This window comes from Nocardioides sp. PD653-B2, from assembly GCF_002117935.1.
GTDB lineage: Bacteria > Actinomycetota > Actinomycetes > Propionibacteriales > Nocardioidaceae > Nocardioides.
This window is the reverse complement of the sequence record NZ_BDJE01000044.1, coordinates 1-40,545: the sequence shown is the minus strand read 5'-3', so window position 1 is coordinate 40,545 and position 40,545 is coordinate 1. Positions and strand designations below refer to the sequence as shown.

46 protein-coding genes and 1 pseudogene are annotated in these 40,545 nt (G+C 72.6%); 14 read left to right on the top strand and 33 right to left on the bottom strand.

Annotated features, from left to right (window positions below; genetic code table 11):
• From PD653B2_RS25410 to PD653B2_RS18860, 4 genes are all read left to right on the top strand, one after another.
• On the top strand, positions 1-208 hold a 208-nt coding region (locus PD653B2_RS25410; RefSeq protein ID WP_165764025.1), incomplete at its 5' end, for a hypothetical protein.
• Between the two features lie 121 nt (positions 209-329).
• Positions 330-635, top strand: coding sequence for a hypothetical protein (locus PD653B2_RS18870; protein WP_133059037.1), 306 nt, complete (start codon positions 330-332; stop codon positions 633-635).
• Position 636: 1 nt separating this feature from the next.
• Positions 637-1,425 carry a sensor histidine kinase gene (locus PD653B2_RS18865; protein ID WP_085873944.1) on the top strand — a complete coding sequence of 263 codons (789 nt, stop codon included), beginning with the start codon at positions 637-639 and terminating at the stop codon, positions 1,423-1,425.
• 77 nt (positions 1,426-1,502) lie between these two features.
• A complete protein-coding gene (locus PD653B2_RS18860) occupies positions 1,503-2,021 on the top strand; it encodes a cupin domain-containing protein (protein WP_085873943.1) in 519 nt (172 codons plus the stop codon).
• Between the two features lie 21 nt (positions 2,022-2,042).
• Here PD653B2_RS18860 and PD653B2_RS18855 read toward each other — a convergent pair whose 3' ends face one another.
• The 6 genes from PD653B2_RS18855 to PD653B2_RS18835 form a co-directional block, all read right to left on the bottom strand.
• Positions 2,043-2,726, bottom strand: coding sequence for a glycosyltransferase (locus PD653B2_RS18855; protein ID WP_242665348.1), 684 nt, complete (start codon positions 2,724-2,726; stop codon positions 2,043-2,045).
• A gap of 5 nt (positions 2,727-2,731) precedes the next feature.
• Positions 2,732-4,066, bottom strand: coding sequence for a bifunctional PIG-L family deacetylase/class I SAM-dependent methyltransferase (locus PD653B2_RS18850; protein ID WP_165763543.1), 1,335 nt, complete (start codon positions 4,064-4,066; stop codon positions 2,732-2,734).
• The gene (locus PD653B2_RS18845; protein WP_133059038.1) at positions 4,063-5,085 is read right to left on the bottom strand and encodes an acyl-CoA dehydrogenase; all 1,023 of its coding nucleotides are present in this window, start codon (positions 5,083-5,085) and stop codon (positions 4,063-4,065) included. The genes PD653B2_RS18850 and PD653B2_RS18845 overlap by 4 nt, the downstream gene beginning before the upstream one ends.
• A gap of 47 nt (positions 5,086-5,132) precedes the next feature.
• Positions 5,133-5,294, bottom strand: a complete 162-nt coding sequence (locus tag PD653B2_RS25150) for a hypothetical protein (protein ID WP_165763542.1) — start codon at positions 5,292-5,294, stop codon at positions 5,133-5,135.
• 191 nt (positions 5,295-5,485) lie between these two features.
• Positions 5,486-6,136 carry a response regulator transcription factor gene (locus PD653B2_RS18840; RefSeq protein ID WP_085873939.1) on the bottom strand — a complete coding sequence of 217 codons (651 nt, stop codon included), beginning with the start codon at positions 6,134-6,136 and terminating at the stop codon, positions 5,486-5,488.
• Positions 6,137-6,175: 39 nt separating this feature from the next.
• Positions 6,176-6,490: a MerR family transcriptional regulator gene (locus PD653B2_RS18835; protein WP_085873938.1), complete on the bottom strand. Its 315-nt coding sequence runs from the start codon at positions 6,488-6,490 to the stop codon at positions 6,176-6,178.
• 82 nt (positions 6,491-6,572) lie between these two features.
• On the opposite strand from PD653B2_RS18835, the gene PD653B2_RS18830 reads away from it, so the two are divergent.
• Positions 6,573-7,013 (top strand): Hsp20/alpha crystallin family protein, encoded by a 441-nt coding sequence (locus PD653B2_RS18830; protein ID WP_085873951.1) that lies wholly within the window; start codon positions 6,573-6,575, stop codon positions 7,011-7,013.
• A gap of 64 nt (positions 7,014-7,077) precedes the next feature.
• Here PD653B2_RS18830 and PD653B2_RS18825 read toward each other — a convergent pair whose 3' ends face one another.
• Genes PD653B2_RS18825 through PD653B2_RS18815 form a run of 3 tightly spaced genes read right to left on the bottom strand, consistent with a single transcriptional unit; the run spans position 7,078 to position 10,359 of the window.
• The gene (locus tag PD653B2_RS18825) at positions 7,078-7,422 is read right to left on the bottom strand and encodes a hemerythrin domain-containing protein (RefSeq protein ID WP_085873937.1); all 345 of its coding nucleotides are present in this window, start codon (positions 7,420-7,422) and stop codon (positions 7,078-7,080) included.
• 25 nt (positions 7,423-7,447) lie between these two features.
• Positions 7,448-8,056: a hypothetical protein gene (locus PD653B2_RS18820; RefSeq protein ID WP_207559440.1), complete on the bottom strand. Its 609-nt coding sequence runs from the start codon at positions 8,054-8,056 to the stop codon at positions 7,448-7,450.
• An 11-nt stretch (positions 8,057-8,067) separates the two neighbouring features.
• Positions 8,068-10,359: a catalase gene (locus tag PD653B2_RS18815; RefSeq protein WP_085873935.1), complete on the bottom strand. Its 2,292-nt coding sequence runs from the start codon at positions 10,357-10,359 to the stop codon at positions 8,068-8,070.
• A gap of 130 nt (positions 10,360-10,489) precedes the next feature.
• On the opposite strand from PD653B2_RS18815, the gene PD653B2_RS18810 reads away from it, so the two are divergent.
• Positions 10,490-11,143: a response regulator transcription factor gene (locus PD653B2_RS18810; protein WP_242665346.1), complete on the top strand. Its 654-nt coding sequence runs from the start codon at positions 10,490-10,492 to the stop codon at positions 11,141-11,143.
• On the opposite strand, the gene PD653B2_RS18805 is transcribed toward PD653B2_RS18810, so the two are convergent.
• Genes PD653B2_RS18805 through PD653B2_RS18795 form a run of 3 tightly spaced genes read right to left on the bottom strand, consistent with a single transcriptional unit; the run spans position 11,140 to position 13,621 of the window.
• Positions 11,140-11,784: a 3-oxoacid CoA-transferase subunit B gene (locus tag PD653B2_RS18805; RefSeq protein WP_085873934.1), complete on the bottom strand. Its 645-nt coding sequence runs from the start codon at positions 11,782-11,784 to the stop codon at positions 11,140-11,142. The two genes, PD653B2_RS18810 and PD653B2_RS18805, sit on opposite strands and share 4 nt — an antisense overlap.
• The gene (locus PD653B2_RS18800; protein WP_085873933.1) at positions 11,781-12,440 is read right to left on the bottom strand and encodes a 3-oxoacid CoA-transferase subunit A; all 660 of its coding nucleotides are present in this window, start codon (positions 12,438-12,440) and stop codon (positions 11,781-11,783) included. Before PD653B2_RS18800 ends, PD653B2_RS18805 begins: the two co-directional genes overlap by 4 nt.
• Complete coding sequence (locus PD653B2_RS18795) at positions 12,437-13,621, bottom strand: thiolase family protein (protein ID WP_085873932.1); 1,185 nt, start codon at positions 13,619-13,621, stop codon at positions 12,437-12,439. The genes PD653B2_RS18800 and PD653B2_RS18795 overlap by 4 nt, the downstream gene beginning before the upstream one ends.
• 70 nt (positions 13,622-13,691) lie before the next feature.
• On the opposite strand from PD653B2_RS18795, the gene PD653B2_RS18790 reads away from it, so the two are divergent.
• Entirely contained in the window at positions 13,692-14,597 is a 906-nt protein-coding gene (locus PD653B2_RS18790; RefSeq protein WP_085873931.1) for a LysR family transcriptional regulator, read from the top strand.
• Positions 14,598-14,606: 9 nt separating this feature from the next.
• Here the strand turns inward: PD653B2_RS18790 and PD653B2_RS18785 are convergent, their stop codons facing one another.
• From PD653B2_RS18785 to pcaH, 9 genes and pseudogenes are all read right to left on the bottom strand, one after another.
• A complete protein-coding gene (locus PD653B2_RS18785; protein WP_085873930.1) occupies positions 14,607-15,512 on the bottom strand; it encodes a dioxygenase in 906 nt (301 codons plus the stop codon).
• A complete protein-coding gene (locus PD653B2_RS18780; RefSeq protein WP_085873929.1) occupies positions 15,509-16,564 on the bottom strand; it encodes a maleylacetate reductase in 1,056 nt (351 codons plus the stop codon). The genes PD653B2_RS18785 and PD653B2_RS18780 overlap by 4 nt, the downstream gene beginning before the upstream one ends.
• A gap of 2 nt (positions 16,565-16,566) precedes the next feature.
• On the bottom strand, positions 16,567-18,369 hold the full coding sequence (locus PD653B2_RS18775) for an FAD-dependent oxidoreductase (RefSeq protein ID WP_085873928.1): 1,803 nt from the start codon (positions 18,367-18,369) through the stop codon (positions 16,567-16,569).
• Between the two features lie 137 nt (positions 18,370-18,506).
• The gene (locus tag PD653B2_RS18770) at positions 18,507-19,496 is read right to left on the bottom strand and encodes a helix-turn-helix domain-containing protein (RefSeq protein ID WP_085873927.1); all 990 of its coding nucleotides are present in this window, start codon (positions 19,494-19,496) and stop codon (positions 18,507-18,509) included.
• Positions 19,497-19,559: 63 nt separating this feature from the next.
• Positions 19,560-19,943 carry a 4-carboxymuconolactone decarboxylase gene (gene pcaC / locus PD653B2_RS26080; RefSeq protein WP_414689171.1) on the bottom strand — a complete coding sequence of 128 codons (384 nt, stop codon included), beginning with the start codon at positions 19,941-19,943 and terminating at the stop codon, positions 19,560-19,562.
• Positions 19,944-20,021: 78 nt separating this feature from the next.
• Positions 20,022-20,756 (bottom strand): annotated as a pseudogene (locus PD653B2_RS26075) (alpha/beta fold hydrolase); the annotation flags it as partial.
• Between the two features lie 23 nt (positions 20,757-20,779).
• The gene (locus PD653B2_RS18760) at positions 20,780-21,871 is read right to left on the bottom strand and encodes a lyase family protein (protein WP_085873925.1); all 1,092 of its coding nucleotides are present in this window, start codon (positions 21,869-21,871) and stop codon (positions 20,780-20,782) included.
• A 4-nt stretch (positions 21,872-21,875) separates the two neighbouring features.
• On the bottom strand, positions 21,876-22,382 hold the full coding sequence (gene pcaG / locus PD653B2_RS18755; protein ID WP_085873924.1) for a protocatechuate 3,4-dioxygenase subunit alpha: 507 nt from the start codon (positions 22,380-22,382) through the stop codon (positions 21,876-21,878).
• A complete protein-coding gene (gene pcaH, locus PD653B2_RS18750) occupies positions 22,379-23,146 on the bottom strand; it encodes a protocatechuate 3,4-dioxygenase subunit beta (RefSeq protein ID WP_207559441.1) in 768 nt (255 codons plus the stop codon). Before pcaH ends, pcaG begins: the two co-directional genes overlap by 4 nt.
• Before the next feature lie 70 nt (positions 23,147-23,216).
• On the opposite strand from pcaH, the gene PD653B2_RS18745 reads away from it, so the two are divergent.
• Positions 23,217-23,969 (top strand): IclR family transcriptional regulator, encoded by a 753-nt coding sequence (locus tag PD653B2_RS18745; protein ID WP_085873922.1) that lies wholly within the window; start codon positions 23,217-23,219, stop codon positions 23,967-23,969.
• A gap of 11 nt (positions 23,970-23,980) precedes the next feature.
• Here PD653B2_RS18745 and PD653B2_RS18740 read toward each other — a convergent pair whose 3' ends face one another.
• The 4 genes from PD653B2_RS18740 to PD653B2_RS18725 form a co-directional block, all read right to left on the bottom strand.
• Entirely contained in the window at positions 23,981-24,922 is a 942-nt protein-coding gene (locus tag PD653B2_RS18740) for a diacylglycerol/lipid kinase family protein (protein ID WP_207559442.1), read from the bottom strand.
• Between the two features lie 14 nt (positions 24,923-24,936).
• A complete protein-coding gene (locus PD653B2_RS18735; protein WP_207568281.1) occupies positions 24,937-25,749 on the bottom strand; it encodes a DUF1206 domain-containing protein in 813 nt (270 codons plus the stop codon).
• A 61-nt stretch (positions 25,750-25,810) separates the two neighbouring features.
• A complete protein-coding gene (locus tag PD653B2_RS18730) occupies positions 25,811-26,554 on the bottom strand; it encodes a phosphatase PAP2 family protein (protein WP_085873921.1) in 744 nt (247 codons plus the stop codon).
• On the bottom strand, positions 26,529-27,242 hold the full coding sequence (locus PD653B2_RS18725) for a phosphatase PAP2 family protein (RefSeq protein WP_207559443.1): 714 nt from the start codon (positions 27,240-27,242) through the stop codon (positions 26,529-26,531). Before PD653B2_RS18725 ends, PD653B2_RS18730 begins: the two co-directional genes overlap by 26 nt.
• Positions 27,243-27,329: 87 nt before the next feature.
• Between PD653B2_RS18725 and PD653B2_RS18720 the strand changes: the two genes are divergently transcribed.
• From PD653B2_RS18720 to PD653B2_RS18700, 5 genes are all read left to right on the top strand, one after another.
• On the top strand, positions 27,330-29,063 hold the full coding sequence (locus PD653B2_RS18720) for a phospholipase D family protein (RefSeq protein ID WP_085873920.1): 1,734 nt from the start codon (positions 27,330-27,332) through the stop codon (positions 29,061-29,063).
• A complete protein-coding gene (locus PD653B2_RS18715; RefSeq protein WP_085873919.1) occupies positions 29,060-30,172 on the top strand; it encodes a PPK2 family polyphosphate kinase in 1,113 nt (370 codons plus the stop codon). The genes PD653B2_RS18720 and PD653B2_RS18715 overlap by 4 nt, the downstream gene beginning before the upstream one ends.
• 79 nt (positions 30,173-30,251) lie before the next feature.
• The gene (locus PD653B2_RS18710; RefSeq protein WP_085873918.1) at positions 30,252-31,427 is read left to right on the top strand and encodes a 4-hydroxybenzoate 3-monooxygenase; all 1,176 of its coding nucleotides are present in this window, start codon (positions 30,252-30,254) and stop codon (positions 31,425-31,427) included.
• Between the two features lie 63 nt (positions 31,428-31,490).
• Entirely contained in the window at positions 31,491-32,753 is a 1,263-nt protein-coding gene (locus PD653B2_RS18705) for a S1C family serine protease (protein ID WP_085873917.1), read from the top strand.
• Positions 32,754-32,882: 129 nt separating this feature from the next.
• Positions 32,883-33,626, top strand: a complete 744-nt coding sequence (locus tag PD653B2_RS18700; RefSeq protein ID WP_085894314.1) for a hypothetical protein — start codon at positions 32,883-32,885, stop codon at positions 33,624-33,626.
• Positions 33,627-33,711: 85 nt separating this feature from the next.
• Here the strand turns inward: PD653B2_RS18700 and PD653B2_RS18695 are convergent, their stop codons facing one another.
• The 8 genes from PD653B2_RS18695 to PD653B2_RS18660 all read right to left on the bottom strand — a co-directional run bounded on the left by PD653B2_RS18695 (position 33,712) and on the right by PD653B2_RS18660 (position 39,022).
• A complete protein-coding gene (locus PD653B2_RS18695) occupies positions 33,712-34,128 on the bottom strand; it encodes a hypothetical protein (RefSeq protein WP_085873915.1) in 417 nt (138 codons plus the stop codon).
• Positions 34,083-35,279, bottom strand: coding sequence for a cation:proton antiporter (locus PD653B2_RS18690; RefSeq protein ID WP_085873914.1), 1,197 nt, complete (start codon positions 35,277-35,279; stop codon positions 34,083-34,085). Before PD653B2_RS18690 ends, PD653B2_RS18695 begins: the two co-directional genes overlap by 46 nt.
• Positions 35,280-35,307: 28 nt before the next feature.
• Entirely contained in the window at positions 35,308-35,799 is a 492-nt protein-coding gene (locus tag PD653B2_RS18685; protein ID WP_207559444.1) for a nuclear transport factor 2 family protein, read from the bottom strand.
• A 62-nt stretch (positions 35,800-35,861) separates the two neighbouring features.
• Positions 35,862-36,341 carry a PGPGW domain-containing protein gene (locus tag PD653B2_RS18680; RefSeq protein WP_085873912.1) on the bottom strand — a complete coding sequence of 160 codons (480 nt, stop codon included), beginning with the start codon at positions 36,339-36,341 and terminating at the stop codon, positions 35,862-35,864.
• A 36-nt stretch (positions 36,342-36,377) separates the two neighbouring features.
• On the bottom strand, positions 36,378-36,803 hold the full coding sequence (locus tag PD653B2_RS18675) for a dihydrofolate reductase family protein (protein ID WP_085873911.1): 426 nt from the start codon (positions 36,801-36,803) through the stop codon (positions 36,378-36,380).
• 18 nt (positions 36,804-36,821) lie between these two features.
• Entirely contained in the window at positions 36,822-37,493 is a 672-nt protein-coding gene (locus PD653B2_RS18670; RefSeq protein WP_165763541.1) for a PQ-loop repeat-containing protein, read from the bottom strand.
• 241 nt (positions 37,494-37,734) lie between these two features.
• Positions 37,735-38,412, bottom strand: coding sequence for an NADPH-dependent F420 reductase (gene npdG, locus PD653B2_RS18665; protein WP_085873946.1), 678 nt, complete (start codon positions 38,410-38,412; stop codon positions 37,735-37,737).
• A 43-nt stretch (positions 38,413-38,455) separates the two neighbouring features.
• Entirely contained in the window at positions 38,456-39,022 is a 567-nt protein-coding gene (locus PD653B2_RS18660) for a TetR/AcrR family transcriptional regulator (RefSeq protein ID WP_085873909.1), read from the bottom strand.
• A gap of 41 nt (positions 39,023-39,063) precedes the next feature.
• Here PD653B2_RS18660 and PD653B2_RS18655 point away from each other — a divergent pair, with 41 nt between their 5' ends.
• Entirely contained in the window at positions 39,064-40,230 is a 1,167-nt protein-coding gene (locus PD653B2_RS18655; RefSeq protein WP_085873908.1) for an acyl-CoA dehydrogenase family protein, read from the top strand.
• Positions 40,231-40,545: the final 315 nt, after the last annotated feature.

Genomic DNA, 40,545 nt, shown 5'->3' with positions numbered 1-40,545 from the left:
CGACGCCACCACCGCCCGCTCCCCGCACGGGCACCACGGGCTCGACGGGATGCACGACCGGGCCGCGGTCGCCGGCGGCTGGTGCAGCTTCGAGCGCGTCGACAGACACACGGTCCTTCGCTTCTGGCTGCCCCGCGACGGTTCGGAGGGCTCGCGGGCCCGGGCCGCCCGGTCTGAAGCATCACTCGGGCTGGTGTCCAGGTACTAGACCGAACGAGGCGTTGACGTCTGTCGACGACCTCGGCCGCGCACCACGATGAAGTCATGAACCTCAACGTCGTCGCCGCACTCGGGGTGGTGCTCCTCGTGGCCGTGACCTCCCCGCGGACGTGACTCACGAGGTGTGCCGGCTGGCCGAGGACCAGCAGGTGCCGCCGTCCGCGCTCTGGCAGTGGGCCGAGGCGCACAGCCCCGCGCTGCTCGCCCTGGCCCTCGCCGCCGGCTACACCCGGCTGGAGCTGGCGTTGACCAAGGCGAGCGACTGCGCGATCGACCAGGACTCCCTCGAGATGCACGCCGAGCTCAACAACTGCCTGGTGGGAGCGATGGTCGTGCGGACTCTGCGTCGGGCCACGACCACCGAGGTCGACCACCGCCCGCCCTTCGCCAACGGCCTGCAGCACCGGACGGCATGACGTGCACTCCGACGACCTCACCGAGACGGTCGTGAAGCGCGACCTCGTCGCGACCGTCAACCACGAGCTGCGTACGCCGCTGACCAGCATCCTGGGCTACACCGACGTCCTGCTGGACGGTTCCGTCGGCGACCTGACCCCGCTGCAGCACCGGATGGTCCAGCGGGTCGAGAGCAACAGCCAACGGCTGCTGACGCTCGTCGAGAACCTGCTGACCCTCGCCGGCGTCGGATGCGGCGCGTTCAGCATGGGCCACCGCCCCGTCGACCTGGTGGGTGTCGTCAGCGACTCGCTGGCCAGGTCCGGACCGGCGATCAAGAACGGCGGCCTCGGGCTGACGGCCGACCTGGGCGCCGACCCGGTGCCGGTGCTCGGTGACGAGACCCAGCTCGGCCAGATGGTCAGCCGCCTGATCGACAACGCCGTCGTGTTCAGTCCGCCCGGTGGACAGCTCGTGGTCACCCTCCGCCCGGACTGCGGCGATGCCGTCCTGACGATCGCCGACACCGGACTCGGGATCGCCGAGGCGGACCAGGAGCACCTCTTCACGAGCTTCGTGCGCGCTCCGGCCGCCCAGACCCGCGAGATCCAGGGCCTCGGTCTCGGGCTGGCCGTCGTCGGATCGATCGTCACCGCCCACGGAGGCGAGGTGACGCTGTCCTCCACGGAGGGCGTCGGCACCGTCGTGACCGTCCGGCTCCCCCTGGCCGCGGACGACGCGGCCACCACGCCGTGGCCCCAGCTGCCCGGCAGCGCCGTCTACCAGGGCCCCCGGGCACGGGGGGCCTGACCCCCGACCGGAGCTCCGGGACCCCTGCTTCGTGAGATCACCTGCGGCGTACGACGGACCTCCCTACGCTGCCGAGCATGACCGCCCTCGCCCAGCTCCCCCACCTGCGCCGCGCCGTGCTCGTCCCGGTCGCCGCCGCCTCGCTGCTCGCCTCGGGCGTGGGGATCGGCATCGCCGTCTCCGCCGTCGCCGCCGACGACCCGGCACCCGTCGTCGTCACCCGCCAGCCGCTCGCCCAGGTGGACGCGCCCCCGGGCGCGCCGCACCGCACCCTGGGCCTGAGCAAGGTCGTGGTGATGCCCGGCGCCGAGCTCGCCTCGCACCACCACCCGGGCGAGCAGCTGGGCTACGTCGCCGAGGGCGTCCTGACCTACACGGTCGAGACGGGCTCGGCGAAGGTGATGAAGGGCTCGGGCGAGGACCCCACGCTGGTCACGAAGGTCAAGCCGGGCGACACCGTCAAGGTCCGCCCGGGGCAGTGGCTCGTCGAGGAGCAGGGAGAGGTGCACCATGCCACCAACCGCGGCACGGTCCCGGTCGTGATCTACCTGTCGACGCTCTTCCGGACCGGCGCACCGTCGGCGATCTTCGACTGAGGCTCGGGGGCGCCGGCGGCCTCACTCGGGCTGGGCGACCAGGTCGGCGAGGTACGTCGCGAAGCCGCCGCGCACCCGGCCCGCCGTCCGCCCCGACGTCCGCACCGAGGTCCCCGTCGTCCAGCGACACCCGGCGGCGCGCATCGCCTCCACGAGCAGCACGTCCTCGTGGAGCTCGACCGGCTGCAGACCGCCCGAGCGCGCGTACGCCGCGAGCGTGAACGCGAGGTTGGCGCCGTGCACGTGCTCCTCGGGCCGACGGTGCCGGGCCCACCAACGCTCGACCACGCCCACCGGCAGGTCGTCGGGATCCGGGTGCACGGCGCCGACCACGAGGTCGTGCCCCGCCCCGACGCGGGCATGCAGGTCCACGAGCCAGCCGTCCGGGACGACGCAGTCCGCGTCGGTGGTGGCCACCAGGACCCGCTCCGCGCGATGGCCGCCCGCGAGCTCGACCACCCGCCCGACGCCGGCGGCCCGGGCCACCCCCACGCTGGTGGCGTCGACGACCACCGTGTCGACGCCGTACGCCGCGACCACCGCCGCCGTGCCGTCCGTGCACGCGTCGAGGACGACGGTGCTGCGGACGACCACGCCGGGCACGGCCCCGCCCAGGTGGGCCGCCGCGGTGGCGACCGATGCGAGGCAGGCGCCGATGAGCTCCTCCTCGTCGTGTGCGGGGACGACGACGTGGACGACGTCCACGGCGGTCAACTCGTCGGCCTCGGGAGGACGTCGGTGCGGGCGAGGACCACGATCTCGACGTCCCGGTCACGGTAGGTCGCCTGCACGGGGAGCCGGGCGTCCGCGGTGAACGCGCCCCGCACGGCCCGGGCGTCCGGCACCCAGCCCTCGACCCGGTGCCGCCAGTGGCAGAGCACCACGACGCCGTCCGGCGCCAGCGATGTCTCGACCCGCTCGACCAGGTCGCGCAGCTCACGAGGACTGAGGAAGTAGGCCACCTCGGAGACGACCACCAGGTCGAAGGCACCCGGCGGCCACTCGTCCGGCACCTGCACGAGGTCGACCCGGACGTGGGCGTGGTCGGCGAGCCGGCGCCGGGCAGCCTCGACGGCCGCCGGGCTGCTGTCGACGGCGAGCAGGTCGAGGCAGCGCTCGACCAGCCGTTCGGCCAGCGCGCCCGTCGAGCAGCCGACCTCGAGGCCGCGGGCGTACGACGGCCGGGGCAGGGCCGCGAGCGTCAGGTCGCGCTTGCGTGACTCGTACCACCGGTCGTCGACTCCCCAGGGGTCCGGGTCGGAGCGGTGCAGGTCCTCGAGGGCGGTGTCGCTCGGCGCGTCCACGACGTACACCTCCGCCGATCCGTGGAAGTGGGCCAGGAAGCCGGGGTGCAGGAGCACCTCGTCGCCGGGCTCGTTCGAGAGCGACTCCACCTGGGACGTGTGCGCGGCGATCGCCAGGTGCTTGCAGGCCCGAGCCCGCTCGGAGAGCTGGAGGCGGCGGATCGCGGCCCAGGGCGCGTCGCCGGGCGTGCCCCAGTGCCACCACCAGACGGGGTACTCCACCAGGGCGGCGTCGGTACGCCGGGCCGCGGTGGCCGCGGCCCGTCCGGCTGCCTCGTGGTCGGGATGGCCGTCGTGACGCCACGGTGCCGCGAGCAGGGTCAGCTCACCGTCGCCGATCAGGTCGACCAGCCGGGCGGCGACGGCCGCCTCGGAGTCGGCGACGGTGCCGTCGCCGAGGGCCAGCATCGTGACCGCGGCCCCGGGCGCGACCGCACCCAGCGCGTCCTTCGCCTCGCCGAGGCGCCGCTGGGCGAGCTGGGCCCGTGAGTGCGTCGGCGACCTCGGGTGGCTGAGCTCACCCGCGGTCAGCAGCACCAGGTCGATCTCGAGCCCGCGCTCGTGGGCGGTGGCGAGGAGCCCGCCCGCGCCGAGCGACTCGTCGTCGGGGTGCGCGGCCACGACGACGACCCGGCGTACGCCGTCGAGCACCAGCGCCGGCCGGTCGTCCCACCGGCCGTCGGTCGACCAGGCCTCGGGCGCGGTGCCGGTGCCGTCGTGGGTGAAGTCCGGGCGGCTCACCACGGCGACACGTCGCTGACGAGACGGCCGAGCGCCGCGGTGTCGCGCTCGGCGTGGTGCTGACGGAGGTAGACGCGCAGGTCCGCGACGCGGCCGGCGTGCTCGTCCTCCGTCGTGAGCGGCGCCGGCCCGAGCGCGTGGTCGGCGGCGAGCAGGACCGTCTCCGCGGCGTCGGCGACGACCTGGCGCACGCGCAGCGCGGCGAGCGCCCCGGCGACGCCCGCGGCCCGGCCGGCGTCGACCTCGACGGCCGCGCCCAGCAGCACGGACGAGGCCGCGGTGAGTGCGGCGTCGACCCGGCCGAGGTGCAGCTGACCGATCTGGTCGAGCTCCCGCTCGGCGGCCTGGCGCCAGAGCCGGCGCGCGACGCCGACACTCCCGCCGTACCAGACCGCGGCCACGCCGATCCCGCCCCAGGCGAAGCCGTCGCGGCGCAGGTACCACTCCGGCTCGCCGACCGGACGCGCCACGACGTCGTCGAAGTCGACGGGCGTGCTGCGCACGGTGCCCAGCCCGCGCGCGACCCACGGGGCGTCGGCCGTGCTCACGCCGGGCTGGTGGAGGTCGACCGCGAACAGCTGGCGCTGCTCGTCCCCGACCCAGGCGGTCACCAGGGCGTGAGAGAGGTCGGCGGCGAGGGAACACCAGGGTTTGCGGCCGTTCAGCACGTAGCCGTGGGGCGTCGCCTCGGCTCGGAGGCGGGCGCCCGGGGTCTCCGCGGCCCACACTCCCCAGGCTCCGTCGCGGGGCTCGTCGAGGATCGCCAGGGCGTCGAGGTGCGGCTCGACGACCCTGGCCACGGTGAGGTCGACGGCCCCCAGCGTCGCGAGCGCCTCCCAGAGCGGCCGGGTGTGCCCGCGGCCCGGCGCCGACAGCTTCGTCCCCCAGCGCACGGCGAGCTCGAGGGCGCGGGGCACGTCGCCGCGGGCGTCGTCGGCGTCGGCCGCGAGCGCCGTCAGCGTCGCGTCGGCTCGATCGCCGGGGCCGAGCGTCACGGCCGCGGTCCGGTGAGGAGGCATGACTGCGCCGTACCCAGTTGGCGCACGACCCAGCATCGCGGCGTCGGTCAGCGGAGGAACCCGGTGACGACCTCGCCGTTCTGTGGGTCGACCTGGTCGGTCTGGTCGCCCAGGAGGACGCCGGCCAGCAGCAGGATGCCGAGCACGACGAGGATCCCCAGGACGACGAGGACGAGGGCGCGGCGGCGGGTGCGACTGGGATCGGTCATGTGCGCGCCGTACCCCGTCGGCGGCGGGCGATGCGCCCGGGGGCCGCGTGAGGACGTCGGGACGAGAAAGTCCACCCGATCGGGTGGTTTTCGGCCCGGCCGCGGTGGCTACCTCTGACGCGGGTAGTGGCGGGCCTCGGGGATCCACCTTGCGCAGCGTGGGACCCGGGGTCCGCCATGCCGATGTTCGCTCAGCCGGTACGGAACGTGCGGACGTGATCGGGCGCCAGCCCGTGGTTGAGCCCCCACGCGACCGCCTGGGAGCGTCGGCTGACGCCCATCTTCCGGTAGGCCGTACGGAGGTAGGTCTTCACCGAGTTGATGCTCAGGTAGACCTTGTCGGCGATCTCCTGGTTGGTGAGCCCCTGGGTGAGGAGCGCGACGACCTCGGCCTCGCGTGCCGAGAGCCCGAACTCCTGACCGGGCCACGCGCCCACGTCGAGGCTGGGTCGCACGTCGTCGGACGGCGTGACCGTCGTCCCCGCGTGGATCCTCTCGAGCGCCGCCACCATGTCGTGCGCCGGCATGCCCTTCCAGAGGTAGCCGGCAGCGCCGGCCGAGATCGCCCCGTCGACCAGCTCGCGCTGGACGTTCCAGGTGAAGACGACGACTTTCGGCTCGCCGGTGCGCGACAGGCTGCCGACGTCGATGTCGGGACCCTGGTCCTGCCCGAACGTGTCGTAGAGGACGATGTCGACGTCGCTCACCGTCGGCTCGTTCGAGTCGAGCTCGACGACCTCGATCCGATCGGCGTACGGCGCGAGTGCGGCCGCCGTGCCGGTCACGACGATCTCGTAGTCGTCGTTGATGGCGACACGGATCGGTCTCGTGGAGTCAGCCATGGCGGGAGCCTAGCCAGCCGTCGGAGACACCCACGACGACTAGCGCCGCCGAGGGACGGCGTCGCGACGGCGGAGCTGGTCCTCCAGCACCCGGACCCGGTCCTCGAGCCGCATCACGTGGGCGATGCCGGCCAGGTTGAGACCGTCGGCGAGGAGCTCACGGATTCGGTGCAGGCGATCGATGTCGTGGGGGCTGTAGAGCCGAGACCCTCCCGGCGTGCGCTCGGGATCGACGAGACCCCGGCGCTCGTACACGCGGAGGTTCTGGATCTCCATGGACACCATCGCGGCGGCCACCGAGATCGCGAACACCCCCCGGTGCCGGCTGCGATTCTCGTCTTGACTTCGACTCATGCGTTGACTATATAAAACCTATAACCGTCAATACAGGTCTAGGGCGCACCCGCCCGTGACACGAGAACCAGGAGGACATGTGATGCTGCTTCGTACAACCGACCCGTTCCGTGACCTCGACCGCCTGGCCCAGCAGGTCCTGGGCACCACCAACCGCCCGGCCGTGATGCCGATGGACGCGTGGCGTGAAGGTGACCGGTTCGTCATCGAGTTCGACCTCCCCGGCGTGGCCCGCGAGTGCATCGACCTCGACGTGGAGCGCAACGTGCTGACCGTCCGGGCCGAGCGGGTGGCCCGCAACGGCGACTGGGAGGCACTGGCCTCCGAGCGACCGCGCGGGGTGTTCAGCCGCCAGCTGGTGCTCGGCGACAACCTGGACCTCGAGCACATCGAGGCCGGCTACGCCGACGGCGTGCTGCGGCTGGTCGTGCCGGTCGCAGAGAAGGCCAAGCCCCGCAAGATCGCGATCGCCGTCGACCCGGCGGGCGAGCGCCACGAGGACACCGCCGCGATCACCGCCTGACCCGAGCCGAGAGCCCCGGGACCACGCCCTTACGCAGGAGAGCGGCTCCCGGGGCCTTCGCGGGTCAGGAGATGACCGCGTCGATCGTCTTCTTCAGGGCACTGGGCTGGGACGGCCGGCGCGGTGCCTTCTTCTCAGCCGCGGCCAGCTCCATCACCAGGACGTCGGCGACGTGGTGCTCCTCGTAGGACTCGAGGACGTCGTCCTCCAGGTCCGGGACGAGCTCGCGCACCCGCGGGTACATGACCTCGTTCTCGAGGTAGGTGTGCACCGTGAGGAGCTCGATCATCCGGTCGACGAGGTCGCCCTTGGTCTTCAGGGCGTTGTCGCCCGCCTCCTCGAAGTCCTTGAACGTGCGCAGGATCTTCTTGTGGTCGTCCTTGAGCATCACGATGGCGTCCGTGGACATGGGTCCTCCTCCTGTTGCGGCACCGTCAGTGACGTGACCGACGGGCCTGGGCGTAGGACGGCTCACGGAGCCGCACCACGCTCGGGTACTGCTCCAGCCCGTCCACCGGGTGGCGGACGGGGTCGAACGAGATGGACTGGTCGGGGGCGCGCTCGGTGGTGACCCGCAGCACCGCGAAGGGCTGCCAGTCGCCGGCACGGTGCGCCCAGGCGAGCTCGTAGGTCTCGGCTCCCACCGACCGGGCCCCGAGCAGCACCGCGCCGCTCTCGGTGCGGTACGGCAGCAGCGTGGTCATCGGCCGCCCCCGCGGATCGCGGCTCGCGGTCAGCACGAAGCGGGTGACGCGGCCCCACCCGGTGGACGCGAAGAGCAGGTCGCCGGACCCGGTCCGGAGGGCCAGCCCGTGGATGTCCGGGAGCCGCGCCGGCAGGCCGACGGCCCGCGAGAGCCGCACCACCACGTCGTCCTTGCCCGGCTCGTCGAGCCACGGGACCCCGGTCGGCACCGCGGACCCGTGGCGGTAGACCCGGGCCCGCAGGACGACGCCCCGCGGGTGGAGGGGCTTGCGCGCCGGGCGCACTCTCGCGAGCGCACGCGTGCCCCCCGCCAGCAGCGCACCGCCGGCGGAGGCCACGACGTCGCGCCTCAGCTCAGCACCGTCACGAACCGCTCCCAGACGCGGTGCGCGCCCATCGCTGCGTGGAGCTCGGCGAAGACCGACGCGCCGTCGGCCCCGGTGAGGACCCCCGGTGCGTCGTCGACGCCGGCGGTCTCGAGCGCGGTGACTCCCGCGCCCCAGGCGCCGATGGCCTTCGCGTGCCGGAAGCTCTCCTGGAGCAGCAGGACCACGCGCGGGTCGAGCACCGGGGCGCCGTCCTCGCCGGCCTTGCTGTCCCGGGCGGCGATCGCGTCGGGCGCCGGGGCCGGGCTGCCCGCGACCAGCACCGCGTCGAACTCCACGGACCGGGTCGCACCGAACGTGCGCTGCACCGGCGTGCCGTCGGGCAGCTTCCCGCCGTGCGGCGCGACCACGAGCGGCACCATGCCGGCGGCGGTCACCGCGGCCACCACGTCGCCGACCCCGGCGAGGTCACCGGCGGGGTCGACCACGATCGCGACCATCCGGCCGTCGGTCGGCCAGGTCTCGCCCACCTGGGACAGCGCGGGGCTGGGGTCGAGGTCGACCAGCTCCTCGGTCGCCTCGGGCGCGGGCAGCCCCAGCCCGGCCGCGACCTGGGCGCAGAGGTCCGGGTCGATGTTCGCCAGCGCCAGGAGCTGGCGCTCCTTGACCGCCTGCTCGAAACACTTGGCGAGCTCGAAGGTGTAGGCGAGCACGATGTGCTCCTTCTCGACCGCGGTCATGCTGAGCCAGAACTGGCGCGTCTGGCTGTAGTGGTCGTCGTACGACGCCGGGTTGGCCCGGACCTTCACCGCCTCGGCGACGCGCGCCGGGACGTCGACGAACGCACCGTCCTTGGCACCGCCCGCGAAGAACGGGCAGCCGCCGTCCAGCGAGTTCGGCTTGTACGGCGCCACCCCGCCGTGCACGGCGCTCTGGTGCAAGCCGTCTCGGAGCATGTCGTTGACCGGGGCGTGCGGCCGGTTGATCGGGATCTGGGAGAAGTTCGGGCCGCCCAGCCGGGTCAGCTGGGTGTCGACGTAGGAGAAGAGCCGGGCCTGGAGCAGCGGGTCGTTGGTGATGTCGATGCCGGGCACCAGGTGGCCGACGTGGAAGGCGACCTGCTCGGTCTCGGCGAAGAAGTTCGTCGGGTTGTGGGTCAGCGTCAGGAGGCCGATCGGCTGGACCGGCGCGAGCTCCTCCGGCACGAGCTTGGTCGGGTCGAGGAGGTCGATGCCGGCGAACAGCTCCTCGGGGTTGTCCTCGAAGACCTGCACGCCGAGCTCCCACTGCGGGAAGGCGCCGGACTCGATCGCGTCGTAGAGGTCGCGACGGTGGAAGTCGGGGTCCATGCCGGCGAGCAGCTGGGCCTCCTCCCAGGTGAGGGAGTGGACGCCGAGCTTCGGCTTCCAGTGGAACTTGACCAGCGAGGTCTCACCGGCCGCGTTCACGCACCGGAACGTGTGGACGCCGAAGCCCTCCATGGTCCGGTAGGAGCGCGGGATGCCCCGGTCGGACATGTTCCAGATCGTGTGGTGCTGGGCCTCGGTGTGCAGGGACACGAAGTCCCAGAACGTGTCGTGGGCGCTCTGCGCCTGCGGGATCTCCCGGTCCGGGTGCGGCTTGCCCGCGTGGATCACGTCAGGGAACTTGATGCCGTCCTGGATGAAGAAGACGGGGATGTTGTTGCCGACCAGGTCGAAGGTGCCCTCGTCGGTGTAGAACTTCGTCGCGAAGCCGCGGGTGTCGCGCACGGTGTCGGCGGAGCCGCGCGACCCGAGGACCGTCGAGAACCGCACGAACACGGGGGTCTCGACGTCCTTGGCGAGGAAGCCCGCCTTGCTCACCGACCGCGCGTTGCCGTAGCCGATGAACGTGCCGTGGGCACCGGCCCCGCGGGCGTGGACCACGCGCTCGGGGATCCGCTCGTGGTCGAAGTGCGTGATCTTCTCGCGCAGGTGATGGTCCTGGAGCAGGGTCGGGCCGCGCTCGCCGGCCTTGAGCGAGTGGTCGGAGTCGCGCAGCCGCACGCCCTGGGAGGTGGTGAGGAAACGTCCCTGGGCGGACACGGCCTCGGCCGGCGCGTCGGTCGGGGCACCGGTCGCGGTACGGCGCTCAGGGCCGGCCTGGTCGGGCTTCGGGGGAAGGGGCTCGACCGGCCTGGTCGGCTCCTTCACCGTCGGGGTGCCCGACCCCGGGGTCCCCGGGATGTCCGGCCGGTCCAGCTCGGCGAGTCTCTCGGCCACGCGCGCTGCGGCACCTTCGACGGTGGACTTGACGGCCTTCTTGACGGCCTTGGCGGGCGTGCTCGGATCCATGGAGCCTCCTGGGGTAGGTCCCTGCCGTACCCCCACCCAGGACTCCGGACCCCACCCTGACGGGTGACAGTTGCGCGCCGGCCCTCGACACACGCCGTACTGTCGGAGGCATGCCGGACCTGCGAGTGCCGTGATCCGCCTGGCGATCGTCAACGACTACGAGCTCGTGGTCGCGGGCGTCGCCGCGATGCTCTCCGACGACCGGCACCGGATCCAGGTGACCGCGCTCGATCCGCAGGCATCGAGTCTCGACGGCGTCGACGTCGTCCTCTACGACACCTTCGGCCCGGTGAACAGCTCGATGGACTTCCTTGCCGAGCTGGTGCGCAAGGGCGGTGCTCCGGTCATCGTCTACACCTGGAAGCTGCGTCCCGACGTGGCCCGCGAGGCACTGGTGCGCGGCGCGTCCGGCTACCTCTCCAAGGCGTTGACGGGTCCCGAGATCGCGGATGCGGTCCAGGCGGTCCTGCGCGGCGCCATCGTGGTCAGCCCCGACGTCGAGCCGCCCGAGACCCAGGTCGGCGGGGACTGGCCGGGGCGGGCCGACGCCGAACTCACCGCCCGCGAGGCGGAGATGCTGACGATGATCGCTGCCGGGATGAGCAACCAGCAGATCGCCGACCGGAGCTACCTGAGCATCAACTCCGTCAAGACCTACATCCGCACGGCCTACCGCAAGATCGGCGCGCAGCGCCGGTCCCAGGCCGTCCTCTGGGCCGTGCAGAACGGGTTCACGGCCACGCCGGACACCACCGCGGCGACGGAGCCCGTCCGGACGCCCTAGCCCCGGACGAGGGGCACCTCGAGGCGGTCGGTGAGCTCGTCGTACGAGATGCCGAACGTGTCGGTGACGACCACGCCGTCGGAGGTGATGTCGAAGGTCGCGACGTCGGTGTAGACCCGGTCGACGCAGCCCACCCCGGTCAGGGGGTAGGTGCAGTCGAGGACCAGCTTGGGCGTGCCGTCCTTCGCGAAGAGACCCATCATCACGAAGACGCTCTTCGCGCCGATCGCGAGGTCCATCGCCCCACCCACCGCCGGGATCGCGCCCGGGGCGCCGGTGTGCCAGTTCGCGAGGTCGCCGGTCGCGGAGACCTGGAAGGCGCCCAGCACGCACACGTCGAGGTGGCCGCCGCGCATCATCGCGAACGAGTCGGCATGGTGGAAGTACGACGCCCCCGGCAGCTCGGTGACCGGGATCTTCCCGGCGTTGATCAGGTCCGGGTCGACCTCGCCCTCGGTCGCCGCCGGACCCATGTTGAGCATGCCGTTCTCGGTGTGCAGCACCACTCCCGAGCCCTCGGGCAGGAAGTCGGCGACCAGCGTGGGCTGGCCGATCCCGAGGTTCACGAACGACCCCGGCGCGATGTCCTTCGCGACCAGCGCCGCCATCTCGTCCTTGCTCAGGGCCTGGTCCCGGCTCATCCGGTCACGATCCTGTCCACGTAGATCGACGGCGTCACGATCGCCTCCGGGTCGAGCTCCCCGGTCTCCACGACCTCGGCGACCTGCACGATGGTGGTCGTGGCCGCGGTCGCCATCACGGGCCCGAAGTTGCGGGCGGTCTTGCGGTAGACCACGTTGCCCATCCGGTCGGCCCGGTGGGCGCCGACCAGGGCGACGTCACCGCGGATCGGGTACTCCAGCACGTAGGTGCGCCCGTCGATCTCGCGGGTCTCCTTGCCCTCGGCCAGCGGCGTACCCACCCCGGTGGGGCAGAAGAACGCCCCGATCCCGGCGCCCGCCGCGCGCATCCGCTCGGCCAGGTTGCCCTGGGGCACCAGCTCGAGCTCGACCTTGCCCGCGCGGTAGAGACCGTCGAAGACCCACGAGTCCTGCTGCCGTGGGAAGGAGCAGATCACCTTGCGGACCCGGCCCTTCGCGAGCAGCGCGGCCAGGCCCGCGTCGCCGTTGCCGGCGTTGTTGCTCACCACCGTGAGGTCGCCGGCGCCCTGCTCGATCAGCGCGTCGATCAGCTGCACCGGCATGCCCGCCATGCCGAACCCGCCGATCAGCACCGTCGCGCCGTCCGCCACGTCCGCGACCGCCTCGGCGGCCGTCGCACAGATCCGCACCCTCACGACACGTTCTCCAGCACCACGGCGAGCGCCTGGCCGACCCCGATGCAGATCGCGGCCACCCCCCACCGGTCGCCCGACTCCTGCAGCCGAGCGGCCAGGGTGGCCAGGATCCGGCCGCCCGACGCCCCGAGCGGGTGGCCGATCGCGATGGCCCCACCCTTGGCGTTCACGATGTCCGGGTCGACCTTCCACGCGTCCACGCACGCCAGCGACTGCACCGCGAACGCCTCGTTGAGCTCGATCGCCGCCACGTCGGCCCAGGTGATGCCGGCTCGGGCCAGCGCCCGCTCGGCCGCCTCGACCGGGGCGAAGCCGAAGAGCTGCGGCTCCAGGGCCGAGACCCCGCGGCCCGCGATCCGGGCGACCGGGTCGACCCCGATCAGCGACCGGCCCGCCGTCTCCGACCCGAGGAGCACGGCGGACGCCCCGTCGTTGAGCGGGGACGCGTTGCCCGGCGTGATCGTGCCGTCCGGGCGGAACGACGGCTTCAGCCCCGCGAGCGTCTCCGCTGACGACCCCGGGCGGATGCCTTCGTCGCGCTTCAGGTCGACGCCGTCGACCGGCACGACGAGGCCGTCGTAGAAGCCGGACTCCCAGGCCTCGTGCGCCCGGTGGTGCGACCGGGCCGCGAACGCGTCCTGCCGCTCCCGCGAGATGCCGTACTTCTCCTGCAGCTGCTCGTTGGCCTCGCCGAGCGACACCGTCCACTCGGCCGGCATCCGGTCGTTGACCAGCCGCCACCCCAGCGTCGTCGACACCGCGGTCACGTTGCCCGCCGGGAACGCCTTCGACGGCTTCGGCAGCACCCAGGGCGCCCGGGTCATCGACTCGACACCGCCGGTCAGCACCACGTCGGCGTCGCCGCACTCGATCGTCCGCGACCCGATCATCGCGGCGTCCAGCGACGAGCCGCACAGGCGGTTCACCGTCGTCGCGGGCACCGAGACCGGCAACCCGGCGAGCAGGACGCCCATCCGCCCGACGTTGCGGTTGTCCTCACCGGCCTGGTTGGCGCACCCCCAGACCGTGTCGCCGATCGACGCCGGGTCGAGCGCCGGCGCCTTCGCCAGCGCGCCCGTGATCGCGACGGCCGCGAGGTCGTCGGGGCGTGCCTCGGCGAGGGCGCCGCCGAAGCGGCCGAAGGGGGTGCGCGCGGCGGTGTAGACGAAGGCAGACCTCATGCACCGAGGGTAGGCCGCACGACTCGATCGACTCCAATACTGAATAGGGCTTGATTGATAAGATCAAGACATGGAACTGCGGCACCTCCGGTCGTTCGCCGTGCTCGCGGACGAGCGGCACTTCGGGCGGGCCGCGACGCGGCTGCACATCGCCCAGCCGGCGCTCTCCCAGCAGATCAAGCAGCTCGAGCGCGAGCTCGGGGTCGAGCTGTTCGCCCGCACCACCCGGCGGGTCGAGCCCACCGAGGCCGGGCTCCGCTTCGCCGAGCACGCCCGGGCGGTGCTGGCCGACGTCGCCCGCGCGGAGGCCGACATGGAGCAGCTGGCGTCGGGGCACGCCGGCCGGGTCTCCGTCGGCTTCATCGGCACCGCGACCTACGACGTCCTCCCCCGCGTGGCGCAGGAGGTGCGGCGCGAGCTCCCCGGTCTCGAGCTCGACCTGCGTGGCGAGCTCTTGTCCCCCCGGCTCGTCGACGGGGTCCTGGATCACACGTTCGACCTGGCCCTGCTGCGCCCGGACGCGGTCAACCGCGGGGACCTGAGGATCCGCCCACTCCGCTCCGAGCCGTTGGTCGCGGTGCTGCCGACGAGTCACCGACTGGCCCGGCGACGGCGGATCGACCTCGCCGCACTGTCCGACGAGGCGTTCGTGATGCACCCGTCGGGACATCGTTCGTCGATGCACGACCAGGTCCTCGCGGCCTGCGTGGCCGCGGGGTTCGAACCGACCTCCGTCACCGAGGTCGGCGAGACCGCCACGCTCGTCGTCTTCGTCGCGGCCGGCCTCGGGGTGGCACTGGTCCCCGAGCCGGTGCGCAGCCTCGGCCTCGACGGCGTCTCCTACGTCGCCCTCACCGACCCGCCCCGGGTCGACCTGGCCCTGGCCAGCCGCTCGGGCGACGCCTCGCCCGCCGTGCTCCGCGTCGCCGAGATCGTCGTCAGGAGCGTCACGGCCGGCGGACCGCGGCAGAGGTAGCGCCGGCGGTCAGGACCCGGCGGGCGCGAGCACGATGTCGAACCGCGTCCGCGACCAGGTCCTGCCGCCGAGGTCGCGACCGTCCGGCGTCGCGGCGTCGGCGGGTTGCTCGACGAAGTCCTTGACCAGCGACTCCTTGACACCGAACACGCTGTCGCTGCTCAGCAGGTCGTCCCCGCGCACGAAGATGTGCGTGACGAGCGTCCGCAGACCGGGCGCTGTCACCATGAAGTGGAGATGGGACGCGCGCATCGGCGAGCGATGGGTGGCAGCGAGCATCGCTCCGACCGGACCGTCGTGGGGGATCGGGTAGGGGGTCGGGGTCACCGCCCAGAACCGGTAGCCGCCGTCGTCGTCGCTGAAGAGGTGCGCCCGGCCGGCGGTGCGTCCGTCGTCGTACTGGACGTCGTAGAAGCCGTCCTCGTCGGCCTCCCACACCTCGATGCGGGCCCCCGCGACGGGCCTGCCGTCGGTGTCCCGCACCGTGCCCTCGACCCAGCAGGCCTGACCGGTGGCGCCGCCGGCGATGTCGCCCCCGCACTCGACGTGGGGTGCGTCGTCGACGAAGAAGGGACCGAAGACCGTGGCCTCGGTCGCGTCGGCGTACGCCTCGTTGTTGATCGCGATCGTCTGCATCGAGGCACCGAGGGTGTCGGAGAGCAGGATGAACTCCTGTCGACGCTGGTCGGTGATGTGCCCGACCGCTGTCAGGAAGTCGATGCCCTGCTTCCACTCCTCCTCCGTCAGGCGCACGTCGCGCAGGAAGTCGTGGAGGTGGAGGACGGCGGACCGCATGATCTGCTCGAGCCGAGCATCCGGAGTGTCGGCGAAGGAGGCGAGGACACGCTGGACGAGCTCGTCCTCGCGCTCGCGTTGCTCTGCGGAGATGGGGGCGGGTTCGGCGTCAGCGGTCATCGCGGGTCTGCTCCTCCCCAGGCGCCTCGCAGGAGGCGCTCGAGGTTCTCGGGGGTCACGGTGGTCGGGTTGCTCGGGGGGACGGCCGGCAGGATCGCCTCGACCGCGCCGGCGATCTGGTGTTCCTGGAAGCCGTAGTCGCGCAGGGCTCGCGGCGCGTCGAGCCTGGCCCGGAGCGCCTGGAGTCCGTCGAGCCCCGTGCCGGTGCCGAACGCGCGGGCGATCCGTGCGTCCGCCTCGGGCGCGGCAGGGGCGTTGAGCGCCAGGACGTAGGGAAGGACGACGGCGTGCGTGGGGGCGTGCGGAAGGTCGTAGCGGCCGCCCAGGACGTGGCAGATCTTGTGGTGCAGACCGGAGCCGGCCGAGGCGAACGAGACCGCCGACAGATAGGCCCCGAACAGCGCCCCCTCGCGCCCCTCGAGATCGGTCGGGGCGTCGACGATCCGGGGCAGGCCGGCAGCCAAGGCCCGGATCCCCTCGGACGCGAGCGCGCGGTCGATGGGGTCGGCGTACGGCGCCCACATGGAGTCCACGCAGTGGGCGAGGGCGTTCAGCCCGGAGGCCACGCTGAGGTCGACCGGCAGCGAGAGCGTGAGGGACGCGTCGTAGACGATCGCCCGGGGGAGCACCCGCGCGTCGACGCCCGTGGTCTTCTCCGCCTTCTCCGTGAGTCCCCACACGGGGGTCGCCTCGGAGCCGGCGTAGGTGGTCGGCACCGCGACGATCGGCAGGCCGGACGTGAGCGCCACGGCTTTGGCCAGCCCCGTCGTCGAGCCGCCCCCGATGCTGACCACCAGGTCGACCTGGTGCCGGGTCGCCGCCGCACGGGCCCGTTCGGCCACGGCCACGGGGACGTGCATCGCGACCTCCTCGTGGACGAGGACGAGCGGCAGGCCGTGGGTGATCTGCTCGGCCAGGTCGGACTCGTCCGGAGCCGCGATCACCATGACCCGGCGCGAGCCGAGCAGCTCCACCTCGGCGGCCAGGGCGTCCGCTGCCCCGCCCGCCGCGAAGTGGATCCGCTGCCCGAGGGTCTCGTGGTCGAACTGCATGCTCACGCTGGTACGCCCCTGCCCAGCACCAGGACGAGCGCGTCGCGCAATGCGCTCTCCGGGTCGGCCGGCATCGACATCGACCGCCAGGCGATGTGCTTGTCGGGGCGGACCAGGAGCACCCCGCTCTCCGTGACCTCGCGGAGCTTGGCCCAGTCGTAGTACAGGTCGGTGACCTCCCGGCCCGGGCCGATCACGATGGTCTCCAGAGGGACTCCGAGCTCGTGCCCGACCTTGTCGGCCGCGCTCTGCCACTGCTCCCCGGCAATGCCGGTGATGAGGGTGAACCGGTCATAGGGAGCCAGGTCCATCATGGCCGACCTGCGCGTGTTGTCGCCGACCCAGGCATGCGGCAGGTGCGAGCCCGGGACCGTGGACGCCTCGTAGTAGAGGTCGGCGTCCCGGACCGGTTCGGGGCGCCGGGTGCCGTCGGGGACGATCGCGGCCGACTCGTAGAACTGACCGAGCTCGACGCCGTGGGCGTTGAACTCGTAGTTCTTCAGCTCCATCGCCGCGACCAGGGCCTCGCGCTTGGCGGCGCCCTCGGGGGTGTTCGCCTTGCGCTCCTCGATCTGGCGGACCATGTCCTCCTCGGTCTCGGCCTCGGTGACACCGAGGGCCACGAAGAGGTCGACGAACTCGCGGCCGGACTTGTTGGCGCGCTTGACGATCCGCTCGGCCACGGGCGCTCGTTCGGTCGAGTAGGTGTCCAGCAGCGACGGGCCTGCCTGCCCCTTCAGCACGGCGGCGAGCTTCCACGCCAGGTTGTACGAGTCCTGGATGGAGGTGTTGGAACCCAGCCCGTTGCTCGGCGGGTGCCGATGGACCGCGTCGCCGGCGCAGAACACGCGGCCGGACTGGAGGTGGGTCGCATACATCTCGTTGTTGCCCCACAGCGAGGTGCCGGTGATCTCGACCGCGAGATCCGGCATGCCGAGCAGGTTCCGCACGATCTGGGTCGCGGCGGCCTCGTCGACCACCGGCGGGGCCTCGGCGATGTCGTAGCCCCACACGATCAACCACTCGTTCCAGGGACGGACCATGCGCACGAGGCCGGCACCGATGCCACCGACGTTCGAGCCGGGCTGGATGACCCAGTAGAGGACGGAGGGGCGGTGGTCGCAGTACGCGGCGATGTCGGCCTTGAAGGTGATGTTCATGGAGCCGGCGATGTCCATGGCGCCCTCGAACGGCAGCCCGATGTCCGCGGCGACCTTCGAGCGGGCCCCGTCGGCACCGATCAGGTACTTCGCACGGATCGGGTACTGCTCACCGGTGAGCCGATCGAGCACCTGCACGCTGACTCCGTCAGCGTCCTGGGTGTGGGAGTCGTACTCGGTGGAGAACCGGGACTGGGTGCCCCGGGCGGTCGCGTTGCGCACCAAGATGGGCTCGAGGTACGTCTGTGGGATGTCGACGGTCAGGCAGGGCGAGGCGAGCCGGTAGTCGGCCTCGCGGTCGGGGCGGGTCCCCCACGTGCGGATGCGACCGATCTCCTCGCCGGCGATCGACGTGCAGAAGACGGTGTCGCCGACCAGCTCGTGCGGCGTGGCGTCGGCCAGGACCTGGTCCTCGATGCCGAGGTCGCGGAAGATCTCCATGGCCCGCTGGTTGGTGATGTGGGCCCGCGGAGTGTTCGCGGTCCAGCGGTACTTGGTGATCATGATGTTCGGAACACCCAGGCTCGACAGGAACAGCGCAGCGGCCGAGCCGGCCGGGCCGGAGCCGACCACCACCACATCGGTCTCGACCGTGGCCGCGGTGGGCACCTCGGTCTCCCGTTGGCCGTCATCGAACACAGGCATGGTGGCACCTTCCCCGGCCGGTCGTACGCCGGCGCTCGACGTCCAGTGTCAGCAGCCGCAGATCGCGAGTCGACGGGTGACGGCCATCTCGGCCGGAACGCGAAGTGATGGCCGATCCAGGCACGTCACGCGCGGACTCACACCAGCGGGATCGCCCGCGCAGCGGTCGCCCGACGGCGCACGTCGCTGGCCCGCTCACCGAAGTGCGTGGAGAAGGCGTGGGAGAAGTGAGCAGCGGAGGAGAACCCGCAGTGGTGGGCGATCTCCGCGATCGTCATCGACGTCGCGGCCGGCCTCTCGAGGAGCTGGTGCGCGGCGTCGAGGCGGAGTGCGAGCACGTGCCTCGGCAGGCTGGTGTCGGCGTCCGCGAAGACGCGCGAGAGATGGCGGGTGCTGATCCCGACCGCGGCAGCCACCTGGGCCGCCGACAGCGACGGGTCGGCGAGATGCTGCTCGATGTAGCTGCACGCGGCGGCGCGGTGGGCGGCCGCGAGGTCGTTCTCGCCCTTCTTCCCCGTCAGAGCGGCGACGAGCTCGAGCAGGCTCCGCTCCTCGACCGGGCTGGGGTCGTGGTCGCGCGCAGCGCCGCCGACGAGCCGGGCCAGGGTGTGGGCGAAGGAGTTCGACCCGGCAGCGAAGTCGACCACGAGCGGGCGCGGCACCCGGTCGATGCCGGTGACGTCGGCGAACACGTCCCGGGGGATCTTGAGGACGAGCTCTTCCAGGCCCTGGGAGAAACCGCGCATGAACGGCCGGTCCGCGTCGCACATCAACAGCTGTCCGGGCTGGACGGTCCGGACGCCGTCGTCGTGGTAGAAGAACGCCTCACCGGCCAGGCTGAAGAACATCGCGACCGACTCGGCCGGCCGCTGCCGGATCATGGCGAGGTCGCGCTCGACGACGTGGGAGCTGCCCCGCACCCGCGCCAGGTGGACCCGCTCGAGCTGGACGTTGATCTCGGTGGCCTCGAGCACCGCGGCGGTCAGCGTCCGGCAGCGCAGCCCGATGAGGGCGTCGGCGTTGTGGCTCTCCCACAGGTCGACGCGCTGCTCCTCCGGCAGGCCCACGGTCGAGAACGCCACCGGTCCCGGCCCGCCCGTTCGCGGACCCGACGTGACCTGCGTCATACGGATCAGAGTACCTGCGCGCCGGCGGACCCACGCTGCGCCTGTCGGCGGATGCCCCGGGGTCTAGAGCAACCCCTCGTCGGCCAGCACCTGCTGGGCGACCCGGAACGCCGTGTTGGCGTCGGGCACCCCGCAGTAGATAGCCGTCTGGAGCAGCACCTCCTTGATCTCCTCGACCGTGAGTCCGTTGCGCAGCGCCGCCCGCACGTGCATCGCCAGCTCCTCGTGGTGACCACGGGCGACCAGCGCGGTGAGCGTCACCATCGAGCGGCTGCGGCGGTCGAGACCCGGCCGGGTCCAGACACCGCCCCAGGCGTACTGCGTGATGAAGTCCTGGAAGTCGCGGGTCAGGTCGGTGGCGCTGTCCGTGGCGCGGTCGACGTGCGCGTCGCCCAGCACCTCGCGGCGTACGGCGAGCCCGGCGGCGCGGACCTCCGCGACCGTCATGTCCTCGACGACCTCGGACGGCGGGACCGGCAGCGGCGCCTCGCCCAGGAAGTGGCTGCGCAGCAGCGCGGCGACCTCGTCGGGCGCCTCGGCCGGCGCGAGGTGGGCGACGCCGGGGAGCTCGACGAAGCGGCCGTCCTTCACCCCGTCGGCGATCTCGCGCAGCCCGTCGGGGGGCGTCGCGACGTCGACCTCCCCGGCCACGGCGAGGACGGGAGCGCCGATCTCGGCCAGCCGGTCGCGGACGTCGAACCCGGCCAGCGCGCCACAGACCTGGACGTAGCCGTCGTCGTCGGTCTCCTGGAGAGCGACCAGCAGTGCGGAGCCGCGCGCGGGCTCACGGTCGAGGAAGTCGGGCCCGAACCAGCGCTCGGCGGAGCCGGCCACCATGACCGGGGTGCCCGAGACGCTGACCTGACCGATCCGGCCGGCCCACAGGTCGGGGGTGCCGATCCGGGCCCCGGTGCAGAGCAGGGCGGCGGCGTCGATGCGCTCGGGGGAGTCCAGCAGCAGCTGGAGGCCGACCGCGCCGCCGACCGAGTCGCCGGCGTAGAAGAAGGAGTCACCGACCTCACCGCGCTGCTCGAGGATGTCGTCGACCACGCGCAGCACGCCCTGCGCGAGCTCGGCCATCGTGAACGGCTCCTCGGGCACGGAGCGGTTGTGGCCGTGGCCCGGCAGGTCCCAGGCGAGGACGTCGAACGCCTCGGTCAGGCGCGTCGCGCACGCGGTCCAGAGCGTGGTCGCGCTGGTGCCGAGCGACGGGCCGAGGACGAGCAGCGGCAGGTCGGCCCGGTTGCGGGCGCCGCTCATCCGGACGGCGGTGATGGCCGGGATCATGCGGGCTCCTCCAGGGTGCGTGCGCGGGCGATCACGGCATCGATCATGGGACCGATCGTGCCGAGGTAGGTCGGAGCGGGGTCGTGCCCCGCGACGTCGGCCATGGTGCGCTGCTCGGCCAGCACGTCGTCACCGGCGGCAGCGAGGGCGGCGGCCATCCGGTCGTCGTGGACGCGGAGACCGTCGAGGAGGTCGGACGTCTGGGAGACGGCGACCAGCGTGCGCCGGACCAGGTCGCGCAGCGGGGCCCACTCGGCGTGCCAGGCTCCGTCGGCGCGGTCGTCGACCTGGTTCGCGGCCGCCAGGTGCAGGGTCGCGGCCAGCTGGGGTGTCGTGAGCGCGGCGCGGCGGATCAGCACGGACAGGACAGGGTTGGCCTTGTGGGGCATGGTCGACGACCCGCCGCCGGTGCCTTCGGAGACCTCACCGATCTCGGGTCGCGACATGGTCAGCACGTCGTTGGCGATCCGCGCGCAGGCGTCGGTGGTGCCGGCGAGGGCATCGCCGATCCGGGTGATCGGGGCGCGGGTCGTGTGCCACATCGGCACCCCGTCCGGGGCCACCCTGCCGAGCTCCACGATCGCGGCCCGCGTGCCGGCTGCACCTCCGACCTGGTCGGGGAAGGACAACCGGGTGAGGTCGTCGTACGCGTCCAGGGCCGCGGTGAGCCAGGCCGCGACCCGGAAGCCGAACGTGGTGGGGACGGCGTGCTGGGTCAACGTGCGCGCGACCATCGGGGTGTCCCGGTGCTGCTCCGCCAGGTCGGCCAGGACCCTGCAGATCGACGCCAGGTGCAGCAGCACCGAGGCGACCGCCGCGTCCGACATCCGCATCAGGGCCGAGTCGACGACGTCCTGGCTGGTGAGCCCCCGGTGCACCGCCGGGTCCTGGTCGCGCAGCACCCCGACCAGCGCCATCACCGGGTTGCCGCCCCGCTCGGCCTCGCCCGCCAGCCACTCCAGGTCGTCGGGCACCTCCAGCGGGTGGCCGAGCCAGTCCGCCTCGACGCCGACCATCGCCCGGAGGAATGACGCCGAGGTGAAGTGGTCGCCGGCCCGGTCGTCGCCGGGCCAGAAGAGATCCGCCATGCGCTCAGTCTCGCGCGTGCTGGAGGAAGACGGTCTCGCCGTCCCCCTGCAGCCGGATGTCGAACACGAACCCGCGGTCGTCGGCGGTCGCGTCCAGGCTGCGCAGCGACGCCGGCGCGGCACCCGGGAGGTAGGCCCGCGTGAAGAGCCGGTCGAGGAGTCCCCGGGCGAAGATCGTCAGCGCGAAGTACGGCGTCGGGCCACCCGGTCGGAGCGTCGTGAACTGGTAGCGGCCGGTGCGGTCGGTCGATGCCCGACCCCAGCCGGTGAACGTGTAGCCGTCGCGGTGCAGTGACCCTGCGGCTCGCGGGACCGAGCCGTCGGGAGCCGTCTGCCAGAGCTCGATGAGGGCGTCCGGCACCGGGTCGCCGGCACCGTCCAGCACCCGCCCGTGCAGCCGGATCGCGTCGGGCCGGGTCACCGGGACCAGGAGGTTGTCGCCGTCGTACGGCAGCGCGTAGCCGAAGAACGGGCCGATGGTCTGGCCGGGGGTCGGGACCAGGGCGCTCATGCGGCCCCCTCCACGTCGGACTCGAGCGGGGTGCGGTGGGTGCCGGTGAGCACGATGTCCCAGCGGTAGCCCGTGGACCACTCCGGCCGGGTGACGTCGTGGTCGTACGCCGCGACCAGCCGGTCGCGCGCCGCCTGGTCGGTGATCGCCTGGTAGATCGGGTCGAGCGCGAAGAGCGGGTCGCCCGGGAAGTACATCTGGGTGATCAGGCGCTGGGTGAACTCGGTGCCGAAGAGCGAGAAGTGGATGTGCGCCGGGCGCCAGGCGTTGCGGTGGTTCTTCCACGGGTAGGGACCGGGCTTGATCGTCGTGAAGGTGTAGACACCGTCGCCGTCGGTCAGGCAGCGGCCGGTGCCGGTGAAGTTCGGGTCGAGCGGGGCCGGGTGCTGGTCGCGCTGGTGGATGTAGCGCCCGCCGGCGTTGGCCTGCCAGACCTCGACGAGCTGGTGGCGCACGGGCCGGCCCTCGCCGTCGAGCACCCGGCCGGTGACGATCATCCGCTCGCCCACCGGCTCGCCGCGGTGCTGGATGGTCAGGTCGGCCTCCAGCGGGTCGACGTCCTGGTGGCCGAAGACCGGCGCCCACAGCTCGATCCCCTCGGGGTCGGCGGGGTGGAGGTCCTTGGTCGGGTGGCGGAGCACACTCGAGCGGTACGGCGGGTAGTCGATCCGGGTCCGGGTCTCGGTCACCCCGGCCGCGTCGTACGCCTTCGAGATCTGCGCGATCTCGTCGCTGATCTCGGCCTGGCTGGCAAGTTCGGTCACGAGGCAGACCGTAGGGACCAGCAGACGTGGATGACGACCCCTGCTTTCCGTCCAGTGGAAGACTGGCCGCATGGCCGGCAACACGTCCACCCCCGGAGCGACCGTCACGTCCCGCGCGCTGGCGTTGCTCGGCGCCTTCGACGGCGAGCACCGGAGACTCACCCTCACCGAGCTCGCGCAGCGCGCCGAGCTGCCGCTGCCGACCACCCACCGCCTGGTCGGCGAGCTCGTGACGTGGGGGGCCCTGTCGCGCACCGGCGCCGGTGAGTACGTCGTCGGCCGGCGGCTCTGGGACCTCGGCCTGCTGGCGCCGGTGCAGACGGGGCTGCGCGAGATCGCCTCGCCCTACCTCCACGACCTGTACGGCGCCACGCTCGCGACCGTCCACCTCGCCGTGCGCGACGGGACGTCGGTGCTCTACGTCGACCGGCTCTCCGGGCACGCGTCGGTGCCGATCGTCAGCACCGTCGGCTCGCGGCTGCCGATGCACGCCACCGGGGTCGGCAAGGTGCTGCTCGCGCACGCACCGGCCGAGGTCCAGCGCGCCGTGCTGTCCGACCTGCCGCGCGTCACGCCGTACACGATCACCCAGCCGGGCCTGCTCCGCCGTCAGCTCGCCAAGGTGCTCCGCGACGACTACGCCACCACCACCGAGGAGATGAGCCTCGGCGGCTGCTCGGTCGCGGTCCCGGTCCGCCGCGGTCCCGACGTCGTGGCGGCCCTCGGCATGGTGCTGCCGTCGCTCAAGGACCGGGCCACGCTGGTCGGCGCCCTCCAGGTCGCCGGCCACGGCATCGGCCGCTCGCTCGGCGGCGGTGGCTGAGGAGGGAGGCCTCAGTCGTCGTCGCCGACCCGGACCAGCAGCGCGTCCGGCTGCACGACGAACCGCAGCGTCGAGGCCTCGACCAGGACGTCGCCGTCGACCTCGCAGAGCTGGGCGGGATCGACCCGGACGGTCACGTCGCGCGCGCTGATCCGCTCGAGGGACGGCCCGTCGTCGCGCCCGGCCAGGACCCGGGCGGCGACGCCCGCCCACTGCGCCAGGCTCTCCGGGCTGAGGACGGCGACGTCGAGGCGGCCGTCGTCGAGGTGGGCGTCCGGCAGCAGCACCATCCCGCCGGTCAGCTCACCGCAGTTGCCGACGACGACCGAGCGCGCCTTCGTGGCGGGTGTCGCGCGCCCGTCCGCGACCAGGTCGAGCGCGAACGGGGCGTCGTTGAGGTGCCGTCCGCCGCTGGCGACGTACGCCGCCCAGCCGACGGTGTCCTTCACCCGCTCGGGGGCGTCGGCCATCATCTGGGCGTCGAAGCCGAGCCCCGCCATCACCGTGAAGCAGTGCACGTTGTCCGCCGGGGCGGGGATGCCCTCCTGCTGGTCGGGATGCGGGTCCAGCACCAGCCAGCCGACGTCGATGCGCCGGTCCCGGCCGGAGAAGGCGATCCGCGCGGCGTCCGCGACGGACCCCACGCCGTTGCCCAGGTTGCGCGCCAGCAGGTTGCCGGTGCCGCCGGGGAGGAACCCGAGCGGCACGCCGGTGCCCACCAGCTCCTGGGCGACCGCCCGGACGGTGCCGTCACCACCGAGCGCGCACACCAGGGTGGCTCCGGCGGCGACCGCGGCCCGCGTCTGGCCGAAGCCCGGGTCGTCCTCGGTGGTCTCGACCAGGCGGGGCGGCGCGACGCCCTCCGCCTCGGCGGCCTCGGCCAAGGTCTCCGCGACCTCGTCGGGGTCGACCTTCAGCGGGTTGACGACGACGACGGTGCTCGATGTCAACACGGGCTCGCCTCTCGTCAGACCCGCGCGTAGCGGGCGCGGGCGAACGAGTAGATGCCGTACGCCGCCAGCCCGAGCGCGACGCCGATGAGGATCGCCTGGCCGGCGAGCAGGTCGCGCAGCGACTTCAACGCACCGTCGAGGCCGGTCGTCTTGCCCACCTGATGGTGGAAGGCGGCGGCGATGAAGAGGACACCCACCGCGAGGAGCGCGATGCCCTTGCCGATGTAGCCGACCCGGGCCGCGACCACCGCCCAGCGGCCGGGGTGCTCCTGCAGGTCGGAGAGGAACTTCTGCTTCCAGCCCTTGTAGACGTGGTAGAGCGCGATGCCGATGACCCCCAGGCCGACCACGCCGATCAGCACTCGGCCCGCCGGGGCGTCCATCAGGGTGTGGGTGAAGTCCTGGGTCTGCTTGTTGCTCGAGGTGTGACCGCCGAGGGCGAACACGAAGGACGTGTAGCTCAGCGCGGCGTACATGACCGCCTTGCCGCCGGCCTTGGCCTTGTCGAAGGCCTCGCGCGCCGTGAACAGCTCCGTGACCTGCCAGATCGCCAGCAGCGCGAAGCCGATCGCCAGCACCCACAGCAGGAACAGCCCGAAGGGCTGGTGGGCCACCGCGGCGAGCGCGCCGGACTGGCTCGCCTGGCCGCCGGACCCGGTCGCGATCTGCACGGCCAGCCACGCGATGACGAGGTGCAGCACTCCGCTCGCGGCGTAGCCGAGACGAGCACCCCACTCGATGACGGGGTGGTCCCCGGCCCGCGTCGCCGCGCCCTGGGCGGCGGTGGTCGCCCGGTCCACCTGCGTGGACATGTCCTGGTGCGTCATGGTCTCCCTCACTGTTCCCGTCCCGACCCTCCGACTTACCCGGCGTACGACGCCGGCACACCTAGGAGACGGTCACGGCCCGCTCGGACCCGGCGCGCTCGTCGGCACCGGTCGCGCGGGCCGGGTCACGACGCAGCCAGTTCCACGCGAGCAGGCAGGCGACCAGGCCGTTGACGATCGCCACGGTGACGTCGCTGACGTGGTGCATCCCGCGGTAGAGGCGCGCCGTGGCCACGAGGAACGGGACCAGCAGGCACACCGTCACGACCACGGCGCGGAGCGCGGGCTGCCGGATCCGCAGCGCCATCAGCGCCAGCGTGAAGTAGAGCCCGGTCGCGGCACCGGTGTGGCCGCTCGGGAAGCTCGAGGTCGGCGGCGAGTCGTCGAGCTTCTCGACGTGGGGCCGCTCGCGGTCGATCAGCAGGGTGGTGAGGAAGAAGACCAGCGCCTGCGCCGAGATGGCGATGAGGGGCACCACGGCGTACCACCACTGCCGGGTCCGCCACCACACCAGCGCGACCACCACCAGGCAGACGCCGATGATGCTCACGGTCGCGCCGGTCCACGAGAAGAAGAGCGTCACGTTGTCGAGCAGTCCCGTGCGCGACGAGGCCATCGAGGTGTTGACCTGCTCCTCGGACGTGCCGAGGTGCTGCAGCGGACCGTCCGTGAGCGCCCACCCGGTGGCCAGCACGACCAGCCACCACAGGACCAACAGCGACAGCACGCGTACGGCCAGGTCGCGCCCGGCCTCCTTCGCCGACGGGCGCGACCGGTCGTCACGCCACCTGGTGAGCATGGTCATCCGCGGACTCCTTCGAGGGGGTGGTGGGACTCGGTGGGCTCCAGCCCACGTAGCCGGCGTAGGACGCGAGGCAGAGGCCGCAGCCGAGCAGCACACCGGCGATCACGTCGGACAGGAAGTGCGCGCCCATGAGCAGGCGGTCGGCGCAGGTCAGCAGGACCCAGGCGCCGGCGACCACCGGCAGCGCCCGGCGGGCGGCCTCGCCGAGGACCGGCCACAGCAGCAGCACGACGACGGTCGCCACGATCGCGTTGTTGGTGGCGTGGCCGGAGGGGAACGAGTAGCCCGCGTGGGTGGCGAAGGGGTCGTCGACGGTCGGCCGGGCGCGCTGCACCAGGAGCTTGAGCCCGGTCGCCAGCGCCCAGCCGGTGACCATGGTCGCCAGCGCCCACAGGGCGCGGGTGCGCAGGTGCAGGCGGAACCACGCGAACAGGCAGGCCGGCACGCCCACCACGAGGTAGACCACCCAGGGCTGGCTGAGCTGCTCCCATGCCTCCGCGAGCGAGCGGAGCCAGGCGTGCGAGCGCGCCAGGTCCGTCGTCTCGACGATGACGCGCTGGTCGAGGTCGATCAGCGGATCGAAGTTGGTGCGCACCAGGAACGCGAGCAGGCCGAGCGGCACCACGACCACCACGGCGTACACGATGGCGCGCCGCAGCCGGCGAACGCGTGTCTGGGTCCCCTCCACGTCCGCATCTTGCGCAGCCGCTCATCTCGTCAAACCACGCCGGACACCGCATGTTTGCCGACCGGACATCCGACACAGACTTGCGCCGTGGAGGTGAGTGATTGGCTGCTGGTCAGCGCGGAGAGGGAGAACTCGCACACCGTGATCGACGCCGTGCGCGGCGACGGCACGGCGTGGAGCGCCGGCAACCAGGTGCGCGCGCTGGTGCACGGTCGCGACTACTTCGCCGAGCTGCACGAGCGCATCTGCGCCCTCGGACCGGGTGACCGGTTCTACTTCGCCGACTGGCAGGGCGACCCCGACCAGCAGCTCACGGACGATCCGGCGTCCACGCTCGACAACGTCCTGGTCGACGCCGTCCGCCGCGGGGTCGACGTCCGCGGTCTGCTGTGGCGCTCGCACTGGCACCGGCTGGGCTTCAGCGCCCACCGCCACCGGCAGCTGGGCGACGCCATCGGCGCGGCGGGCGGTCAGTGCCTGCGCGACATGCGGGTCCGCACCCGCGGCGCCCACCACCAGAAGTTCGTGGTCATCCGGCACGCCGGCGACCCGGACCGCGACGTCGCCTACGTCGGCGGCATCGACCTGTGCCACGGCCGGCGCGACGACGCGAAGCACCAGGGGGACGGGCAGCCGGTCGAGATGGCCAGCGCGTACGGGCCGACACCCGCGTGGCACGACGTCCAGGTCGCCATCCACGGGCCGGCGGTCCACGACGTGGAGACCACCTTCCGCGAGCGGTGGGAGGACAGCACCCCCCTGACCCTCAACCCCGGCCGGCTGCTCTCCAGCGTCGTCCACCGGGAGGACCTGTCCCCCGAGCCCCTCGGCGAGCAGGCACCTCCCCCGCCCGTCCGGGCCGGGTCGCACGAGATCGTGCAGATCGTCCGGACCTTCCCCGCCATCTATCCCAAGTCCTACGACTTCGCGCCGGAGGGCGAGCGCTCGGTGATGCTCGGCAACACGAAGGCGATCGCCCAGGCGGAGCGGCTGGTGTACGTCGAGGACCAGTACCTGTGGTCCGAGGAGGTCGGCGAGCACTTCGCCGGCGCGCTGCGGCGCAACCCCGACCTGCGCCTCGTCGTCGTCCTGCCGATGGTCCCCGACCGCGAGGGCGCCGCCGTCGAGGTGCCGCAGCTCTACGGACGCGCGCTGGCCATGCGCACGATCATCGAGGCCGGCGGGGACCGGGTGGCGTTCTTCGGCCTCACCAACGAGGCCGGCCTCCCGGTCTACGTGCACGCCAAGACGTGCATCATCGACCACCGCTGGGCCAGCGTCGGCTCCGACAACCTCAACCGCCGGTCGTGGACCAGCGACAGCGAGATCGCGTGCACCGTGGTCGACGACCGGGGCGACGTCGGCGACGCCGCCCCGGCGGACTCGTTCCCCCGGGCGCTGCTGCGCACCCTGGTGGCCGAGCACCTGGGCTGCGATCCGGACGAGGTCCCCGAGGATCCGCACGAGCTGTTCGACGCCATGGTGTCGACCGCCGACGCGCTCGACGCGTGGTACGCCGCCGGCACCCGGCCCACGGGCGTGCGCGGTCGGCTCGCCGACCGTCGACCCCGCCGACCGGTGCCGGTGCCGCGGTCGTTGAGCGGCCGGCTCCCGGGCCATGCCCGGCGCCGGCTCCGGGTGCTGGCCCGCGCGGACGCGTTCGCGGCGGCCGAACACGGTGCGCTGCGACCGACTGGTCGGCTCCGCCGGTTGTCGACCCCCCAGCTCACGCCGACCCAGATGTTGTGGGCCCCTCGGCTGTACGACCTGCTGTTCGACCCGAACGGCGCGCCCCGACCCGGAGAGGACCACAGACCATGAGCAAGCGACACGAGGACCCCTGGTCGGAGGACCCGCGGGACCTGCTGCGGTCGGGCCCCGACTTCGACCTCGCCGAGATGGACCGGGGTGCCACCCCGGGGTGGGACGAGGGCAAGAAGGCCGCCACCGCGCACGGGCACCGGCGCGGCTCCCTCCTCAGCGAGCTTCAGGAGCGGCTGTTCGCCGAGGGCCGCGAGCGGGGTGAGCGATCGCTGCTGGTGGTCGTCCAGGGCCTCGACACCGCCGGCAAGGGCGGCGTCGCCCGCCACGTGATGAGCAAGGTCGATCCCCAGGGCGTCGCCCTGCGGTCCTTCGGCCCGCCGACCGAGGCGGAGCGCAAGCACCACTTCCTGTGGCGCATCAAGAAGGAGCTCCCGTCCCCCGGTCTCATCGGCGTCTTCGACCGCTCCCACTACGAGGACGTGCTGGTCGCCCGCGTGGACGGTCTCGTGACGCCCGACGAGTGGGAGGGCAGGTACGACGAGATCAACGCGTTCGAGGAGGGGCTGGTCGAGGCGGGCACGACCATCATCAAGTTCGGCCTCATGGTGAGCCACGACGAGCAGGGCCTGCGGCTCATGAAGCGGCTCGACCGGCCCGACAAGCACTGGAAGTACAGCACCAACGACCTGCCGACCCGGCGCGACTGGGACGCCTACCAGGCGGCGTACGAGGACGTCTTCCGGCGCACCTCGACGGACGCCGCGCCGTGGTACGTCGTGCCCGCGGACCACAAGTGGTACGCCCGCCTGGCCATCACCGAGATCCTCACCCAGACCCTCGCCGACATGGACCCCGAGTGGCCGTCCGTGCGGTGGGACCCCGAGGTCCAGCGTCGCGAGCTGGCGGCCTCGATGAGCACGGCCGCGTTGCGCGCCTCGCTGAAGGAGACCGACAAGCAGGTCAAGAAGGCGGTCAAGGACGACCGCCGGGTCCAGGTGCAGGCCGCCCGCGCCCGCGGCGTCGGGGCGGAGGACGACCCGCTGGTCGAGGCCGAGGCGGGGGCGCGTGAGGCAGAGGCTGCCGCGACGGCGGCCGCGGCGATGCTCGACCTGCACCGCACCCGCAAGCAGAAGGCGGACCTCCTCGCGGAGCGCGAGGACGGCTGAGGGCCTGGGCGGGCCCCGTGTTCCGGCCAGCGGAAGTCGTCGGTGGCCGGGCCGCGCGCGGAGCCGTTGACTGACGGCCATGCGCACTCAGGTCGCCATCGTCGGCGCGGGCCCGGCCGGCATGCTCCTCTCCCACCTCCTGGCGGCCGACGGCGTGGAGTCGGTCGTCGTCGAGACCCGCTCGGAGGAGTACGTCGCGAGCCGGATCCGCGCGGGGATCCTCGAGCAGTCGAGCGTCGACCTGCTACGCGAGGTCGGGCTCGGCGAGCGGCTCGATCGCGAGGGCGACCCGCACCGCGGCATCCACCTCCAGTGGCCGCACGAGCGGCACCACCTCGACTTCGTCGACCTCACCGGCCGCCAGGTCTTCGTCTACGGCCAGACCGAGGTGCAGAAGGACCTGGTCGCCGCACGGGCCGCGGCCGGCCAGGAGATCCACTACGAGGTCGGCGACACCGCGCTGCACGACCTCGGCACCGACCGGCCGTCGGTCACCTTCACCGACAAGGACGGCGTCGAGCAGCGGCTCGAGGCCGATGTCGTGGTCGGCTGCGACGGCTCGTTCGGGCCGTCCCGCGAGGCCGTCCCGCAGGCGGTACGCCGTACCTGGGAGAAGACGTATCCCTACTCCTGGCTGGGGATCCTCGCCGATGTCGCCCCCTCGACCGACGAGCTGATCTACGCCTGGCACCCCGACGGGTTCGCCATGCACTCGATGCGCTCGGCGCGCGTCTCGAGGCTCTACCTGCAGGTCCCGAACGACACGCAGATCGACGACTGGTCCGACGACCGGATCTGGGAGGCGCTCGCCACCCGGCTCGGCCACGGCCAGGACGGCTGGCAGCTCACGCCCGGCCCGGTGACCGACAAGAGCGTGCTGCCGATGCGGTCCTTCGTTTCGCAGCCGATGCGTCACGGCCGGCTCTTCCTCGCCGGCGACGCCGCCCACATCGTGCCGCCGACCGGCGCAAAGGGGCTCAACCTCGCGGTCGCCGACGTGGCGCTGCTCGCCCCCGCGCTGGTCGCGCTCGTGCAGAAGGGCGACCCCGCCCTCGCCGACGCCTACTCCGACACCGCGCTGCGGCGGGTCTGGCGGTGCACCCACTTCTCCTGGTGGATGACCACGATGCTGCACACCAGCGGCGACCCGTTCGACGAGCAGCTCCAGCTCTCGCAGCTGCGCTGGGTCACCTCCAGCGAGGCCGGCGCGACCGGTCTGGCGGAGAACTACGCCGGCCTGCCGATCGGCTTCTGACTTCACAGGAGCGGCACAGGCTGCTCAAGCCGTCGGATCAGAGTCGTCGGGTGGAGTGCTCCCATGAGCACTCCCGACTCCCCGCCGCCCCCGTACCGCCCGGACGACCCCTTCCCCGCCCACCCGCCGGTGGCACCCTCGCTCGAGCACGAGGTCGCCCCGCGTCGCGGCCGGCGGTGGCGCGGCGCCGTCGCGGGCGCGGTGGCGGGCGGCGTGCTCGCCGCGGCGGTCGCCGTGCCCGTCACCTGGGCCTTCGCCCGGGTCGACGATCCGGCGGCCCCCGCGTCCTCCGGCACCCTCACCCCGCAGGACGGCACCGCGCCGACGGTCCCCGAGCAGCAGCTGCCTCAGCTCCCGGACCAGGGCAGCGGCCAGGGCGGGTTCGGTGGCTACGGTGCGCCGGGCCCGTACGGCGAGTCGACCTCGACCGGCGAGACCGACGCGACCGACGACCAGTCCCAGGGCGTCGTGCTCATCGACACCACCCTGACCAACGGCGCCGCGGCCGGCAGCGGCCTGGTGCTCGACGACTCCGGCCTGGTGCTCACCAACTACCACGTGGTCGAGGGGTCGACGAACGTCCAGGTCACGATCGCGACCACGGGCGAGACCTACACCGCGACGGTCGTCGGCCACGACCAGGACGCCGACATCGCGCTGCTGCAGCTCGACGACGCGTCGGGTCTGACCGCGGTCGCCCTCGACGACGACGGCGACCCGGCCGTCTCCGACGAGGTGACCGCGGTGGGCAACGCGCAGGGCCAGGGCTACCTGTCCGCCTCGACCGGTGACGTCGTCGCGCTCGACCAGTCGATCACCACCCAGTCCGAGGGCAGCGCCCAGGGCGAGCGCCTCACCGGCCTGATCGAGACCGACGCCTACGTCGTCGGCGGCTACTCCGGCGGCGCCCTCCTCGACGGCGAGGGCGAGGTCGTCGGCATCACCACCGCGGCGTCCGGCGGCGGTATCGCCGAGAGCTATGCGGTCCCGATCGACGACGCGCTCACGATCGCCCACGCCATCGAGTCCGGCGACGAAGGCGACGGCGTCGAGATCGGCGCCACCGCCTACCTCGGCCTCGGCATCGCCAACACCAGCAGCCTGCAGATCGCGTCGGTCGAGTCCGGCTCCGCCGCCGACGAGGCCGGCATCACCGCAGGCGACACCCTCACCTCGCTGGGCGGCACCGCCATCACGTCGTACGACGTCCTGCGCTCGACGCTCGGGACCCACGAGCCCGGCGACCGGGTGTCGATCGGGTGGACCGACAGCCTCGGCCGGAGCCACACCGCGACGGTCACCCTCGGCGCCTCGCCCGTCAACTGAGGCGCACGACCCCCCTGGTCTAGACCGTGCGACGTTCGTCACAGCGAGCCGATTGGCGGCCGAGACCCCTGGGTACGAGGCCGGGGCCGGTGTGGAGGCGCCGGCCGAGGGACGGAGGGGAGACAAGCCATGATCAAGACCGCAGCGCGACTGCTGGTCGTTGGTTGTGTGGCCGTCGCGATGACGCTGGGAGCGACCGGATCAGCCGGCGCCAGCAGCTCGGAGCGGACGACCAGCCACGCCAGCAGCGCCGCGAAGGCGCCTGAGAAGTGCGCCAAGCAGAAGGCCAAGGTGGCCAAGGCCAAGAAGCACGTGAAGCAGGCGAACAAGAAGGTCAAGAAGGCCAAGAAGCAGGCCAAGAAGGCCGACAAGGGCAAGCAGAAGCAGAAGGCGAACAAGAAGGTCAAGAAGGCCAAGAAGCAGCAGCACCAGGCGAAGAAGCACCTCAAGCAGGCCCAGGCCAAGCTGAAGAAGTGCAAGAGGAGCGGCTCCGGCGGCGGTGGCGGTGGCGGGTCCGACAACCCGCTCCAGCCGGCCTGCGACCAGGGCCTGCCGCAGGAGGTCTGCGACGCCTTCGGCACGCTCCCGAACCCGGGTGGTGGGGGCAGCGGCGACCCGAGCCCGATCCAGCCGCTCTGCGACCAGGGCCTGCCGCAGCCGATCTGCGACGCGTCCAGTGGTGGTGGCGACATCCAGCCGCTGTGCGACGCCGGTCTCCCGCAGGAGATCTGCGACGCCGCGTCCGGCAGCTCGCCGCTGCCCGACCCGGGCGGCACCGACAACCCGCTCTGTGACATCGGCCTGCCGGTCCCGGCACCGATCTGTCCCGACGGCCGCCCGGTGGCACCCGGGTCTCGGGCGCTCGTGGCGTAGCGGAGGGGCATCTCGGAGGGGTGCGTTGCTGCCGTGGGCGGCAACGCACCCCTTCTCCATGCCCGGCTGCTCCGCGGCCCGCCACTCAGCCGAAGTCGCGCAGCGCCCGCGACTCGACGTCGCGCAGCACCTCGTCGGCCGCGGCCGCGCTGACCTGGCCGCGCCGCCGTTCGTCGAGCACGAGCTGGCGCTCCGCGTTGCTGGCCTTGCGCAGCAGCCGCTCCAGCTCCTGGGCGGGATCCCCGTCCTCGACCTCGAGCTGGCGGGCGTCGTGCATCGCGCGCTGCGCCTGCAGGTAGCCCTCGTACTGCAGCGTGGCGGCGCGCCGGACCTCCTCGGTGCTGGCCGGACCGGTCAGGGCCCGGACGTAGTCGAGGGCGGCACCCGCGGCCCGGGCGCGCAGCTCGGCGACCTCGACCCGGTCGTCCTCCTCGCCCCCGACGCCGAGCCGGGTGGTCAGCGGGCCCAGGGTGAGCCCCTGCAGGAGGAGGGTGACCAGCACGCACGCCAGCGCGCGGAGACGACCAGCAGCTGCCGGTCGGGGAACGACGCGCCGTCGTCGGTCGTCAACGGGATCGCCACCGCCGTCGCGACGGTGACCACGCCGCGCATGCCGGACCACGACACGACGGCGGTCTCGCGCCAGTTGGTCGGCAGCATCGACTCCTGATGGCGCGCGAGGAGCCGGAAGAGCGCGCCGACCGGGAAGACCCAGGCGATCCGGAACAGCACGACCGTGACGACCACGCTCGCCGACACGGTCACGATCTCGCGGGTCAGCGGGACCTCGGCGAGCAGCGTCGAGAGCTCGAAGCCGAGCACCGCGAAGGCCAGGCTGGTGATGAGGAAGTCGGCGTACGACCAGACGGACCGGCCGAGCAGCCAGCCGTGCGACGTCGTCTCCTCGTGGCCGACGTCGCGCAGGTAGAGCCCGAGCGCCAGCACGGCGAGCACGCCCGAGCCGTGCACGTGCTCCGCGCCGAGGTAGGCGACGAAGGGCACCACCACCGTGAGGGTGGTCTCCGTGTTGGCGTCGGCGATCAGCCGGAGCAGCCACTTCGTGGCCAGGCCGACGGCGAGGCCCGCTGCCACGCCGACCACGATCGTGACGCCGAACTCCAGGGCGGTGGCGCCGTACGAGAACTCCCCGGTCACGACAGCGGCGAGCGCGACGCTGTACACCACGAGCGCGGTCGCGTCGTTGAACATCCCCTCGCCCTCGAGGATCGTCACCAGCCGGTCCGGGAGCCCGAGCTTGCGGGCCACGGCGGTGGCGGCGACCGGGTCGGGCGGCGACACGATCGCCCCGAGGATCACGGCCGGGCCCCACTCCAGGCCCACGGCGTGCGCGACCACGGCGACCGCGAGCGCCGTGCTGAGCGTGAGGCCGACGGCCAGCGCGAGCACCCGTCCCGCCTCGGCGCGGAACTCCGTGGACGTGGTGCGTTGCGTCGCCGCGAAGAGCAGCGGCGGCAGCACCACGGGCAGCACCAGGGCGGGGTCGATCTCGAGCGGGTCGGCGAAGGGCATCAGGCCGGCGAGCAGCCCGAAGATCGTGAGCAGGACCGGCTGCGGCACTCGGAGCTTGCCGGCGAGCGGGGTGAACGCGATCACCCCCGCGAGGAGCACGGCGAGCAGCCACGGGTCGCTCATGGGTCCTCCTCAGGTCGGTCGGACCGGGTCAACCCCCGAACTGCTCGAGATATGCCTGCCCGTCGGCATCGAGGTTCCCGTGTGCGGCGGCGATTCGTCCCCACCGCACCGACATCTTCGAGAACCGCATCGGGTTGTAGACATCCTCCTCGCGGGAGAACAACCCGTCGCCGGCGTAGGTCATGATCGTCAGGTTCGACTCCTCGAGCATGGTGCCGTCGCCGGGGTCGGGCATCAGGTTGCGCACCTCGCAGATCAGCCGCGAGGTCGGCTCGTCGACCACGGACCACGCGAGCGGGAAGCCGGTCATCACCCGGCCGGGGAACGACGTCATCGTCCGCACCGACCAGGCGCGGATCTCGTCGCGGCCGTGGAACTCGCCGAACGCGTGCTCCCGGTAGACGGCGTCCTCGGTGAACAGGTCGGCGAAGCCGTCCCAGTCGCCCGACTCCTGGAAGCCCTGGACATGCCCGTGGAAGACGGCGTACGCCTCCTGGATCTCCTGCGCGCTGAACGTCACGGTCCCATCCAACCAGCGCGCTGGAACACGTTCTAGTCCTCGTGGGGCGTCGGCGCGACCCGTCAGTCGTCGTGCCCGTCGGCGGACGACATCTCCGGCACCGGCTCGCCGCGCACCTGGAAGCGCCGGTAGCTGTAGACGATGAGCCCCCCGGCGATCAGCCCGGACGCCACCTGGGTGACGCCGGTCGCCACGCCGCCGGGCAGCCACCAGCTGTCCGCGAAGGGCCACCACGACGGCACGGCCGGACCCCAGATCCACAGCACACCGCAGGCGACCAGGCCCAGCGCGAGCAGGCTCGACATCGCGATCCGCGGCCACGTCTCGACGCTCTCGGCGGCACCGCGCAACGCGCGCACCTTGACCGGCTCGAGGCGCCGCTCGGCCCACTCGTACTCCTGCGACAGGATCACCAGGCCGGCGAAGATCATCAGCAGCCCCGGCCCGGGGAGGATCAGGGCGGCCACGCCGGCGACGACCAGGATCCAGCCCAGCGTCTCCAGCAACACCCGCCGGACGACCTTGGCGCCGGGAGCCTTCATGCCCCGAACTCTGTCAGACGCCGCCAACCCGACCCGTCAGCGCCGGGCGCGGTAGCCGAGCTGCACGAAGCCGCTGTCGAAGCGGCGCTGGTCGACGAGCTCCAGGTCGAGGCGGGCGCCGTCGGCGAGACCGCGAACGGCGTCGAGGTCCAGCTCGCGCTCGATCCGCGTCCGCGACGTGGTCGGCTCCTCGAGCGTCCGGGAGAAGACCACCTTGTCGGCGGCCCGCCAGAGCTCCGCGAAGTCGCGGGTCGCGGGCGAGGCGTCGGTGAGGTCGAGGGTCTCCCACACCCGGAGGACGTCGTACATCCGGCGTCCGTAGAGGTAGGTGCCGATCGGTCGCTCGACGTCGTTGACGGCGGCGTGCACCTCCTCGTCGGGGGCGCACCAGCCGAAGTCACCGTGCTCGTCGACCGTGTAGCCGTCGAGCGAGCAGATCGCCGAGTAGGTCAGCCGGGCCATGCCAGCAGCATCGCAAGGTCAGGCGACGAGGTCGAGGTCCTCGCGGTCCAGCGTGGGGTCGACGGCGACCGCCCCGCCCGGCAGCGGCACCAGCCGGGCGTGCACGTGGGCGGGCATCCCGATCCGGACGAGGATCACCAGCGAGCCGGTGATCGCCACGGCGGCGTAGAGCAGGTTCGCGTCCACCTGGGCCATCAGGCCGTAGGCGCCGGCGAGCAGTGCGTCCACGATGAGCATCGCCCAGGCCGAGGCAGCGATCGCGGACACGTCGTGGCTGCGCCAGGCGGTGATCGCCGCGGGCGCGATCATCAACGCGACCGAGCAGCCGAGCAGGACCGTGATCGGCAGCGCGCCGACGACCGGCACCAGCGCCGTCGCGGTCACGATGGTCACCAGCCACACCACGGGCAGCCAGAGCCGGTCCCGCGACCCGCCGCGGAACCACGCCAGCACCAACGCACCCGCGGTGGCCGGGAGCGCGAAGAACGCCGGGAGGGTCACCCAGATCTCGTGCTCGACCACGCCGTACGCCGTCCACGCGACGCCGCTGATGGTGGAGTTGGCCAGCGAGGCGACGCTGACGCCCGCGGCCGAGCGCAGGCGGATCAGCTTGCGCAGCTGCGGGACGGTGTAGGCGAAGGCGAGCACGGTGCCGGCGAGGCCGACCGCGGTCGCGAGGGAGATGGTCACTGTTCTGCTCTTCCAGCGCTGGCGCGCACAACAAGCCGAGGCGACCGATGCGCAGGGCTGCGCGTCGACCGCTTCGTGGGTCTCGTGGTGAGTGGCGCACGGCAGCGAGACGTCAGCCGACCGGCGCACCATCAATCCTATGGCCCTTACGGACCCGATTCGACCAAAAACAGGGTGATGTCACGCACACCAGACGGAGAAATCTCCTGTTAGAACAGTCTAATGCAGGATATCCGTCGGTCTAGACGTCGGTGACGCGGATCCCCGCATGGGCCTTGTAGCGCCGGTTGACGCTGATCAGGTTGGCCGTGAGCGCCTCGACCTGGTGGGCGTTGCGGAGCCGGCCGCCGAAGATGCCGCGCACGCCCGGGATCGTCGCGCACAGGTCCTGGACCAGGTCGGTCGCCTCGCGCACGTCGCCGAGCACGAACACGTCGGTGTCCACCGAGGTCACCTCGAGGTCCTCGAGCAGGACCGCGCTGACGTTGTGGAACGCACCGACCACGGTGCTGTCGGGCAGCAGCGCCTGCGCCTGCTGGGCGGCCGAGCCCTCCTCGACGGGCAGTGCGTAGGCACCCTGCTTGTCGAAGCCGAGCGGGTTCACGCAGTCGACGACGACCTTGCCGGCCAGCTCGGTCGCGAGGCTCGCGACCAGCTCGCCGTGGCCGTCCCACGGGACCGCCACCACGACGATGTCGCCGGCGGTGGCCGCGCCGGCGTTGTCGGCACCGGTGACGTCCCCGCCGACCGCCGCGGCCAGCTCGCTCGCGGCGTCCGCCGCCCGCTCGGCGCTGCGGCTGCCGATGACGACCGGGAGGCCGGCCGCGGCGAAGCGCCGGGCCAGGCCACGGCCCTGGGGGCCGGTGCCGCCGAGGACGGCGACGGTCGTGCCGGTCAGGGAGTCGGGCAGGGTGCTCATGACGGTCACTCTCTCAGGCGGCGTACGCCGGCCCGCGGGGTGGTCAGGGTGTGGACCCGCCCACGCCGTGCACCACCAGGTCGGCGAGCGCGCGGTACGCCTCGGCGTCCGCGAGACCGGACGCGGCCGCGATCCGGCCACCGTGGATCGCGGTCATCACCTGGGCGACCGCCGCACCGACGAAGGAGGCGTCGACGGCGCGGAGCGTGCCGGCGGCGACCCCGGCGGTGACCAGGTCCTGCACGCGTCGCGCCGCGAGCCGCGTGTTCTCCTCGTAGATCTCGGCCGCGGGCGCGTAGGCCTGGAGGTCGGCGTAGAAGCGCTCCGACGCCGGCGACAGCTCCTCGGCGACCGCGTTCAGGTAGACCGCGAGCCGGGCACCGGGGTCGGGCTCCGCCGCGACCTGGGCCTCGATCCGCTCCGCGGCGCGGCGGAAGAAGCCGCGCACGGCGGCCAGCACGATCTGCTCCTTGCTCGCCGCGACCTGGTAGATCGTCGTGCGCGAGCAGCGGAGCCGGGCGGCGAGGTCGCCGACGCCGAACTCCAAGAAGCCCTCGGCCAGGAACAGCTCGATGAGCTCGTCGAGGAGCTGGTGGCGGGGCGGCGGCACGCGATGACGCTATCAGTACCAGTCGGCGTACTCTGGTACTCATGCCCGCCTCTCGCCTGCTCCCCACCGACGAAGCCGTCGACCTGATCGCGCTGGTGCGCGAGCTCGCGACCAAGGAGCTCAGCCCCCTGGTTGCCGGCGCCGAGCGCGACGAGGCCTTCCCGCGCGAGGTCTTCCGGATGCTCGGCCGGGCGGGGCTGCTGGGCCTTCCCTACCCCGAGGAGTACGGCGGCGGTGGCCAGCCGTACGAGGTCTACCTCCAGGTCCTCGAGGAGGTCGGGTCGGTCTGGGCGAGCGTCGGCGTCGGCATGTCCGTGCACGCGCTCAGCTGCTTCGGCCTCGCCACGGCCGGCACCGAGGAGCAGAAGCAGCGGTGGCTGCCCGACATGCTCGGCGGTGAGCTGCTCGGCGCCTACTGCCTCTCCGAGCCGCACGCCGGCTCCGACCCGGCGGCGATGACGACGCGGGCCCGCCGCAACGGTGACGAGTACGTGCTCAACGGCGCCAAGGCATGGACGACGCACGGCGGGCACGCCGACTTCTACAAGGTGATGGCTCGCACCAGCGACGAGCGCAACGGGATCTCGTGCTTCCTGGTGCCCGCCGACACCGCCGGCCTGAGCGCCGACCCGCCCGAGCACAAGATGGGCCTCACCGGGTCGGCCACCGCGACGATGCGCTTCGACGACGTCCGGATCCCCGTCGAGCGCCGCCTCGGCGACGAGGGCCAGGGCCTGAAGATCGCGCTCGCCGGCCTCGACGCCGGCCGGCTCGGCATCGCCGCCGTCGCCACCGGTCTCGCCCAGGGTGCCCTCGACCACGCGGTCGCCTACGCCCGCGAGCGCGAGACCTTCGGCGCCCGGATCATCGACCACCAAGGCCTCGGCTTCGTGCTCGCCGACATGGAGGCCGCGATCCAGTCGGCCCGCGCGACGATGCTGCACGCCGCGCGGCTCAAGGACGCCGGCCTGCCGTACTCCCGCGAGGCGTCGGTCGCCAAGCTGGTCGCGACCGACAACGCGATGCGGGTGACCACCGACGCCGTCCAGGTGCTCGGCGGCTACGGCTACACCCGCGACTTCCCGGTCGAGCGCTTCATGCGCGAGGCCAAGGTGATGCAGATCTTCGAAGGCACCAACCAGATCCAGCGGATGGTGATCGCCCGGTCCCTCGACCGAGGTGGTGCGGGCGCGCTGACCCACCGCTGATCGCGGTCGCCGCCCCGGTGGTCGGGGAAGGCGCACACGCCCTCCCCGGCGGTGGAGGAAGGCGCGCACGCCCTCCGGTGGTTGAGGAAGGCGCGCAGCGCCTGTCTCGAAACCCCCGCAGCCCGACCACCCTGCCTGATGTGGCCCGCGGACTGCTTCGGGTGCGACCGACAAGGCTGACAACGAGAACAGGTAGGCAGTGCTCGCGGCGGCCTGCCGGCTTCCGCCCGGTGGTTGAGGTGCGAGGAGCGCCAGCGACGAGCCTCGAAACCACCCACCACCTCGCAGAACTTTGGCGGATTCAGTCGGTTGTTG

What these genes read in the sequence shown, in the direction of transcription:
- PD653B2_RS18860 (WP_085873943.1), top strand. Translation starts at nt 1,503, where the DNA reads ATGACCGCCCTCGCCCAGCTCCCCCACCTGCGCCGCGCCGTGCTCGTC.
- PD653B2_RS18845 (WP_133059038.1), bottom strand. Translation starts at nt 5,085, where the DNA reads ATGCCTCCTCACCGGACCGCGGCCGTGACGCTCGGCCCCGGCGATCGA.
- PD653B2_RS25150 (WP_165763542.1), bottom strand. Translation starts at nt 5,294, where the DNA reads ATGACCGATCCCAGTCGCACCCGCCGCCGCGCCCTCGTCCTCGTCGTC.
- PD653B2_RS18840 (WP_085873939.1), bottom strand. Translation starts at nt 6,136, where the DNA reads ATGGCTGACTCCACGAGACCGATCCGTGTCGCCATCAACGACGACTAC.
- PD653B2_RS18835 (WP_085873938.1), bottom strand. Translation starts at nt 6,490, where the DNA reads ATGAGTCGAAGTCAAGACGAGAATCGCAGCCGGCACCGGGGGGTGTTC.
- PD653B2_RS18830 (WP_085873951.1), top strand. Translation starts at nt 6,573, where the DNA reads ATGCTGCTTCGTACAACCGACCCGTTCCGTGACCTCGACCGCCTGGCC.
- PD653B2_RS18825 (WP_085873937.1), bottom strand. Translation starts at nt 7,422, where the DNA reads ATGTCCACGGACGCCATCGTGATGCTCAAGGACGACCACAAGAAGATC.
- PD653B2_RS18815 (WP_085873935.1), bottom strand. Translation starts at nt 10,359, where the DNA reads ATGGATCCGAGCACGCCCGCCAAGGCCGTCAAGAAGGCCGTCAAGTCC.
- PD653B2_RS18805 (WP_085873934.1), bottom strand. Translation starts at nt 11,784, where the DNA reads ATGAGCCGGGACCAGGCCCTGAGCAAGGACGAGATGGCGGCGCTGGTC.
- PD653B2_RS18795 (WP_085873932.1), bottom strand. Translation starts at nt 13,621, where the DNA reads ATGAGGTCTGCCTTCGTCTACACCGCCGCGCGCACCCCCTTCGGCCGC.
- PD653B2_RS18790 (WP_085873931.1), top strand. Translation starts at nt 13,692, where the DNA reads ATGGAACTGCGGCACCTCCGGTCGTTCGCCGTGCTCGCGGACGAGCGG.
- PD653B2_RS18785 (WP_085873930.1), bottom strand. Translation starts at nt 15,512, where the DNA reads ATGACCGCTGACGCCGAACCCGCCCCCATCTCCGCAGAGCAACGCGAG.
- PD653B2_RS18780 (WP_085873929.1), bottom strand. Translation starts at nt 16,564, where the DNA reads ATGCAGTTCGACCACGAGACCCTCGGGCAGCGGATCCACTTCGCGGCG.
- PD653B2_RS18775 (WP_085873928.1), bottom strand. Translation starts at nt 18,369, where the DNA reads ATGCCTGTGTTCGATGACGGCCAACGGGAGACCGAGGTGCCCACCGCG.
- PD653B2_RS18770 (WP_085873927.1), bottom strand. Translation starts at nt 19,496, where the DNA reads ATGACGCAGGTCACGTCGGGTCCGCGAACGGGCGGGCCGGGACCGGTG.
- pcaC (WP_414689171.1), bottom strand. Translation starts at nt 19,943, where the DNA reads ATGACGGTCGCGGAGGTCCGCGCCGCCGGGCTCGCCGTACGCCGCGAG.
- PD653B2_RS18760 (WP_085873925.1), bottom strand. Translation starts at nt 21,871, where the DNA reads ATGGCGGATCTCTTCTGGCCCGGCGACGACCGGGCCGGCGACCACTTC.
- pcaG (WP_085873924.1), bottom strand. Translation starts at nt 22,382, where the DNA reads ATGAGCGCCCTGGTCCCGACCCCCGGCCAGACCATCGGCCCGTTCTTC.
- PD653B2_RS18745 (WP_085873922.1), top strand. Translation starts at nt 23,217, where the DNA reads ATGGCCGGCAACACGTCCACCCCCGGAGCGACCGTCACGTCCCGCGCG.
- PD653B2_RS18735 (WP_207568281.1), bottom strand. Translation starts at nt 25,749, where the DNA reads ATGACGCACCAGGACATGTCCACGCAGGTGGACCGGGCGACCACCGCC.
- PD653B2_RS18730 (WP_085873921.1), bottom strand. Translation starts at nt 26,554, where the DNA reads ATGACCATGCTCACCAGGTGGCGTGACGACCGGTCGCGCCCGTCGGCG.
- PD653B2_RS18715 (WP_085873919.1), top strand. Translation starts at nt 29,060, where the DNA reads ATGAGCAAGCGACACGAGGACCCCTGGTCGGAGGACCCGCGGGACCTG.
- PD653B2_RS18710 (WP_085873918.1), top strand. Translation starts at nt 30,252, where the DNA reads ATGCGCACTCAGGTCGCCATCGTCGGCGCGGGCCCGGCCGGCATGCTC.
- PD653B2_RS18705 (WP_085873917.1), top strand. Translation starts at nt 31,491, where the DNA reads ATGAGCACTCCCGACTCCCCGCCGCCCCCGTACCGCCCGGACGACCCC.
- PD653B2_RS18700 (WP_085894314.1), top strand. Translation starts at nt 32,883, where the DNA reads ATGATCAAGACCGCAGCGCGACTGCTGGTCGTTGGTTGTGTGGCCGTC.
- PD653B2_RS18690 (WP_085873914.1), bottom strand. Translation starts at nt 35,279, where the DNA reads ATGAGCGACCCGTGGCTGCTCGCCGTGCTCCTCGCGGGGGTGATCGCG.
- PD653B2_RS18680 (WP_085873912.1), bottom strand. Translation starts at nt 36,341, where the DNA reads ATGAAGGCTCCCGGCGCCAAGGTCGTCCGGCGGGTGTTGCTGGAGACG.
- PD653B2_RS18675 (WP_085873911.1), bottom strand. Translation starts at nt 36,803, where the DNA reads ATGGCCCGGCTGACCTACTCGGCGATCTGCTCGCTCGACGGCTACACG.
- npdG (WP_085873946.1), bottom strand. Translation starts at nt 38,412, where the DNA reads ATGAGCACCCTGCCCGACTCCCTGACCGGCACGACCGTCGCCGTCCTC.
- PD653B2_RS18655 (WP_085873908.1), top strand. Translation starts at nt 39,064, where the DNA reads ATGCCCGCCTCTCGCCTGCTCCCCACCGACGAAGCCGTCGACCTGATC.